General features: G+C 63.1%; 54 protein-coding genes (1 of these 54 running past the window's edge). 31 read left to right on the top strand and 23 right to left on the bottom strand.

Annotated features, from left to right (window positions below):
* On the top strand, window positions 1–99 hold the end of the coding sequence (locus VMF11_01055) for an HdeD family acid-resistance protein (protein HTU68881.1). Its footprint begins 447 nt before the window's first position; 99 of the gene's 546 nt are visible here — the last part of the coding sequence; its start codon lies off the left edge, out of view; its stop codon occupies window positions 97–99.
* Here the strand turns inward: VMF11_01055 and VMF11_01050 are convergent.
* Window positions 96–434 carry a carboxypeptidase regulatory-like domain-containing protein gene (locus VMF11_01050; protein HTU68880.1) on the bottom strand — a complete coding sequence of 113 codons (339 nt, stop codon included), beginning with the start codon at window positions 432–434 and terminating at the stop codon, window positions 96–98. The two genes, VMF11_01055 and VMF11_01050, sit on opposite strands and share 4 nt — an antisense overlap.
* Window positions 435–454: 20 nt before the next feature.
* Here VMF11_01050 and mnmG point away from each other — a divergent pair, with 20 nt between their 5' ends.
* Window positions 455–2314 (top strand): tRNA uridine-5-carboxymethylaminomethyl(34) synthesis enzyme MnmG, encoded by a 1860-nt coding sequence (gene mnmG / locus VMF11_01045; GenBank protein ID HTU68879.1) that lies wholly within the window; start codon window positions 455–457, stop codon window positions 2312–2314.
* Window positions 2289–2960 (top strand): 16S rRNA (guanine(527)-N(7))-methyltransferase RsmG, encoded by a 672-nt coding sequence (gene rsmG / locus VMF11_01040; protein ID HTU68878.1) that lies wholly within the window; start codon window positions 2289–2291, stop codon window positions 2958–2960. The genes mnmG and rsmG overlap by 26 nt, the downstream gene beginning before the upstream one ends.
* On the opposite strand, the gene VMF11_01035 is transcribed toward rsmG, so the two are convergent.
* Window positions 2957–3688 carry a gamma-glutamyl-gamma-aminobutyrate hydrolase family protein gene (locus VMF11_01035; GenBank protein HTU68877.1) on the bottom strand — a complete coding sequence of 244 codons (732 nt, stop codon included), beginning with the start codon at window positions 3686–3688 and terminating at the stop codon, window positions 2957–2959. The genes rsmG and VMF11_01035 overlap by 4 nt on opposite strands.
* A 108-nt stretch (window positions 3689–3796) precedes the next feature.
* Between VMF11_01035 and VMF11_01030 the strand changes: the two genes are divergently transcribed.
* The 10 genes from VMF11_01030 (at window position 3797) to VMF11_00985 (ending at window position 12024) form a co-directional block, all read left to right on the top strand.
* A complete protein-coding gene (locus VMF11_01030; protein HTU68876.1) occupies window positions 3797–5188 on the top strand; it encodes an HD domain-containing protein in 1392 nt (463 codons plus the stop codon).
* Entirely contained in the window at window positions 5185–5955 is a 771-nt protein-coding gene (locus VMF11_01025; GenBank protein ID HTU68875.1) for an AAA family ATPase, read from the top strand. The genes VMF11_01030 and VMF11_01025 overlap by 4 nt, the downstream gene beginning before the upstream one ends.
* Complete coding sequence (locus VMF11_01020; GenBank protein ID HTU68874.1) at window positions 5952–6803, top strand: ParB/RepB/Spo0J family partition protein; 852 nt, start codon at window positions 5952–5954, stop codon at window positions 6801–6803. The genes VMF11_01025 and VMF11_01020 overlap by 4 nt, the downstream gene beginning before the upstream one ends.
* Complete coding sequence (locus VMF11_01015; GenBank protein HTU68873.1) at window positions 6800–6979, top strand: hypothetical protein; 180 nt, start codon at window positions 6800–6802, stop codon at window positions 6977–6979. The genes VMF11_01020 and VMF11_01015 overlap by 4 nt, the downstream gene beginning before the upstream one ends.
* Window positions 6952–7614, top strand: a complete 663-nt coding sequence (thiE, locus tag VMF11_01010) for a thiamine phosphate synthase (GenBank protein ID HTU68872.1) — start codon at window positions 6952–6954, stop codon at window positions 7612–7614. The genes VMF11_01015 and thiE overlap by 28 nt, the downstream gene beginning before the upstream one ends.
* Entirely contained in the window at window positions 7601–7969 is a 369-nt protein-coding gene (locus VMF11_01005) for a hypothetical protein (GenBank protein HTU68871.1), read from the top strand. The genes thiE and VMF11_01005 overlap by 14 nt, the downstream gene beginning before the upstream one ends.
* Entirely contained in the window at window positions 7966–8697 is a 732-nt protein-coding gene (locus VMF11_01000) for a bifunctional hydroxymethylpyrimidine kinase/phosphomethylpyrimidine kinase (protein HTU68870.1), read from the top strand. The genes VMF11_01005 and VMF11_01000 overlap by 4 nt, the downstream gene beginning before the upstream one ends.
* Window positions 8694–9695 (top strand): tryptophan--tRNA ligase, encoded by a 1002-nt coding sequence (trpS, locus tag VMF11_00995; protein ID HTU68869.1) that lies wholly within the window; start codon window positions 8694–8696, stop codon window positions 9693–9695. The genes VMF11_01000 and trpS overlap by 4 nt, the downstream gene beginning before the upstream one ends.
* Window positions 9696–10249: 554 nt before the next feature.
* On the top strand, window positions 10250–11236 hold the full coding sequence (locus VMF11_00990; protein HTU68868.1) for a glycosyltransferase family 2 protein: 987 nt from the start codon (window positions 10250–10252) through the stop codon (window positions 11234–11236).
* Complete coding sequence (locus VMF11_00985; protein ID HTU68867.1) at window positions 11233–12024, top strand: class I SAM-dependent methyltransferase; 792 nt, start codon at window positions 11233–11235, stop codon at window positions 12022–12024. The genes VMF11_00990 and VMF11_00985 overlap by 4 nt, the downstream gene beginning before the upstream one ends.
* Here VMF11_00985 and VMF11_00980 read toward each other — a convergent pair.
* On the bottom strand, window positions 12017–13642 hold the full coding sequence (locus tag VMF11_00980; protein ID HTU68866.1) for a hypothetical protein: 1626 nt from the start codon (window positions 13640–13642) through the stop codon (window positions 12017–12019). The two genes, VMF11_00985 and VMF11_00980, sit on opposite strands and share 8 nt — an antisense overlap.
* Before the next feature lie 183 nt (window positions 13643–13825).
* A complete protein-coding gene (locus VMF11_00975; protein ID HTU68865.1) occupies window positions 13826–14653 on the bottom strand; it encodes an NAD(P)H-binding protein in 828 nt (275 codons plus the stop codon).
* A gap of 450 nt (window positions 14654–15103) precedes the next feature.
* Here VMF11_00975 and VMF11_00970 point away from each other — a divergent pair, with 450 nt between their 5' ends.
* From VMF11_00970 to VMF11_00940, 7 genes are read left to right on the top strand one after another with little or no spacing between them, the layout of a single operon-like run.
* Window positions 15104–16627, top strand: a complete 1524-nt coding sequence (locus VMF11_00970) for a hypothetical protein (GenBank protein HTU68864.1) — start codon at window positions 15104–15106, stop codon at window positions 16625–16627.
* Between the two features lie 12 nt (window positions 16628–16639).
* Window positions 16640–17788 (top strand): dTDP-4-amino-4,6-dideoxygalactose transaminase, encoded by a 1149-nt coding sequence (gene rffA, locus VMF11_00965; GenBank protein ID HTU68863.1) that lies wholly within the window; start codon window positions 16640–16642, stop codon window positions 17786–17788.
* A complete protein-coding gene (locus VMF11_00960) occupies window positions 17785–18507 on the top strand; it encodes an amidohydrolase family protein (GenBank protein HTU68862.1) in 723 nt (240 codons plus the stop codon). Before rffA ends, VMF11_00960 begins: the two co-directional genes overlap by 4 nt.
* A complete protein-coding gene (locus tag VMF11_00955) occupies window positions 18504–19667 on the top strand; it encodes a pyridoxal phosphate-dependent aminotransferase (GenBank protein HTU68861.1) in 1164 nt (387 codons plus the stop codon). Before VMF11_00960 ends, VMF11_00955 begins: the two co-directional genes overlap by 4 nt.
* Before the next feature lie 23 nt (window positions 19668–19690).
* The gene (locus VMF11_00950) at window positions 19691–20890 is read left to right on the top strand and encodes an ATP-grasp domain-containing protein (protein ID HTU68860.1); all 1200 of its coding nucleotides are present in this window, start codon (window positions 19691–19693) and stop codon (window positions 20888–20890) included.
* Window positions 20887–21876: a glycosyltransferase family 2 protein gene (locus tag VMF11_00945; GenBank protein ID HTU68859.1), complete on the top strand. Its 990-nt coding sequence runs from the start codon at window positions 20887–20889 to the stop codon at window positions 21874–21876. Before VMF11_00950 ends, VMF11_00945 begins: the two co-directional genes overlap by 4 nt.
* Window positions 21857–22492 carry a hypothetical protein gene (locus VMF11_00940; protein HTU68858.1) on the top strand — a complete coding sequence of 212 codons (636 nt, stop codon included), beginning with the start codon at window positions 21857–21859 and terminating at the stop codon, window positions 22490–22492. The genes VMF11_00945 and VMF11_00940 overlap by 20 nt, the downstream gene beginning before the upstream one ends.
* Here VMF11_00940 and VMF11_00935 read toward each other — a convergent pair.
* The 6 genes from VMF11_00935 to VMF11_00910 all read right to left on the bottom strand — a co-directional run bounded on the left by VMF11_00935 (window position 22467) and on the right by VMF11_00910 (window position 30898).
* Complete coding sequence (locus VMF11_00935) at window positions 22467–24428, bottom strand: hypothetical protein (GenBank protein HTU68857.1); 1962 nt, start codon at window positions 24426–24428, stop codon at window positions 22467–22469. The genes VMF11_00940 and VMF11_00935 overlap by 26 nt on opposite strands.
* Window positions 24429–24519: 91 nt before the next feature.
* Window positions 24520–25395: a WcbI family polysaccharide biosynthesis putative acetyltransferase gene (locus VMF11_00930; protein HTU68856.1), complete on the bottom strand. Its 876-nt coding sequence runs from the start codon at window positions 25393–25395 to the stop codon at window positions 24520–24522.
* Window positions 25396–25397: 2 nt separating this feature from the next.
* Window positions 25398–25652, bottom strand: a complete 255-nt coding sequence (locus tag VMF11_00925) for an acyl carrier protein (protein HTU68855.1) — start codon at window positions 25650–25652, stop codon at window positions 25398–25400.
* The gene (locus VMF11_00920; GenBank protein HTU68854.1) at window positions 25649–27277 is read right to left on the bottom strand and encodes an AMP-binding protein; all 1629 of its coding nucleotides are present in this window, start codon (window positions 27275–27277) and stop codon (window positions 25649–25651) included. The genes VMF11_00925 and VMF11_00920 overlap by 4 nt, the downstream gene beginning before the upstream one ends.
* A 4-nt stretch (window positions 27278–27281) precedes the next feature.
* The gene (locus VMF11_00915; GenBank protein ID HTU68853.1) at window positions 27282–28724 is read right to left on the bottom strand and encodes a sulfotransferase; all 1443 of its coding nucleotides are present in this window, start codon (window positions 28722–28724) and stop codon (window positions 27282–27284) included.
* Window positions 28721–30898: a glycosyltransferase gene (locus VMF11_00910; protein HTU68852.1), complete on the bottom strand. Its 2178-nt coding sequence runs from the start codon at window positions 30896–30898 to the stop codon at window positions 28721–28723. The genes VMF11_00915 and VMF11_00910 overlap by 4 nt, the downstream gene beginning before the upstream one ends.
* Before the next feature lie 153 nt (window positions 30899–31051).
* Between VMF11_00910 and VMF11_00905 the strand changes: the two genes are divergently transcribed.
* The gene (locus VMF11_00905; protein ID HTU68851.1) at window positions 31052–33178 is read left to right on the top strand and encodes a hypothetical protein; all 2127 of its coding nucleotides are present in this window, start codon (window positions 31052–31054) and stop codon (window positions 33176–33178) included.
* Between the two features lie 40 nt (window positions 33179–33218).
* Here VMF11_00905 and VMF11_00900 read toward each other — a convergent pair whose 3' ends face one another.
* The 3 genes from VMF11_00900 to VMF11_00890 are packed head-to-tail and all read right to left on the bottom strand — an operon-like array spanning window position 33219 to window position 36748.
* Window positions 33219–33941, bottom strand: coding sequence for a sulfotransferase family 2 domain-containing protein (locus VMF11_00900; protein ID HTU68850.1), 723 nt, complete (start codon window positions 33939–33941; stop codon window positions 33219–33221).
* Window positions 33942–33945: 4 nt separating this feature from the next.
* Window positions 33946–35547 carry an acyl--CoA ligase family protein gene (locus VMF11_00895; GenBank protein HTU68849.1) on the bottom strand — a complete coding sequence of 534 codons (1602 nt, stop codon included), beginning with the start codon at window positions 35545–35547 and terminating at the stop codon, window positions 33946–33948.
* Between the two features lie 4 nt (window positions 35548–35551).
* Window positions 35552–36748, bottom strand: a complete 1197-nt coding sequence (locus VMF11_00890; protein HTU68848.1) for a pyridoxal phosphate-dependent aminotransferase — start codon at window positions 36746–36748, stop codon at window positions 35552–35554.
* 53 nt (window positions 36749–36801) lie between these two features.
* Between VMF11_00890 and VMF11_00885 the strand changes: the two genes are divergently transcribed.
* The 6 genes from VMF11_00885 (at window position 36802) to VMF11_00860 (ending at window position 44918) form a co-directional block, all read left to right on the top strand.
* A complete protein-coding gene (locus tag VMF11_00885; protein HTU68847.1) occupies window positions 36802–40050 on the top strand; it encodes a hypothetical protein in 3249 nt (1082 codons plus the stop codon).
* Between the two features lie 2 nt (window positions 40051–40052).
* Window positions 40053–40454: a hypothetical protein gene (locus VMF11_00880; protein ID HTU68846.1), complete on the top strand. Its 402-nt coding sequence runs from the start codon at window positions 40053–40055 to the stop codon at window positions 40452–40454.
* Between the two features lie 11 nt (window positions 40455–40465).
* Window positions 40466–43720 (top strand): hypothetical protein, encoded by a 3255-nt coding sequence (locus tag VMF11_00875; protein ID HTU68845.1) that lies wholly within the window; start codon window positions 40466–40468, stop codon window positions 43718–43720.
* A complete protein-coding gene (locus tag VMF11_00870; GenBank protein HTU68844.1) occupies window positions 43695–44012 on the top strand; it encodes a hypothetical protein in 318 nt (105 codons plus the stop codon). The genes VMF11_00875 and VMF11_00870 overlap by 26 nt, the downstream gene beginning before the upstream one ends.
* 70 nt (window positions 44013–44082) lie before the next feature.
* A complete protein-coding gene (locus VMF11_00865) occupies window positions 44083–44391 on the top strand; it encodes a helix-turn-helix transcriptional regulator (protein HTU68843.1) in 309 nt (102 codons plus the stop codon).
* Window positions 44388–44918 (top strand): hypothetical protein, encoded by a 531-nt coding sequence (locus VMF11_00860; protein HTU68842.1) that lies wholly within the window; start codon window positions 44388–44390, stop codon window positions 44916–44918. The genes VMF11_00865 and VMF11_00860 overlap by 4 nt, the downstream gene beginning before the upstream one ends.
* A gap of 3 nt (window positions 44919–44921) precedes the next feature.
* Here the strand turns inward: VMF11_00860 and mrdA are convergent, their stop codons facing one another.
* The 4 genes from mrdA to VMF11_00840 all read right to left on the bottom strand — a co-directional run bounded on the left by mrdA (window position 44922) and on the right by VMF11_00840 (window position 49045).
* Window positions 44922–46796, bottom strand: coding sequence for a penicillin-binding protein 2 (gene mrdA / locus VMF11_00855; GenBank protein ID HTU68841.1), 1875 nt, complete (start codon window positions 46794–46796; stop codon window positions 44922–44924).
* On the bottom strand, window positions 46793–47317 hold the full coding sequence (gene mreD / locus VMF11_00850) for a rod shape-determining protein MreD (GenBank protein HTU68840.1): 525 nt from the start codon (window positions 47315–47317) through the stop codon (window positions 46793–46795). The genes mrdA and mreD overlap by 4 nt, the downstream gene beginning before the upstream one ends.
* Before the next feature lie 253 nt (window positions 47318–47570).
* A complete protein-coding gene (gene mreC, locus VMF11_00845) occupies window positions 47571–48323 on the bottom strand; it encodes a rod shape-determining protein MreC (GenBank protein ID HTU68839.1) in 753 nt (250 codons plus the stop codon).
* A gap of 74 nt (window positions 48324–48397) precedes the next feature.
* The gene (locus tag VMF11_00840) at window positions 48398–49045 is read right to left on the bottom strand and encodes a Maf family protein (protein ID HTU68838.1); all 648 of its coding nucleotides are present in this window, start codon (window positions 49043–49045) and stop codon (window positions 48398–48400) included.
* A 59-nt stretch (window positions 49046–49104) separates the two neighbouring features.
* Here VMF11_00840 and VMF11_00835 point away from each other — a divergent pair, with 59 nt between their 5' ends.
* Genes VMF11_00835 through VMF11_00820 form a run of 4 tightly spaced genes read left to right on the top strand, consistent with a single transcriptional unit; the run spans window position 49105 to window position 52956 of the window.
* Entirely contained in the window at window positions 49105–49821 is a 717-nt protein-coding gene (locus VMF11_00835; protein HTU68837.1) for a TetR/AcrR family transcriptional regulator, read from the top strand.
* Window positions 49818–50912: an HlyD family efflux transporter periplasmic adaptor subunit gene (locus VMF11_00830; GenBank protein HTU68836.1), complete on the top strand. Its 1095-nt coding sequence runs from the start codon at window positions 49818–49820 to the stop codon at window positions 50910–50912. The genes VMF11_00835 and VMF11_00830 overlap by 4 nt, the downstream gene beginning before the upstream one ends.
* Complete coding sequence (locus VMF11_00825) at window positions 50909–51844, top strand: ABC transporter ATP-binding protein (GenBank protein HTU68835.1); 936 nt, start codon at window positions 50909–50911, stop codon at window positions 51842–51844. Before VMF11_00830 ends, VMF11_00825 begins: the two co-directional genes overlap by 4 nt.
* Window positions 51841–52956: an ABC transporter permease gene (locus tag VMF11_00820; GenBank protein HTU68834.1), complete on the top strand. Its 1116-nt coding sequence runs from the start codon at window positions 51841–51843 to the stop codon at window positions 52954–52956. Before VMF11_00825 ends, VMF11_00820 begins: the two co-directional genes overlap by 4 nt.
* Before the next feature lie 2 nt (window positions 52957–52958).
* On the opposite strand, the gene VMF11_00815 is transcribed toward VMF11_00820, so the two are convergent.
* From VMF11_00815 to rpmA, 6 genes are all read right to left on the bottom strand, one after another.
* Complete coding sequence (locus tag VMF11_00815; GenBank protein ID HTU68833.1) at window positions 52959–53342, bottom strand: DUF3465 domain-containing protein; 384 nt, start codon at window positions 53340–53342, stop codon at window positions 52959–52961.
* Between the two features lie 2 nt (window positions 53343–53344).
* Complete coding sequence (nadD, locus tag VMF11_00810; protein ID HTU68832.1) at window positions 53345–53965, bottom strand: nicotinate (nicotinamide) nucleotide adenylyltransferase; 621 nt, start codon at window positions 53963–53965, stop codon at window positions 53345–53347.
* Window positions 53962–55227 (bottom strand): GTPase ObgE, encoded by a 1266-nt coding sequence (gene obgE, locus VMF11_00805; protein HTU68831.1) that lies wholly within the window; start codon window positions 55225–55227, stop codon window positions 53962–53964. The genes nadD and obgE overlap by 4 nt, the downstream gene beginning before the upstream one ends.
* A 4-nt stretch (window positions 55228–55231) precedes the next feature.
* Entirely contained in the window at window positions 55232–56077 is an 846-nt protein-coding gene (locus VMF11_00800; protein HTU68830.1) for a hypothetical protein, read from the bottom strand.
* Window positions 56052–57122: a helix-turn-helix domain-containing protein gene (locus VMF11_00795; protein HTU68829.1), complete on the bottom strand. Its 1071-nt coding sequence runs from the start codon at window positions 57120–57122 to the stop codon at window positions 56052–56054. The genes VMF11_00800 and VMF11_00795 overlap by 26 nt, the downstream gene beginning before the upstream one ends.
* Before the next feature lie 69 nt (window positions 57123–57191).
* Window positions 57192–57476 (bottom strand): 50S ribosomal protein L27, encoded by a 285-nt coding sequence (rpmA, locus tag VMF11_00790; protein ID HTU68828.1) that lies wholly within the window; start codon window positions 57474–57476, stop codon window positions 57192–57194.
* Window positions 57477–57671 lie beyond the last annotated feature (195 nt).

Here is a 57671-nt window from a genome sequence, read left to right as displayed (position 1 = left end):
ACGGTGATCTATCTGATCGGCGCGTACGCGATTCTCTTCGGCGTGCTGATGATCGGCTTCTCGTTCCGCTTACGCTCGCACGTGCACGGACCGGCTTAGCCGCCGCCGGGGCCGCCGCCGGGACCCGCGCAGTGGTAGTCGAGCGTGGTGCTGCAGGCTTTGATCGTTTGCGTCGTGCTGCGCGTGATCTTGTAGTCGAACTGCTGCGGCGGCACGTCTTTCGATTGCACGGTGATGGTGTAGTGTCCGGGCTTGAGATTGTTCAGGGTGAACTTGCCGCGCGAATTGGTTGAAGCGCGGGCGGTGCTGGGTCCGGTGGCGTTCACCTGGACGGCCGTGAGCGGCTGATTTGTCGTCTGATCGAGCAGCGTGCCCCAAAAGGTGACCAAGGCAAGCGCGAAGCCGGCGATGCCGCGGATGTAAGCGTTAGACATATCTGCTAGACTACCAGATTGTGAATAGGCGTGGTGATGACGCCGGTGTCATCGTCGTCGGGGGAGGTCACGCGGGCGTCGAAGCGGCCCTGGCTTCCGCGCGCCTGGGCGTGCCGACGCTGCTGGTGACCGGCGATCCGGAGAAAATCTGCACGCTTCCGTGCAATCCGTCGATCGGCGGCAGCGCCAAAGGCCAGCTGGTGCGCGAGATCGACGCGCTCGGCGGTGCGATGGCGAAGATGGCCGATCGCTGCAGTCTGCATGCGCGCTTCCTGAACGAGAGCAAGGGCCCGGCAGTGCGCGCGCTGCGCCAGCAGATGGACAAGCCCGCCTACGCGCGCCTCGCGCTCGCGGTGTTGCGCGCCCAGCCGAGCCTGACGATCGTGCAGGGGCTGGTCGAAGATCTGATCGTGGAAGCGGAAGCGGTGCGCGGCGTCGCGTGCGCGGACGGCGCGCGTTACGTTGCGCGCAGCGTCGTACTCGCGACCGGAACGTTTCTCGGCGGTAAAACTTTTCGCGGCAGCGTGGTGCAGGCCGAAGGGCGGTTCGGTGAAGCGCCCGCGATCGGACTTGCGCACGCGCTGCGCCGGCTCGGCTTTCCCACCAAACGATTGAAGACCGGGACGCCGCCGCGCATCGACAAGCAGAGCGTCGATTACGACGCGATGTTGATGCAGTCGCCGAGTACGCAGCCGCTGTTGTTTTCGTACACGAGCGCAAAGGAATTCGCGGGTCCGCAAGTGCCGTGTTATATCACCGAAACCAACGCGCGCACGCACACGCTGGTGCGCGACAACTTGCTCTATTCGCCGCTCTACGGATTGGATTTGATCGAAGGGATCGGCCCGCGCTACTGTCCGTCGATCGAAGACAAAGTGGTGAAATTCGCGCACAATCCTTCGCATCAGCTCTTCATCGAACCCGAAGGGTGGAACGAGCCGACGCTCTACGTCGGCGGATTTTCCACGTCGCTGCCGGCCGAGATTCAACTCGAGATGCTGCACACGCTGCCTGGATTGGAAGAGTGCGTGATGCTGCGCGCCGGCTATGCGGTGGAATACGACATGGTGCCGCCGACGCAGTTGCATGACACGCTCGAAACGCGCCGCATCGACGGCTTGTATCACTGCGGACAAATCAACGGAACCTCGGGATATGAGGAAGCGGCGGCGCAAGGATTGATTGCCGGCGTCAACGCGGCGCGTGCCGCGCTCGGGCGCGAACCGCTACGCCTCGCGCGCAGCGAAGCGTACATCGGCGTGTTGATCGACGATCTGGTGACCAAAGGCGTCGACGAACCCTATCGCATGTTCACCTCGCGCGCCGAGCATCGGGTGCTGCTGCGTCACGACAATGCGGACACGCGGCTTACGCCGGTTGGCCGGCGCGTCGGGCTCGTTGACGATGCGGACTGGGATGCGTTCGAGCAGCGGCAAGCGGCGTTGCGCGAAGCGATCGTGCGTGCCGAACGCACGCGCGTGCGGGCGGAACGGATTCGGGATCAACGGTTCGAGGCGGGGGCGACGCTGGCCGACGCGCTGCGTCGCCCGACGCTCGCGTACGAGGACGTCGCCGAGCGGTTCGAGCCGCCGCTGACGCCGGAAATCGGCGAACGCCTGGCGATCGAGCTCAAGGTCGCCGGCTACGTGCGCCGCCAGGAACTCGCTATCGAGCGCGCCGCCAAAACCGAGCGCGTCGTGATTCCGGTGAATTTTGACTATGCCGAAATTTCGGCACTCTCACGAGAAGCACGCGAGAAATTGAGCGCGCAGCGTCCACGCACGCTCGGCGCGGCGAGCCGGATTCCCGGCGTGACGCCGGCCGATGTCGCGATCGTTGGGCTCTACGTCGAGCGTGAGCGACCTTCGCGCGCTTCTTGAGGCGGGCGGCGCTCCGAGCGAGCATCTCGATCGCCTCACGCGGTACGGCGAAGCGGTTCTTGAGGCAAATCGCCGCTTCAACCTGACCGGGGCGAAGACGGCGGCGGAATTCGCACCGCACATCCTCGATAGCCTCAGCATCGCGGGGCTGGTTCGCGAGTCACTGGTCGACGTCGGTTCGGGCGGCGGCCTGCCCGGTATTCCGCTGGCGATCGTGATCGGCGTGCCGGTCACGCTGATCGAAACGACGGTGAAAAAAGCGCGCTTTCTCGAGGCGACGCTGCGTGAACTGGGTCTGCAGGGCGCGGTCGTGGCCGAGCGGGCCGAGGTGGCCGGGCACGACCAGCGCTTGCGCGAGCGCTTTGCGACCGGCACGGCTCGCGCGGTGGCGAGCCCGCCGACGGTGGCCGAGCTGGTCCTGCCGCTGCTGGCAATCGGCGGAGCGGCCGTGCTGCAGCGCGGCTCGATCGACGAACGCGAGCGGCACGCGCTCAGCGATGCGGCGCTGATGCTCGGCGGTCAAGTTGAGAGCGAGATGTCGCTCGAGGGCGAGCGGCGCGTGATCATGGTGCGCAAGGTCTCGGCCACGCCTTCGCGCTTTCCGCGCCGGATCGGCGTGCCCGAGAAGCGCCCGCTCTGCCTTTAAACGTGCGTGAGCGCGACGGCTTGCAGAAATCCCCGAAAGAGCGCGCCGGAAAACGGTTCGTCCAAACCCATCCGCTCGGGATGCCACTGTACCGCGGCGAGCCACGGTTTTCGCATCGGCTGGCTCCATTCGATCGCTTCGATCGTGCCGTCGGCGTGGCGGGCAGCAATTTGGAGGCCGCGTCCCACCGCCGCGACGGCTTGATGGTGGGTGGACGTCACTTCGCCGGCGCTTTCACCCACCAGAATCGAGAGCGCCGAGTAGGGTTCGCAGGTAATGAGGTGGCGCTGCTCGTCGTCGAGCTGGTGATTCGCGAGGGCCGGGATGTCGGGGACGAGGGTGCCGCCGGCGTAAACGTTGAGTAACTGCATCCCGCGGCAGATAGCGAGCATCGGGAGGCGGCGGGCAAAGGCGGCATCGAGGATGTCCCACTCGACCTCATCGCGCCCAGGGTAGATGGTGCAGACGTTCTCGCTGTCGATGAAACCGTAGCGGTGCGGTTCGACGTCGGCGCCGCCGGTGAGGATCAGGCCGTCCATCGTCTCGATCGCCGCGCGATCGGTATCGCGGTCGGCGCCGGCGAGCCAGAACGGCTGAACGTCGATGTTCGCCTGCTCGGATGCGGCAAGCAGCGCGCCTGCATAAAGGCGATACTTCGGGTCCCCTTGATCGTAGCTGAGCCCGATCTTCATTCCGCCGATGACGTTCGGCGCACGCTCCCTTGTCACCCCGAGCCCTTCGCCTCAGTAACATCCGCGCGAAACGCGTTCCACGTGAAACTGGCCGGTGTTCCACGTGAAACTGGCGGCTTTCGAACGCTGGTACCATAGGAGGCGATGTATCAGCCCCATCCGCTCGACGCGCGGCTCGCGCAAGCCCTGGCACCGGGAGCGCTCTACGCGGTCGGCGGGCGCGTGCGCGACGAGATCCGCGCGGACCTCGAAGGCGTCGAGCTGCCCGCCAAGGACCTCGACTACGTCGTCACCGGCCTCGCCCTCCAGGAGCTGACCGCGCGCCTCGAAACCCTCGGCCGGGTCGACCTGGTCGGCGCCGCCTTTGCGGTCGCCAAGCTGACCACCGGCGGGCTCACGGTCGACGTCGCCTTGCCCCGACGCGAGCGTTCGACCGGGCATGGCCATCGCGAGTTCGAGATCCAGAGCGGGCCCGACATTCCCCTCGAGGACGACCTCGCCCGGCGCGACTTCCGCATGAACATGATCGCCCGCGCCCTCCCTTCCGCCGAGCTGGTCGACCCCTACGGCGGCCAAGCCGATATCGCCGCCCGCCGGATCGACATCCTCACGCCGGCCGCCTTCGAAGAAGACCCGCTGCGGATGCTGCGCGCCGCCCAGTTCGCCGCGCGGTTCGGCTACGAGCCCACGCCGGCCACGATCGCGGCGATGCGAGCGGCCGCGCCGCTGGTGCGCACGGTCGCGCCCGAACGCATCCACGACGAGCTGCAAAAGCTCTTCGCGCTGGCTCCCCGGCCCTCGGTAGGGCTGGAACTCCTGGCGGAAACCGGCGTGCTGGCCCAGTTTTGGCCGGAACTCCTCGAGGGCGTGGGCGTAGAACAGAACGAGTGGCATGCTTATGATGTCTGGCAACACAACCTGGCGACGATGGACGCGACGCCGCCGGGCGACGCCGTGCTTCGCCTAGCTGCTTTGCTCCACGATATCGGCAAGCCCCGGACGAAGGAGGGGCCGCATTTCTACCGCCACGAGCAGCTCGGCGCCGAAATGGCGGCGGCGATGCTGCGCCGGTTGCGGTTTGCGAACGAGACGATCGAGACGGTCGAGCAGCTCGTGCGCCAGCACATGTACGTCCAGGATCCCGACTTGAGCGACGCCGCGATCCGCCGCTTCATCCGGCGCATCGGACCGGATCGGCTGGCGCGGCTGTTTGCCGTGCGCCGTGCCGACATCGTCGGATCGGGTCTGCCCAAACGCGACGATTCGAACGAGCGTTTCGAAGCGCGCGTCTGGCAAGAAGTGCAGCGCAAGCCTGCATTTTCGATAGCCGACCTTGCGATCGACGGCGACGACGTGATCGCAGCGATGGTTGCACGCGGATTTGCAGCGCCCGGATTTCATGGCGATGCGCGTGTCGGCGCAGCGCTGCGGTGGTTGTTCGAGCAGGTCACGGACCACCCCGGGCGTAACGAGCGCCAAACCCTCCTCGCACTCCTGGACGGCCACTTAGCCGTTCTTGACAGAGCCATCGGTTGAGTCGGATTATCGCCCTCGTAAATCAAAAAGGCGGCGTCGGCAAGAGCACGACAGCCGTCAATCTCGGTGCCGCGCTGGCTGTTGAAGGCCGGCGCGTTCTCGTCGTGGATTGCGATCCGCAAGGCAACACGACGACCGGATTCGGCATCGAAAAACACGGCATGCAGCGCGACATCTACAATGTGCTGCTGCAAGAAGCCAACGTCGACGAAGTCGCGGTGCGCACCGAGATCGACACGCTCACGCTCGTTCCGGCAACGATCAATTTGGCCGGCGCGGAAATCGAGCTGGTCTCGGCGCTGTCGCGCGAAACCCGCCTGCGCCAAGCGCTGCTCCCGATCGCGACGCGGTACGATTTCGTCTTGATCGACTGTCCGCCGTCGCTCGGATTGCTCACGATCAACGCGCTCACCGCGGCCGAAGAGATCATCATTCCGGTGCAGGCCGAATACTACGCACTCGAAGGCCTCTCGCAGCTCACCGCGGTCGTGCGCCGCGTGCGCGAAGCGCTCAATCCGACGCTGCACGTGAGCGGCGTGCTGGTAACGATGTTCGACGGGCGCACGCGTCTCGCGCTCGAAGTGCTCGACGAGCTCGAAAAATTCTTCCCCGAGCAGATGTTCAAGACGCAGATTCCGCGCAACATCCGCCTGTCGGAAGCGCCCTCGTTCGGCAAACCGGTGATTCTGTTCGACGTGAAGAGCCGCGGTGCGCAAGCCTATATCGCTCTGGCGAAAGAATTGCTCGGAGCGCACGCAGCCGTATGAGTCAGCCCAAACGCGGCTTGGGCAAGGGTCTGGGTGCGCTGCTCGGCGACGCGCCGATGCCGACGTCGGCAATCGCACAGGATACGCTGCGCGAGATTCCGGTTGCGCGCATCACGCCCAATCCGTTTCAGCCGCGCAAGCATTTCGACGCCGCGGCGATGGACGATCTGCGCAGCTCGATCGGCGAGTACGGCGTGCTGGTGCCGATCATCGTGCGCCGGCGCGGCGAGAATTTCGAACTGGTCGCAGGCGAGCGGCGCTGGCGCGCGTGCGCGGCGCTGGGACGACCCACGATTCCGGCGATCGTCCGTGACTCCGACGATCGCGACACGCTCGAAGTCGCAATCATCGAAAATCTGCAGCGCGAAAATCTCAATCCGATCGAAGAAGCGGCCGGCTTTTCGAGCCTGATGGACGAGTACGGCTTCACCCAGGAAGATCTGGCGCAGCGCCTGGGCAAGAGCCGCCCGGCGATCGCGAACGCGCTGCGTTTGCTCGCGTTACCGGATGCGATCAAAGCCATGCTCGCCGACGGACGTCTCACCGCCGGACACGGCCGCGCGCTGCTCGCCGCGCCGGCCGGGGACCGGCTCAAGCTCGCCCAGCGCGCAATCAAAGACGGGCTCTCGGTGCGCGCGCTCGAGCGGATCGCCGGCGCGGTAAAAGCGCTTCCGCCCGATCGCCTGCGCGAACTCTCGCCCGACGAAGCCGACTTCGAAGCCCGCTTGCGCGAACGGTACGGCACGCACGTCGCGCTGGTGCGCGGAGGCAAGGGCGGCAAGATCGAGTTCCGCTTTTCCAGCGAGGCCGAATTGCTGCGCCTCTCCGATCTGTTGCTCGACCGATGATTCCCTTTACTCGCTTCATGACCGTCGCGATGTTCGCAGCGATCTGCTTCGTCTTGATCGTTCCGCTCGCGATTCAGCGTCACCAAATGTTCATCGCGATCGGTGTTCCGGTGCTCTTTGCCATCTATCTCGTCGCGAATTTCGTGCTGTGGCGACGGATGAAGCGCCGATCGTAGCGCCGACCCGCACCGAACGCGCGGCGCGCCTGCACGGCATCTACGCGATCGTCAACGCGGACGAACGCGCGCTCACGCTGGCGCAGGCGGCGCTCGACGCGGGCGTGCGCGTGGTGCAATATCGCGCGAAATCCGGTATCGACGCGACGCAATTGCAGACGTTGCGCGCGCGCACGCGCGCGCTCGGTGCGCTCTTGATCGTCAACGACGACTGGCGCGCGGCGCTGGCGTTCGATTGCGACGGCGTGCATCTGGGGCCGGACGATGAAGGGTTTGCCGCGGTCGCGCCGGTGCGCGCGGTGCTGGGCGAACGGTTGATCGGGCTTTCCTGCGGGAGCGTTGCCGAAGCGGAGCGCGCCGGCGAAGAAGACGCGGATTATCTCGGCGTGGGGTCGGTCTACGCGACCGGTTCCAAAGCCGACGCAGGCGAACCGATCGGCATCGAGGGTTTGCGGCGCGTGGCGGCGGTGAGCCGCTATCCGGTGGCCGCGATCGGCGGCATCGGCGCCGCGCAGCTCGGCGAAGTGTGCCGCAGCGGCGTGGCGATGGCGGCGGTCATCTCCGCGCTTGCGAGTGCGAGCGATGCGCGTCGCGCGGCGCGCGCGCTGGTGGAAGCGTGGAATGCCGGCGCGTGATTTCGAAGGCACGTTTCGCGTGCTGCGGGCGCTGCTCGAACCGTACGCGCCGCGCCTGCACGCGGCGCAGGACACGGCGAGCTTTTACATGCTCGACGGCGAGTACGTGCCCGCGTTCAAGCGCGCGATGCCGTTCGGGGGCGTGCAGATCCGCCGCGCCTACGTCAGCTTTCATCTCTTGCCGGTCTACTCGCATCCGGAATTGCTCGGGCGGATCAGCGATGCGCTGCGCCGGCATCTGCACGGGAAGTCGTGCTTCAACTTCGTGCGGCCGGAGCGCGAGCTGCTGGTCGAACTCTCCGCGCTGGTTGATGCGGGGTTTGATCTCTACGCGCGATTGGGGTGGGTGAAGTGACCACGGTGCTCTCGATCGGGACGACGCACCCGTGGAACATCGCCGGCGTGGGGCTCGATCTGCGCATCGGCGCGGAGCTGGGCGTGCGGGTCCTCACCGTCGTGTGCGCGGTCAGCGCGCAGGACGCGCATGGCTTGCACGCGCTGCATCCGGTGCCGCGCGCGGTGATCGAAGCCGAGCTCGCCTCGATTCCGTGGGATCGCGTCGACGCGGTGCGAATCGGCGCGGCCGGATCGGCCGAAGCGGTCTACGCCCTGGCCGAGGCGGTGCGCGTTCCGGGCATTCCGGTCGTGGTCGATCCGGTCTTCGCGGCGACCCGCGGCGGCGAATTCGCCGACGAGGCCGCGATCCGCGCGATCCACGATAGGCTGCTGCCGATGCCGACCGCGATCCTGACGCCGAATCTCGCCGAAGCCGGCGTGCTGCTCGGCGGTTTGCGCATCGAACGCGCCAACCTCGAGGATGCTGCCGCGCAGTTGCAGGCGCGCGGCGCGCGGGGCGTGCTGCTCAAGGGCGGGCACCTCGCGGGCGCACCGGTCGACGTGCTCGCAAGCGCCGCGGGCGTCGAAGTTTTCGAGGGCGAACGCATCGCCGGCGAGATGCGGGGAACGGGCTGCACGCTCGCGATGGCGCTGGCCTGCGCGCTCGCGGGGGGCGAGACGCTCGTCGACGCGGTGATCTTCGCGCGAGGTTTCGTGCGTGAGAAAATCGCACAAGCCAACCCATGACCAGCGCTACCCTTGCCAAACCGCGGGTGATGTCGGGAATGCGTCCGACCGGCGGCCTTCATCTCGGCCACCTGGTCGGCGTGCTCACGCAGTGGGCGACCTACTGCGAGACCGCCGAGGCGTTCTTCGAAATCGCCGATCTGCACGCGTATACGACCGGGTTCGAGGATCCGCAAGCGATTCGCGACGCGCGCATCGAGATGGTCGCGGTGTGGCTGGCCGCCGGCGTCGACGCCCACAAAGCGACGATCTACCTGCAGTCGGCGGTGCCGGAGATCATGGAACTCTACACACTGCTCTCGATGATCACGCCGGTTTCGTGGCTCGAGCGCGTGCCGACCTACAAGGGGCAAATCGAAGCGCTGGGGTCGCAGATCGCAACCGTCGGCTTTCTGGGCTATCCGCTCTTGCAGCTGTGCGACGTTGCCGTGGTGCGCGGCGAACGCGTGCCGGTCGGGCGCGACCAGGTCGCGCACCTGGAGTTCGGGCGCGAAGTCGTGCGGCGATTCAATTATCTCTACGGCGAGGGCGCGCAGGTGCTGGTGGAACCGCATCCCACCCTGACGGAATTCGCCGAAATCCCCGGCACCGACGGGCGCAAGATGTCGAAGTCGTACGACAACGCAATTCTGATTGCCGACGACGACGCGGCCACGACGGCGAAAGTGCGCGGCATGATCACCGACCCGCAGAAGATCCGGCGCGGAGACCCCGGGCGCCCCGAAGTGTGTCCGGTCTTCGCCTTGTGGAAATTCGTCAATCCGCTCAAAGTGGACGGCATCGCGGCCGAATGCCGCAGCGGCGCGCTGGGGTGCGTGGCCGACAAGAGCGACTTCGCCGACCAGCTCAACGAGTATCTGCGCCCGGTGCGCGAACGCCTCGCCCTTTACCGCGCCGATCCCGCCCAGGTCGAGCGCATCATCGACCAGGGAACCGCGCACGTGCGCGAGATCGCCGCGTCGGTGATGGCCGACGTGCGTCGCGCAATGCGGTTGTAAACGCAAGGCCCGGTCGCTTACTCACGCCGGGCCTTATCTTGTGGGTCCATATGTACCGCTCTTATGGTACCGCCGCCGATGGCGGGCTAAACGTCTCGACACGTTCGTCGAGATTTCGCACGATGATGTGAGCCATGATAGCACCATGATAGCATGATCGACGCCGGTAGGCGAGTCGCCCTTCTTGTCGGGCGACCGGAAGATCGCGCCGTTGGTGCGCGCGGTGCGAATCATTAGCGGACTCTGAGGAAAAGCTGCTAAGTATGCGGATGACGTGAACGTGCGATCAATTGGATACGAGTGCTGGTGGTGACGGCGTTCGCGCTTTACGCGATCGCGTTTTTCGGCGTGGCGCGTTGTCCTGATTCCCGGCGCGGTGCTCGCGCTGTGGGGAAACGATCCGCGGTACGCGCTCGTGCGGGAATCAGCGCTCACCTCGGTGGCGAGAGGCGCCGACGCTCGCCCTGCCGTAGAGGTTCTTTACCGCAATGATAACCGAGGGCCGGGAGCAGGCGTCATTCGCATCGGAGCCTATCGAGGGCGCCGGTTTACGCGTGTCTTGCGTCATCCCGGCGTATCGTGCCGCGCGGACCGTCGTCGAAGTCGTGCAGCAAGCGCTGCTCTACGCCGATGAGGTGATCGTCGTCGACGATGCGTGTCCCGAAGGTTCGGGTGCGGCGGTCGCCGCCGCGTACGGCGATGACGCGCGCGTGCACGTTGTCCTTCGCTCGCGCAATGGCGGGGTGGGCGCGGCAACCAAAAGTGGGATCGATGCCGCGCTGCAGCGCGGCGCGGACGTCATCGTAAAACTTGATGCTGACGGACAGATGGACGCGGCGTTCATTGGAGACATCCGTGAGCTCTTTCTCGAAAATCCGTCTCTGGCGTACGTCAAGGGAAACCGCTTTTTCGATTCAGGCGCGCTGCGGAAAATGCCGAAGGTGCGCTTCCTTGGAAACGCGATCCTGTCGCTCATGGCGAAGTGGGCTTCGGGCTATTGGAACATCATCGATCCGACAAACGGATACGTGGCGTTCAAAGCGCCGGTTTTGCAAGTGCTGGATTGGCGCTCGTTCGGCAACTCGTACTTCTTCGAACTTTCCGTTCTGTGCGAGCTCGGACTGAAGCGCCTTCCGATCGCCGAACTCGAGATGCCGACGATTTACACGTCGGCTCCAAGCTCGCTGTCGCTGACGCGCGTAATATTCGAGTTCCCGCCGCGGCTCGTGCGCGCACTCGCAAAGCGCATACTGCTCCAATATTTCATCTTCGACGTAAACCTCGGAACGATTTATTTCGTCGTTGGTACGCTGCTGGCGCTTTTCGGCCTGATATTCGGCGGCTTTGAGTGGGTTCAAAGCATCATAACGAACGTGCCGCGAGCAACCGGGACGGTCATGTTAGCGGTATTACCGTTCTTGATGGGGTTCCAGCTACTTCTCAATGCGCTGATGTATGACGTGCAATTCTCGCCCCGAACCCAACACGAACTCAAAGTTCATCGAGTGACCTGGCCCGAATCGCGGTCAAGGAAACAGTGAAGCAGCGCGAGTTTCTCTTTAGCGACCCCAGTCTCGCTCGCGCTGCCATCGGTTCCACGGAGTGGTTTGAGCAACAACGTGTGCTAATTGCGTCGCGTCCTCTCGTAAAGCGAACATACGAATCATGGTACCGAATGATGTTGGGTGATGCGGCGACTGTTCCCATCGGCAGCGACGGCGCAATCCTGGAGATTGGAAGCGGCTCGGGATACGTGAAGACTGTCGACGCCTCGGTCATCACTTCAGATATCGTGGAAGGCCATTCCGACATGGTGGTCGATGCGCATTCACTGCCCTTTGGCGATGCCTCCCTGCGCGCAATTTTACTGACACACGTGTTTCACCACATCCCGGATGTTTCGCAGTTCCTCGAGGAAGCTGACCGTGTGCTTGTTCCAGGCGGCGTCATTAGCATGATCGACGTAGCACGCAGCACGCTCGCAAAAATACTCTTCGGCAAGTTTCATCCCGAGGCGTACGATGAAAGCGCCCGGCAGTGGAAGCTGGACACTAGTCAACCGCAGGGAGGCGCAAATCAGGCACTCTCCTGGATTGTGTTTACACGGGATCGCGCGGTCTTCGAGCAGCGGTTTCCAACGCTGCGGATAGAGAGTATCGAGCCGCTCCCTTGGTTAGCGTACCTCGTGTCGGGCGGCGTAACGCGACGTAACTTTGTTCCGAATCGAATCGCGCCGCTGATAGCTGCGGTCGACGGAGCCACACAAGGCTGGGCGCGACTGTGCGCTCTGCACTGGCACATCCGAATTCGAAAGATCGCGGCTACGTGATCGATCCGGCGCGTAACGCCGCCACGGCTTCAGACGCCACGCGTCGTGCGTTGGCCATGAGCGTCAATGTGAGGCCTTTGGCGGGCAACGCGTTCCACGTCGAAGAGTCCGCGAGGAAGACACGCTCGCAACCGCGCAGCCTTCCGCTTCCCTCGGACTGCAGCGGTGCCCGGTCGTTGCGGCTCGGAATCGTCCCGGCATAGTGGATGCTCGAGCCGGCGGGGGTCGGAAATTGACCGAGCTTGACGCAGCCGAGATCGCGGAGGCAGCCCTCGAATCCCGCCAGGTCGTGCGCGATCGCTGAGCGTTCGTCGGCAGAAACCTCATACTGTGCGTCGAGGATGTCGGTGCCGGGCCTCAGCGATATCCACTTATCCGCTGAGGGCCGTTCCGGATGATGCACGCCGACGATCGTCAGTGACGTTAGCAAGAGCCGCGTCGCCAGAAGTCCGAGTGGGACCGGCAGCGGCATGTCTTTGACCAACCGGTAATTGAGCAGCGACCGGTACGAGTAGAACGCTCCGACGACGCGATCGCCACCGCGGTGCGGCGGCGTGTAGACCGCCATCAGTTGAGCAAGGCTGTGACGCCGATCGCGAGCGGGACGACCGAACATTCGGCGGTTGACGCAAGCAACGAACGACATCGTGTTGCACAAGAGCGGGAGCTTGACGCCGCTTAGATTACGGGAGCGCAACACGATACGCGCGGTATTCAATGCGCCGGCGGCGAGCAGCAGAGTGCGGCCGGTGATCGAGCCGCGGTCGCCATTGCGGTCGACGAACACGACCCGCACGCCGTGCTCGTTTTCCTCGAACCTCTGGACGAGAACGCCCCCGATGTAGCGGAAGCGATCGCTCGAACGAAGTTCCTCTACGGTGTACCGCGGGCGGTAAACCGATCGGCGGGCATCGCCGTAAAAATCCATGTCGTTGTACGGATTCGCGAAACGTTCGAGACCCCCGCGCATGATTGGACGCGTGAGAAGTGCGAGCGGCGCGCGTCCCAGGGCGAAGCCGCGATCGCGCAGCGTGTCGCGGCGCACGCGATAGGCGTCGAGCAACGAGCACGCGTTGCTGTCGACATCGGACGGCGGCTGTACGAGCGCGCTGGCGACCACGGATTCGGCGGTATCGTCCTCACGCGCCGCGCTAACCCCGATGTCCTCGACGACGTCGTCGTAATAGCGGCTGATCGTCTCGGGCGCAAGGCCGACGGCTTCGAGTTCGAAGCGCTCGAAGGTGGGCGCACCGGCGCCCCAGCCCGCGCCGAGTCCGCCAAGCGCGAGGCTCTGCACCGGCGAGAACGTTGCGGAGGCTACGGGAAGAAGTCTCGCCGAGTCGGCGCTCACGAATGCGCGCGGAGCCGTGAAATGGGCGCCGAGCCGGTCGTTCCGCTCAAGTTCTTCGCTGAAACCCGTGCCGAGAAAATACGCGCGCTGGCCGCGATCGCGCCGGCGCAGCTCAGCGAACGTACCTTCGGGAATCGCGTTACGTGCTTCGGGCGCATCGTTTCCGTAATCGAGCATCACGACCCGAATACCGGCGTCATGAGCTTGCTTTGCGGCGTGCGCGCCCGATGGACCAGAGCCGATGACGATGACGTCAGCGTCCGCCACGATCTCTCGATTGGCGTGCGTTTGTAATCAGCCGAAACGGCAACATCACGATTCCGGCAAGCACAACGAGCGCGAACACAAGAAGCGCCGCGATCGGCCCAGGCGTTATCGGTTCAAAGGCGCGCGCACATGTCGGATCGGTTTCATGCAACGCGAGCCGTTCGATTTCGGCGTTTGGCGGTTTCAGTGTGTCGAACAGGTGAGGCCGTCCTCGTGTAATGATCGGAATCGCCTTTTCACAATAGGATATTCCGGAATCTCAAAGGTCCTGAGGTTCCGCAGGCCGCGAAGGTTCTCCGCCGTCACCGGGACGTGCAGCCCAAGCCGCTCGGCGATCAGCGCCGTGGCGAGAAGTGCGCTATACGGCAGGCTGACGATCGTCACGCGTTTTCCCGCTCGCCGCCCTATCTCACCGTAGAGCGCGCGCAGCGTCGTTGGGCGCGATGCGGCAAGCAGATAGACGCCGGCAGCACCTTCACTGATGATGTCGAACGTTGCTGCGGTCAGGTCGTCAATCGCGATCGTGTAGACCGGGCGCTCACCTTCGGTTAGCGGCGCCACTGGGAACCGGCTGATTGAACGCGTCATGGCCTCGAATAGGCCGCCGCCTCCGATGATGAGTCCGGGGCGCAGCACGATGTCCCGCGCTGGATCGAGCATTGTCTCGATCGCGAACTTCTCTTTTGCATATCGCGAAGACCCGGTTTCACTTGCGAGAAGGGACGAGACGAACACGATCGAGGCCACGCCGCTACGCCGGGCCTGCTCAAAGAGGCGCTTTGCGGCCGAGATGTCAGCGCCTCTCCCACCGTACGCGCAATGAATCAGTACATCGACCCCGCTGAGGTCGGGCACCGCGGGGGCCTCCAACCCGTAGGGACGGACGGTGATTCCCATGCGTGCAAGTGCCGGGGTCTCGCGTCGGGCGAGCGCGTCGATTCGCCAGCCTGCGCCGGCGAAAGTCTGTATGAGATGGCCACCCACGAATCCACTCGCGCCGGTCACCGCCACGCACTTCATCTCGCGCCAAACACCGACGCACGCAGCAGAGTTGGCCTCACAAGTTCGACGAGGTCGGTCATCCGAAGAGCCGTTCCTAAAGCCTTAGCCCGTGGCTTTGTGAAGGGGCCGTACCCCGATGGCCTGGATCGGTCGCCGTATTGACGGGAGCAGTCCCCTCGCGGGGCTCCCGAGGAGGAGCATTCCTCGATGTACTGATGCGCCCTACGAAACACCCCCGCAGGAGTGCGGCCTTAGGCGAGCGCAATCCGCGCTCTGCTGTGATGGGTTCGAATCGGTACGCTCCTTCGAATTTCATCGTAGTTCGACCGTAGTTCTTTTTGATCGGCGAAGATCATCCGCGGTCGAATCGGAGTTGACGTCAGACCTTTGGGGGCTTCTGTACGCATGAGGGTTCAAGCGGGCCGGCGCGAGTATCTGGTTGCTCTAGGGATCTTTGTAATGATCACCATGATCCTCACGAGCTACAAGGTACTTGACGTGAATGCGCTCGAGGGGGACTCGGCGGCGTTCTTCCAGGCGACCGAGAATCTCGCAAGCAAGGGCGTCGCAACAAGCCAAACGTTTGGGGCCACCGTCGCTTATTTGTTCCAGAGTGGTTATCTCAAGATGACTGCCGACGAACTGGCAAAGAGCTCGCTCAACGTACCGTCCCCAATGACGGACAACATACTACACGGTCACGCGTATTACGTGCTGTACCCCATATCACTGTTTGCAAAGGTTGTTCCCGCCAAGATCCTGTTGATGGCGCTGTTTGCCATAACCTTCGCCGGTGTTTTGCTGATAGCATACGTTGCACTTCGACAAAGGAACGTCTCTATTCTTGGCGCGTGCCTTTTTTGTCTGCTCGTCGCTTCGCACCCCGCCTGGTGGCAGCCGGTACTGTGGGGTCAGTTTTATCCCGACAGACTGTTCGTTCTTTTCGGCCTTATCTTCATGTATTTGGCGTCTCGCGATAAAGTGCCGATGGCTGCGCTGGCTTTCATGGGTGTGCTGTGCGCCGTGACGAACGAGCGGGGCGCATTGATGGCGGGGATATTTCTTCTCGCTTTCGTTGTTTTGTATTGGAAGCAGCTCGCGGCGAAACGAGTTCCCATGCTGATACTGGGGTTGTGCCTGGTCGGCTATGCCGTGATCCTGGTCAAATTCGTGCTCGTAGACGTATACTATTCGCACTACCTTCCGATAAGCATAAAGAATCTTTTTTCTGAGTTTCGATATCCGCCTTTCGCCCAGAAGACGGAGCTGTTCTTATTGGTCAACTCGCCGCTGCTTTTGTTGTCCCTCTTCGCACCGCGGATGGCTGCAATAGCTGCGGTGATGATGCTGCCGAATCTCATTGGAAGTATCGGCGGTGGCGAGAAAATAGGGTGGTCGACGCATTACTCGTCATATTATTTCCCAGCGCTGATCTGGGCCGCGCTTCTTGGCTATGGGGGACTGTTTCGAAGGGCCGCGCTACAGCGACGGCGAGTGCCTTTCTATATTGGAATCGTCGGGCTAATTCTATTTATTAGCATGATTAATTGGGCGGCATACGATCCGATCAGCATCCAGCCGGCCAATATCCGTGAAAGCCTCTTCGAGCAGCTCCCAGGAGCGATGAGTACCTATTTCGGCGAGAAGGGTGTGGAGGGACGCGCGGAGGCCGATGAGATCGATGCCGCTGTTCCAAGAAATGTCATCGTATCCACGACCGAGTCCGGCATGCCATTCCTGTATCGTAGTCGCACCTTGCAGTTCTTCCCGGCCGATATAGATAGCGCAGATTATGCCGTGCTTTGGTCCGCGAAGCAGGTCAAGACTCGGGTTTATAACGGGGCCCAGACACGTCTCGGTCCGGCCGAAGAGAAGAAGATCAATGACGTGGTGATACGGCGAATGAGAAGGGATGGGTACGATTTCAAACATGCGGCCTACTTCCCCGCGCTTGGTTTGGCGGTGGTAAAGCGATTGCGTTAACATGGAAATGCAATGAAAATCCCGTTTAACCGTCCGGTAACAATGGGCAACGAGCAGCGGTATATGACCGATGCGATAGCACGTATGCACATCTCTGGAGACGGGCATTACACGAAGCTGGTCCATCGCTGCCTCGAGGAAATAATGGGCGGCGGTCGCGCCTTGATGACGACGTCATGTACGCATGCAATCGAAATGTGCGCCCTTCTGTTGGACATCGCGCCGGGAGACGAAGTGATCATGCCGTCGTTCACGTTTGTCTCCACGGCGAATGCGTTCGTGCTGCGCGGTGCGCGCCCGGTGTTCGTCGATATCCGCGCCGATACGCTCAACATCGACGAAGCACTGATCGAGGAGGCGATCACGAAGCGAACGCGGGCAATCGTCGTCGTTCATTACGCCGGCGTCGCATGCCAGATGGACGCGATCCTCGATATTGCGCGGCGGCATGGGCTCGCTGTGATCGAGGATAACGCCCACGGCCTTTTCGGTGCGTACAAGGGCCGTCCACTCGGGTCGCTCGGCGTGTTCGCGACCCTGAGCTTTCATGAGACGAAAAATGTGAGCTGCGGCGAGGGCGGCGCGCTCATCATCAACGATCCGGGCTACGGTGAGCGGGCGGAGATCGTTCGCGAAAAGGGCACGAACCGCAGCCGGTATTTTCGTGGGCTCGTCGACAAATACTCATGGGTTGGTCCCGGGTCGTCGTATCTGCCAAGCGATCTGCTGGCGGCGTATCTGTATGGGCAGCTTGAGGCTAGCGGAGAGATCCAGCGCCGGCGTCAGTCGATTTGGGACCGGTATCACTCCGGCTTGCAAAGCTGGGCGGAACGCAATGGCGTAGGCCGGCCCAACGTTCCGGGCGAGTGTCAACCGGCCTACCATCTCTATTATCTGCTGCTCCCGTCGCCGCGCGTTCGGGATGCGCTGATCGACATGCTGCGTTCGAATGACATCGAGGCCGTCTTCCATTACGTCCCGCTTCATGTCTCCGAGTACGGTAAAGCCCTCGGCTATCGCGCCGGGCAGCTTCCGGTTACCGAATCGGCAGGCGCGTCCCTAGTACGCTTACCGATGTACAATGACATGACGGTCGAAGAACAGGATCGAGTTGTCGAGGCGATCCGCATGTTTCGGCCTCGCGTGGCGGAGAATGTATGACTACGCCGAGGATTTTCGATGCTCATGTCCATGTCCATCAGGGGCTCGCCGCGTACGATCTCGAGGTCACAGGTAAGAACATCATTTTCAATGACGTCGCGTCATATCGAGAACACCACGCGCGCTATCGGTCCGAAGGCACAACCGTATCGCTCGTTCTCGATCTTGGTCGCGAAGCGGATTTCGTTCGCAGCGAAGCTGAGGCCGGCGGTCTTGCAGCGCTGAAAATTCATTCGAGACTGCAAAAAATCACCGCGACCGGCTGGGATGCGGTTATCACGCGCCTCCGGCCGATGCCGCCGAACCTTCCCGTAATCGTCGATGCCTTCTATTACGGAAGCAACCTGGATTGCCAGCCATCGCTCAACGGGATCATCAGCCTGCTTTCCACCTTTCCAGAGCGGCGCTTTGTGGTCGCGCACTCGGGCGGCCATCGTATCCTCGAGTACTTCTTCCATCTTCGTGAATTCCGGAATTGTTGGTACGAACTCGCGCTTTCGCTGCAGTATCTCGAGGATTCATCTGCGTTGCTGGATCTCAAAAAATTGATCAAATTCACCGACAAGTCCAGAATCCTGTTCGGGTCGGACTTTCCTTTCGCTTCGCCACGGCGTCAATATAAGATACTTCTCGAGATCGGGAAGGCGCTCGCCCTCACCTCCGAGGACATGGATCGTATCCTCTACGCCAACGCTGCTGAATTGTTGGGAACAACGTGACGGCACCGCGGCTCCCGGAACGCTCAGCCAACGTCGCGGCGATCGTCGAAGCGATGTCGATCAAGTTCAACACGATGGTGTATGAACTCAAGCGCGCCGGAAAGTCCGTGAGCGTGCTGAGTCTCGGCGAGGCGTTTTTCGACCTACCCGTGGCCGACGTCCGCGATCTACCGCATCCACAGATCTTTCACTACTCGGATTCGCGAGGCATTCCCGAGCTGCGGCGGAGCATCGCGGCGTACTATGGTTCTCGGTATGGCTTGACGGTCGATCCGGAGGCGGAGATCATTCTCACCGCCGGCTCGAAGCTCGCGATTTACATGGCGCTTTTGGCGGTGCTCGATCCGGGCGACGAGGTGTTGATTCCTGAGCCGGCGTGGGTCAGCTACAGCGAACAGGTCCGGCTCTGTCACGGCGTCCCCATCGGAATCCCGTATACGGAAGGTGTAACGGCCTGGAGCGAATACATCACGGGGCGGACCAAAGCTCTGGTCATCAATAACCCGCAAAATCCGACGGGCTATCGATACTCCGAGAAGGAGCTGCAGTACGTGGTGGAGGTTGCGCGACGGCATGGCCTGTGGGTTCTCTCCGACGAGGCGTATAGCGACTTCACACCCGACGCCGAATTTGCGTCGACGGCCCACTTCGACCAAAGCAAGAGCCACGTCGTGGTGTTCAACTCCATTTCGAAAAATTGCGGTATTTCCGGATGGCGGCTGGGTTACGTCATTGCCAATGCCGCACTCACCGATCAGATTCTGAAGGTGAACCAACATCTCAGTACGTGTCCGGCGACGATCCTCGAGTATTATATCGAGAGACATTTCTCCGACATTCTCACGGTTACCAAACCGCAGATCGCGGCACTCTTGGAAAAGCGGTCAAGGGTTGCGGCCTTCATGGACGGCATCGGCCTGAAGTATCTGCCGGGGGACAGCACGTTTTACTTCTTTGTTTCTATCGCGCCTTCGCGGCTCGGGTCTGAGGCGTTTTGCGTTCGGCTGCTCGAGGAAAAACACGTCTGTGTCGTACCTGGAGTGGGGTACGGTTCTAGCTGCGACGGCTTCGTGCGCGTCTCGATAGGAACGGAGTCCTTCGAGAACGTCACCGCAGCGTTAGCTCAAGTCGCAGCGCTCGTTCGGGAAACCGCCGGGTGAGCCCGGGAATTTCGCGCAAACGTGTGCACGTTCTTGGGGGAGGTGCTTGGCAAATCCCCACGATCCGTCTCGCGAAGAGTCTCGGTTATGCGGTGCTCGTGACCGACATGTACGAGGATGCCCCCGGTTATGCTTACGCGGATGACCATGAAAGAATCGACATTCGCGATAGGGCGCGTACGCTAGCTTCTGCGCGTCAACATCGAATCGATGGGATCATCTGCGACACGACCGACGTGGGCGTACCCACGGCTGCATACGTGGCCGACGAGCTTGGACTGCAAGGCATCGGTTACGAAACCGCGTTGCGCTTTACCGACAAGGCTCTGATGCGGGAAGCTGCCGCGAAGGCCGGTGTGCTGCAACCGGCGTATGTCGTGCTTTCCGGTGCGGAAGAACTCGGTCAAATCGCAGAAATGCGGTTTCCGTTAGCAGTGAAACCGGTGGACAACCAGGCAAGCCGCGGTGTTCACAAGGTCGGAAGCCGAGCAGAACTTGAAAGCGCCGTTCGGGATGCGCTCGAGCACTCGAACGTCAAGCGGGTGCTGGTCGAAGAATGGATCGACGGCACGGAAGTAACCGTCGAGGGCATGTGCTTTGGGGGGCGCGTGAGTGCCCTAGGCATTTCGGACAAAGAGCGCTACGCACGAACCCCGCAGATCGCGTCGCGGTTGACGTATCCTCCTGCGATGAGTGACGAGGTGGTCGCCGCGATTCGCCATGCGAATGTCGCCGTGATCGGGGCGCTTGGTCTGCGAACCGGCGTTACGCACGCGGAATACGTGGTGACGCCGGATGGCCGTATCTATTTCGTCGAGATTGCCGCGCGCGGTGGCGGAAACCGTCTATACACGCATATCGTACCGTATCTTTCCGGGGTCCCGCTTCCGCGGTGTTACCTGGAATGGACCTTAGGCAGCGATGACCCGTGGCCGCAACCCGACGGGGTGGCGCGTGCGGCGATCCTCGATTTTTTCGACGTTCCGATCGGAACGATTCGATCGATCGAGGGAGTTGCGGAAGCCGCGCGCCTTCCGGGAGTTGCCGACCTAGGCCTTGAACTTTCAGTCGGCTCCAGCTTCAAAGGAGCCGAGAATGACCGGGCCCGACCGGGCTACGTCGTCGTTTACGGCGAAACCCGCGCTGAAGTCATCGCCATTGCCGAACGGGCGAAGCAATTGGTGCGGATAGAGGTCGAAGAGCAACGAGGGATCGCACTATGATGTTATCAATCGTCGCGACGCTGTTTAAATCGGAATCGACAGTCGATGAGTTCGTGCGGCGTTCATTTGCATCGGCCGAACCTCTCTTCACCGACATCGAGATGATCCTGGTGAATGATGGATCGCCCGATGACAGCCTTCAACGGGCGCTCAGACTTCGCGCCGGCGATCCGCGCATTACGGTAGTCGATTTATCGCGGAACTACGGCCACCATAAGGCAATCATGACCGGCCTCGCGCACGCGCACGGGGATCTCGTATTCCTGCTCGATAGCGATCTGGAAGAACAGCCGGAGTATCTCGCCCAGTTTTACCAAAAGCTCGAGGAAACCGGTGCTGACGTCGTCTTCGGCGTCCAGAAGAGCCGGAAGGGCGGTCTCTTCGAAAAGGTGTCGGGGCACCTGTTCTTTTGGGCGGCGAACAGCATCTGCGATCAGAAAATGCCACCCAATACGATAACCGCGCGGCTCATGACCCATGACTATGTACGTGCGCTGGTGCGACATCGTCACCGCGAGTTCGTTCTTGGTCATCTGTTCGTCATGGCCGGCTTCGTGCAGCAGCCGGTTAGCGTGGTCAAATTGTCGACGTCCCCGTCCACGTATACACTGGCGAATCGGTTCGACATGGCTATACGGTACATGACCACGACCTCCACGAGGTTGCTCTATTTGGTTCTATTCACTGGCCTTACGATCGCGGGCATTGCGGGTGCCGCGATCGTCTACTTTCTGCTCCAGTATCTTTTCGCCGGCATTCACGTCGACGGATGGACGTCGACCATTATGTCAGTGTGGTTCTTCGGTGGCCTCATCACGCTGATCTTGGGCATCCTCGGCATTTACATTGCGAACATCCTGTCGGAGAGCAAGCGCGGGCCCTACACGACGATACGGCGGCTGTACCGCACGAACTTGGGTGCTGACTTCCGCAAAAGCGTCTCGCGACCGAAAGACGGAGATGAACATGTCTACGGGCACCGATGACGCGACCCCGGCTCAGGATCGGAGAGGAGCGCCGTGGTATTGGAACCCAATTTGGCTCCTCCCCGTCGTGATAATCGCTCTCAGCTTATGGCTGGCGCACGTCTTTTCGGAGAAGCCGGCACCGCCCATTGTAAACGCGCCTGTCAACCTGGCAACGACCGGATCAAATCTTCTGGAAAATCCCTCGTTCTCGCAAGGTATGCAAGGCTGGGTTGAGTACCACAACGCGCAGCCGATGCAGGTGACGATTAGCAAAGGCAGCGGTCGAGTGGACATACGTATTGACGGAGCTAAAAACTCGGTTCAGGAAGTTTATCAATTCCTGGGCGCGCCGCCGGCCGGATCGCTTATTGCAACCGGCCGAATACGTATCTCAGGCGCGCCGCTGCCCGGGGATACGTCAGCCGGCATAATGTTCGTCGATTCCTCAGGCCGAGGAACAATGGGCTTCAGCGCTTGGAGAAAGAACGGCTTAGGGACGTTCCCCTTTGCATTTGCCTACAAGCCCAACGGCGTTGCTCGCCAATTCGTGCTGGCTGTCATTGTCGGCAAAGTATCAAATAACAAAACCGTCGTTTCCTTCGACGACCTCAAGGTCGCGAAGGCGAAGGACTGAGCCGCAAAAAGACGTCGTAGTATTCGTCCGAAGAAGCAAGCTCTGCGAAACCGTGGTGCGCGAGCTGCTCGCGCAAAGAATCGAGCTCGGGAACAGTTAGCACGCCGTGTTCTCGCCGAATAAGGATCGCCCCGACATGATGTTTGTGGAGATAGGCGAGTGCCCGGTTCCGATCGATCGCCGCCGCAAAGTCGGCATAGCGTCCGGTTCCGAACCAATCGCCGAAGGGCTCCCAGCCGTACAGTTCGGCGTAGTACTGAATGTCCGCGTTCACCAGCAAAACGGTTCGGTCGGTGCGTGGCACCCGCGCCGCGGAAATCAGCACCGGTTCCGATTCCTTGTAGCCGCTGAGGAGCTGCTCGAGAGCGGACTGGTCGCTCGGCATGATGGCAGCAAGCGAGTTGTATGCGAGTGAAGAAAAATCGCCCATAAACTCGAGGGCGGATGGGCTGGGGACGGCCATTAATGCCGCAATCGCCGGAGCCGCCAAAATGCCATAACGTATCATAGATGCGTAGTAAAGAAGTAGGCAGCCCGCCGAGGCCGCGACGGTCGGATAAAAGAGGAGCGTGTAGCGCGCAAGAATCGACGTTGCAAAAAGGTAGACGCAGCCGCCAAGCGTGATCCAGACGAGCGAAATCAGCGAGACTTCCGCCGTGCTCTTCTGCGGCTTGAAGGTCAGTGATAATGCGGCGAAGACGGTAACGTAGAGACTTAGAACCACCGCGCTGACGCCGTATTCCCGAAACTCCGCGCTGTCCGCACTGCTAAAGAGCCTGAGCGGATAACCCTCGATAGATCGAAGCGAGACGTTTTTGGGGCGCAAATCCTCCTCCTGCAGTTCGATATCGGTCCGCGAAAGATCCGGGTCGGTTCTTCCCAGAGCCATGTGCAAGAACGGCGGAAGGGGATCGCCGTCGGCGATCAGATTGCGCACGTACCACGGGAGCGACAGCACACATGTCGCCGCTAAGATTACGGCGATGCTTGCGGCACTGGCGCGCGAACGACGCGCCGCGATGATCATGAAAGGGCCGAAGAGTGGGATGAGGACCACGTACGTAGGTTTCATGCCGGCGAGGAACGCGACGGCGAGTACCGCGCCGAAAAGTAGCTCCGGCGCGGAGCCGCAGATCACCAGCACGATCGCTGCGCTCGCGGCTGCGAAAACCATGCTCGACATCGCGTCGGGCATCGCTGTATCAACCCAGCGAAAGAAAATCGCCGCAATCACCATACTCAAAGGCATGACTGCGTAAACTACGCATGCGGCCCCGCGTCCGAGTGGCGACCGTAAGCGCTGTCCGGTCTCGTCGACGGTAGCGATCAAACCGTATATGGACAGCACGGCGCACGTCCCGACCATCCAATTCAAAAATGGAATGTAGCGCCCGATGCGGAGCACGAACATCCACGCGTAGACGACCTCCGTGTTGAAGGTGTAATAAGGAAAGCGAAAATGGTGATCGACGAAAATTCGGCCCGCGCGACACCATTCGTATGCGTAAGCCAGATGAAAACGCACGCCATCATCAGAGTAGTCAGGGAGGGCGGCGTGGGCGCTGAGCACCAGCATGGCAAAATACGCGACGATGCCGGGTCCTACGACAGCGTTGCGAACGACCGCGAGACGGGTGTGCCACCAGCGCGCTCGCAGCTCCCTTGGGGTCAGAAAAACGAGCAGCACGCCGTTGATGGCGGTCGCGACATACCACCCAAGCGGTGTCATCAGACCCGCAAGGCCAAGCCCGACGCCTTCGAGCCCGTAGATTGCAAGACCTGAGGCCGTCGCTACGACCAAGAGCAGCATCGCGCGGCCCGAGCTCGTCTGGCCCACCGGCTCGCGGCGCCACACTACGGAGCCTGTCAAATAGAAAATTGCCCATAGAACATGGGCGACGGTCAAGCCGATTGCAATCTGGGTGAGTGCGTACACTGGTGGGCCAGTTTCTCTGGCGCCGGAAATGGCGCCTGGGCGTCATATCGCTTCGAAAAGCTTCCCGCGAGCCGGGCGTGTCACGGCTACCCTACTCTGACGTCGCCTCCTGGGGCGAGGTTCGAGCCGCGACCCCATGCTCAATCATCTCGCGGAAGTATGATTCGTATGTTCGCGTTTCGCCGTAATATTGCCACTGCTCGTTTCGGTCGTACCAAGCCAAGCCGAAATGATCCGCCACCTTTGGATGGATCGGTACAGCGATAGGTCCGAGCACCTCGCTTGGAAAGCATTCTGCGAAGAACGAGGCGTCGAGCGTCATGCCTGCGAGACGAGGTTCACTCGATGCGCCGTGGGAGAGCAGAGCATTTATGAGAACCCGAAGTAAGTCGTGGGTCGGATGATTTACCGTCCAAAAGAGTCTCTCGCGCGCGAAGTGCTCGAGAATATACGCAGCGATTTTGACGTCGCACTTCGCATCGCGCTGCTCCAATCGCGCGCGTTCCAGGCGCAGAAATTTTTCGAGATCAGGCAACTCCTGGTCGGAGCGCTCGAGGTAATATTCGAGCACTTCTGCGGCCGTAGCGCCACTTTGGATCCGACGTATGATGGCCGCGTCACCGTAACTGAACCGCCCATGCGGGAAGCGCGGGGGCTCAGGCACGTTTGCGGGGTTGACCGAACCAAGCGGCCAGAGCAGATGCAGATCAGCGGCCGGAAATCTAACGCGCTTTGCACCTTCCGGAAGCTTCTCCGCCGACGGAAACGGCGCTTTAGCATCATACTGCTCGAATAAGAGTCGGCAGCGGGCTGCGTCGGCCTCGTTAAGGATGCCGGTTCCTTCCGTCGGATGCTCGAAGCTGCGGAAATATACCACGTCGTAGGCTGCCTGCACGCGTGGATGTTTGCGAAGCACCGTGGCGACTGCCTCGGCTTGGCAGTTGCCGTATACGATCAGCGTTTCCATCTTTAGACGTGAGACCGAGCCGCCTCGACCAAGTCGACGAGGTCACCAACATTTCGAGCTTCGTAAACGCGGTCGAGCGGAAGATCGATGCCGAAACGCTCCTCGATTGCCATCAGCAGCAACGAATGTGAGAGCGAATCCCACCCGGGAACGTCGGCGCTCGTCGTTCCCGCCGCGATCGAGTCACCGCTGCGAAGCGCAAACGTGCGCACGATCGCCTCGCGTACCCCGCTAAAGCTCTCCTCCCTATCGCTCATACGTTAGTCTCGGCTCCGGCAAAGTCCCCGGCAAGATAGAGCTCCTTGTTTTTGTTGCGACCGATCTTTCCACTGGTCGTCTTGACCAACCGGCCCGCGGGAAGCACCACAACGGCGTGAACCGCGAGACCAAACCGCTCGAGCAGGGAAGCCTTGATTCCGACTGCGGTCATTGCCGGTTCGGCGGCGTCTTCATGCTCGGCAATCACGACCAGTCCCTCGGCGCCGGTAGCGGGATCCTCGACGGTGATCGCGACCGCGCGACCCGGGATGCAGCCGGGCAGCTCGCTGACGGCCTCCTCGATGTCGTGCGCATAATAGTTGCGGCCGTTCACGATGAGCATGTCATCGAGCCGGCCCGTTACAAAGAGCTCGCCTCCGTCGACGAATCCGAGGTCTCCCGTTGCGTACCATCCGTCGCGAAGTTTCGATCTGGTTGCATCGGCCAGCCCGTAATAGCCGCTGAAAAGAAAAGGGCTCGTGACCGCAATCTCGCCGACCGTCCCATTTTCGGCGAAGTTCTCGCCGCGAGCGACAGCAACCCGGACTCCGGGGAGCGGCTCACCGCAAGAGAGTACACCTCGAACGGTGCGCGGTGCGCCGCCGAGCTTCGTTTGCGTCACGCCGAATACATTTTCGGCCATCGCGTAGCTTATGGCCAGCATCTGCTCGGTAACCCCGCAATCACGAAAGCGGGAAAGGAACCGCTCGAAAGCCCGCGGTTTGCAGGGCTCCGAGCAACTGATGAATGCGCGCATCGAGGAAAGATCCCAACGCGCGCCCGGCTTGGTCGCATTTGCGAGATGCGCGAAGGCGAAGTTGGGAAGCCAGGTCAACGTTGCACGATATTTTTCAATGGAATCGAGCAGCAAACCCGGCCGCATCACCCATTCGAATGGGTCCAGGGCGACCACGTGCAAGCCGCGCAGAACGACCATCAGAAAGCTCGTGATGAACCCCATGTCGTGATAGAGCGGAAGCCATGAGGCGACGCGGTCGTTCGAATCGAGGCCGATCGATTCCGCGTAGGCGCCGACTTGGAGGTCGATCGCGCGGTGCGTGAGCATCACGCCCTTCTTGAGTCCTGTGGTGCCCGAGCTATGTTGAAGACAAGCGACGCTATCATACTCTGCGTGGAGGCCGGGGTACTCCCGAGAATCCGGCGTTACGAGGGCTGTCTCTTCCTCGACTACGATTGGGACGCGCAGATGCGGTAAGGCTGCGAGAGCGGTGTCGCGATTCTCTTTGTAGGTTACGATCAGCGCCGGTTCAATCCGGGCGAAAAGCGTTTCATGATCGGACCAATAGAGATCGCCGCGCTGTTTTGGCGTAGGAAACGGCATGAATGACGGGATCGCGCCCGCCAGCACGGCGCCGAAGAAGCTGTAAAAGAGATGAGGGCTGTGCCGGAGGATGATGAGTACGACGGCGCCGGGTGCTACACCGTGCCCGCTAAGGAACCGCGCGTACGCGCAACTTCGATCGTAGAGCTCGCCGTAGGTGATCGCCTCGTCCTTGCCTCGCGAGAGGAACGTGCAAAACGGCTTTTGCGGGGTCAGCGCCGCAGCGTCGCGCAAGCGCGCCGCAAGGCTAGAGCCCAGGGCGATGTTGGGATCGGTGGGCATCTTTCTAGACGACGGCCTCGACCATTCGATGGACGATCTCGTTTTGGATGTCGCGCAACTTGACATGCGCGGCGTCATCGTATTCCCATGGCGTCGAGACCGCTGCCTTGAAGCGTTCGTAGAGTTCGGAAACGGCGCTCGCGCTGTCGGGTGTTCGATCGATTTCGTCATATGCGGCTCGGCGTTCGTCGGCGGTGAGCGACGAGGTGTTGATCCGCTCCCCGAAGGTGTCTATCGCACGCGGAAAGTCCGGTTCGTCCAGGAACGCAAATAGGTCGCGAAGGGTGGCGGCGGGCTCGGCGTACGTTTCGTACGGAACGACGCGCACGAACTGCGGGCCCAAAGCCTGATAGGCGAGCAGGCAATTGTTTAACTTTTGCAGCCACATCGAGCCTGCCGTCTCCACGTCCATCGCCAAGCCGCCGGCGCGGTGAAAGTGCAGCATCGATGCAATCACGTCACGGGGATCGCGCAGAACGCAGACGAACCGCGCCGCCGGGAAAAGCTCGTGCAGCAAGAGGATGCAATCCGCATTTTCCGGGGTACCGTCGATCCAGCGCTGCTTTGGCGCGAGGGCGCTCCGGCGAAGTTGAAAATGCGGATGATAGCGCGGATCAAGGCCGGAAAGGCGTTTCAGCGCAACCTCTTCGGCGCGGCGCTTGCTCGTGGTCGTGACGAAGCGGTCGATCGCAGATCCGAGATAGGCCATATACTCGCTTCGCGTTACATCGTAAACGCCAAAGTAGTGGACGGGTGCGTCGGTTGCGACGGCGTACGCGGCTAGAGCCCCGGAGCCGAGCAGTTGCAGCCAGCGCGTTTCGTCGAGCGCCCAGATGTTGGGATGCTGCCCAAGCGCCCAGGTAAGAACGCTGGTTCCCGAACGATAGGAGCCCACGACGAAGATCGGGCGCGGCAATTTTTCAAGCAGCGGCGTCGTTCGCTGCGCGTTCGCGTCGACTTCCGTCCACGCCGTGCGCTGCGGCTGTTGCCGAAGCTCTTTGCCGACGGAAATATCATGCAGGATAACCGCCAGCTCCCGCTCGTCGGCCTCGGTGGGCGGAGCGCTCAGTTCGCTCACGGCCGTGATGGTAAAGCGCTTCCCCATCGGGACGTTGACGACGGCTCGGCGTACTTCGTCGGGGCCGTCGAACTCGAGCACGGCTTGCGCAATGCCGTCGATGTAGATGTACGCGGCGAACGGAAAATAGCGGTAGAGCTCGGTCGGACCGGACGCTAGAAAGATTTCCAGCTCGTACCACGGCGCAGGCCCCGAGAGGGTCGCGTCGATCTCGGCGACGCGCGGTAGCCACTCGGGCGACTGATCGAGCCAGTACGTCGCGTCATACCGCCGGTTGAGTTCCAAATGAGCCGGCGCTGCGACGGCGAAGCGTTCCCGCGCCGCCGCTATCGCCTGTAGGAGTGAGGACGTATCGAGCTGCGGTCTCATCGAGCTTCCAACATCTCGCAGATTCGTGGGCCAACTGCTTCAGCCGTGAATTCGCCCAGTAGCTTATCCGACGCGCTCGCGAATGACGACCACGTTGCCTCGCTCGTGTAGAGCCGGACTACGGCGTCGGCGAATGCTTCAGCCGTATCGGCGATGTAGCAATTCTCCTCGTTGCGTAACGGGAAGCCCTCGGCCCCCACCGTTGTCGTAACCACCGGCAAGCCGAATTCCAAACTATGACCGATCTTTCCCTTGAGGCCGGCACCGAACCGGATCGGCGCGACGAAAACGCGACTGCGCTCGAAGTACGACGATACGTCGCGCAAATAACCGGGGACGCTCACGCGATCGGTGGCGAGGTTTCTCACGGATTGCGACGGATTGCTGCCGAGCAGAGTGAGGGTTACGCCCGGCAAACGCGCCCAGACGAGCGGCATGATTTCGCTGCAGAGCCATTGCGCAGCGTCGACGTTGGGCGGGTGGTTGTAACCACCGATGAAAAGGATACCGTCTCGATCGCCAAACGGTCGCTGCTGCGCGCTCCTCGTATTGTGAATCGTCGGAACGATCACCACGTTCGACACACCGCGTTCCACGAGCGCCGCACGCTCCTGGTCGTTGACGGTGAGCGTGATGTGCGCCGAGCGCGCGGCGCCGACTTCGATCCGTTCCATCTCTTTCCAGGCACTCGAATCGGGATCGTTCAGCAGTTCGGCTTCGCGCTTCTTTCGTACGAAGTGGAGATCGATCGTATCGTATATGATTCTTGTGGCGTTGTTGCGCCGCACGATCGGTGCATACTTCTCGAAAAGCTCGGGACGGCAAATCCAAGCAAAATCGAGCATCGGCAGCGTCTCGTCGAGGGCTTCGCCGGCCGGACGACCCTCCGGCACATGATGCAGCACTTCGATCCCCAGCGCTTGCAGCTCGCTGGTATAGGGCTGAAGTGGAGCGTAATTGTCCGGAAGGAAGAACACATAATAGCCGGCATCGACAAGAATCTTCAATATCTTGAACAAACGATCGGAGCCGGCTTCTTTGTCGTAGAGCGGGACGTAAGAGTCAATGATGAGGATCGTGCGTCCGCGGCGCCGTCGCGCGGCATTGGCTACGTGCTTAGCGTCACCGCCTGCCTGGCGCTGGAGTACGTCACCCCATTTCTTTGCGAACTTGACGCGGTTGAATTCTTGAAAGCGTTTTGCCCCGCTCGCGAGATCGGTTCCGGAGGAGAGGCCCTCGCGATGAACGACCACGGATCGCGGCTGATAGACGACGCGCAATCCCAGGGTCCGAAGACCGAAGCAGAGATCGGCGTCTTCGTAATATGCCGGTGCATACTGATCGTCGAAGCCGCCGAGGTCGCGAAACGCCGCCGCACGGACGAGCAACGCTGCCCCCGAGCAGTAATCGACCTCGCGGACGAAATTGTACCGGGGATCGTCGGGATTTCCCGAGCGCCCGTAATTCCAGCCGTTGCCGTCGCGAAAGATGATCGCACCGGCTTCCTGCAATTTTCCGTCGGGATACACGAGCTTGGCGCCGACCGCGCCGATCCGATGGTCGGCCTCGGCTACCGAGACGAGTTCGTCGAGCCAAGCGTTGCGAACGATCGTGTCGTTGTTCAAGAAACAGATGTACTTACCGCGCGCGATCGCGGCTCCGCGGTTACACGCGCGCACGAACCCCTGGTTGCTTCCGTTGCTTACGACGTCGACGCCTTGCAGCAGCGCGACGAGCGCGCTGGTCTCGTCCTGGGATCCGTCGTCGACGAGAATGATTTGTACGGCGAGCGTTTCAAACCACGTGTCGGCAATGGATTGTAAGCAGGCTACGGTCGCATCGATGTGGTTATGCGCTGGAATCACGACGGAGACGAGGGGCGTTTCGCTCAACGGCCGCGCCGCGGCACGCGCGTGCCAGGCTCCGACGAGTCGTGCGTACTCCGCCTTTGCGAGAAGAGAGTGGGTATTGATGCCGAGTACGGACGAGGGCCGGTTGATCGGCGCCGCGCTTGCGTAACGCGCCCCGAACAAGCTTTTGGTCGACGACCATAACGCGCGTAGGCCGAAGAGCCTACTTCTTGTCACGATGGCATAGTCGGAACGGAGCTTATTGAGAAGTGCCTGTTCCTCAGAAAGCTCTTGCAGGGCCGCATCTATCTGGGCCTGGTCCACGATTCCGAATTCCTCCGGGCCGAAATCGCCACCTTCGCAGATGGTCGCGAGTCGCACAGTGAAGGGCACCTCGCGATCATGCCTAAACTGTGACCCGTGGCCTCCTTTTCGGCGTGGGACCTAACCCGGACAGCGCAGGAATCACCCATCATCGTGACCGGTATGCATCGGTCGGGAACGTCGTTTGTTGCCTCGCTCCTTTTGGCCGCCGGCGTTCACATGGGCGAGCGTCTGATGGAGGGCAGTAGGGGCAACGAGCGCGGCCACTTCGAGAACCTGGACTTCGTCGAATTTCAGGAACGCATGCTTCGCTCGATCGGCTACGACGAGGCTGGCCTTTTAGCCGCCGGTCCTGCGGCGATCGAGGCGGATTCTTTTAGCGACGATGCGTACGCCGAGGCGCGCGAAATCCTTGCTGCCAACGCGCGCGAAGGCCCGTGGGGCTGGAAAGATCCGCGCTGCACGCTGCTCTTGGACTTCTGGGCCCGCGTCAGCCCCGGTGCGTTCTACGTTCTGCTCTACCGCGAGCCGGCCGAGGTTCTCGACTCGCTGTTCCGCCGCGGTGACGCAACCCTCGCCACCACGCCGGAGGCAGCCGCTCGAGCGTGGCTCGCCTACAACGAAACCCTGCTGCGGTTCACCCGCATGAACCGGGCGCGCTGCGTGTTGGCGAATTCCGCCGTCGTCGCGCGCAACCCCGAGGGCTTTCTTTCGATCGTCGCGTCCCGGTTTTCGATCGAGGTGGACACGAGGGCGCCGTCGACCTACGATCCCGACCTGAGTCATCAAATGGCGCCGGAGCGCGTCGAACCGGTGCTGCTGCGCTACCTGCTTCCCGAAACCGAGCGGCTTTTCGTCGACCTCGAGGGCGAGGCGGATCTTGCGGCCGGGGTCTACCGCGACTCCCCCGTCTCCTCCAAGCGCGCGCGCGCCGTTTTTTTCGAGAACTGGGCGGCGGAACGGCGATCGGCCGGTGCGGCAGTCACGACGGAAGGGCGGGAGACGGCCGAACTGGAGGCCCTGCTGCTGGAACGTGAGAGTGAGCTTTGCGAAGCGCGCACGCTGCTGGCGACCGCCGATGCGGAAATGCGGCGGGCGCAGGGTGCATTCAACGAGCAGACGGCGCGAACGACGGCGGCGGCGGAGCAGCTCGCCGCATTGCAGGCGGGCGCGCACGTCACCCAGCTGGAACTCGTTCGCACGCAGGAGCAACTTCAAGCGGCGCGCTCCGAGCGCGACGGGGCCTTGATTAGGCTCGACGAGCGCATCGCCTCGCTCGCGCGTGCCGAATTGCGCGTCGTCGAGCACACCGAGCGCTTTCACCAGGCGGAGGTGGAGCTCGCGAAGATGAGCGCGCAGCTTCATATCGCCCAACACGAGCGCGACGCGTTTTCAGAGCGGATGGTTGAATCCGAGCGACGTTCCGGCGAGCTTGCGGCCGAGTTGATCGGTACGAACGATCGGCTGCGCGCCGTTCAAGCGGAGTTCGAAGCAGAGATGCTGCGCGCTCGTACGTTCGTAGCGCAAGCTGCGCAAACGCAACGTCGTGCAGACGACCTCGTGCGCGAACTCGACGCCGCGAACAGCCGTGTCAAGGAACTTCACGTTCACGTCGCGACGATCGAGGAGCGCAGTGGCGCGGCGATTGCGGAAGCTGCGTCGACGAGAACCGAGTTGCTCGGCTGGCTCGATCAACTCGAAGGCGTTACGCAAACGCTCGCAGCGGAGCGTGAAGCGACGGTCACCCTGCGCTCGCAGTTCGAAACGGAGCTCGCTGAGAGCCAAGTCCGGCACGATGCAGAGATCGAGAGCGCCCGGACTCGCATAAACGCACTCGCGAACGAACTCGAGAACATGCGCGCCGAGTACGAGGTTGCCTCGGAGTCGTTTGCTTCAGCCTTAGAGGAAACCCGCGAACGCGAGGCGTCTTTGCGGGCAGCGCTCGCTGAGGTGCGCACGGCCAATGCCATGCAAAACGAGGCGGTGGCCGCGGAACAGCAAAGGGCGGCTGCGGTCGCCGCCGAGCTGAAAGAATCCTTAGAGCGCGAACTGGCCGTGCGGACCGAACTCGAAGCGCTGCGCGTCCAGCACCGCGTAACTCACAAGACGCTGGAAGAAACCTCGCTGCGCTTCCTCGAGCACGTAAACGTCAGCCTTTCACGGACGCGTGAAGAGGCTCAACAGATCGCGGGAATGATTGACGAAATTCAGTCCAGCCGCTTTTGGGCCTTCAAACGGACGGTTTCTCGGCTGCTTGGGCGGAGCGACACGCGCCGATAAAACCGCGTTTTTGCGTCCGCGGCCGGGCACCGCCGTGGCGTCAATCGCCGAAGATTGGCCTTGAGGACATCCTCTTAGAAAAGGTGTACCCGAAACGATCAATATCCCGCGAGAAATGACGTGCGACGATTGCGCGCGTCCTGGGTGTGTAGTAATCCTCATATGCCTCGTGTTCGGAGCGGTTCTCGTGTGGAAGCGCGAGCGTGAATCCGAGTCTCTCGCTTACCTTGCTTAGGTCCGATTCGAGGGATTCATACCGGCCGATGAATTCAACTAGGAGCCGGTCCGACGCATCCGCGAGCATCGAGCTCATGTCTGAGCGCAACGCCGGATAAAGCCGCACATAGTCAGAGAAAGTATCACAGCGATCCAGCATTGCGACTACGTCGGGATCAACGGATCGTGTCTGCGGTTGCCGTGCACGCCCACGCTGGTAATGGTAGGTCGAAACGACGAGATCCCAGGGATTGCGAACAAAGGCGAATTTCAGGTACTGATTCCAGAGATGCTCGTTTACAAGTTCGCGCAGTGCCGCCGCAGGAAAATGCGTTTGCGCAAATCCGTCGAGCGTCGTGGAAGAGGACATGCGACGCACGTGGCTTACGATCGGTCCGGCGTCGTTGCGGTCGCGCAGGATGTCCCACAAGCCGCGTCCGGCGAATTCGAGATTATCGTCATAGGCGCGTAATGCGCTCAGGATCGAGGAGCCGGCCGCCTTCGGCACATGGATGAAGATGCAGCGAAGGGCATGCGAAACCGGCATGCTGTCAGTTGACGCGCTTGGCGCGGCCGGCCCACTCACGTTCGCGCAGCACGAACTTTTGGATCTTGCCGGTTGACGTCTTCGGGAGCTCGGTGAACTCTACGGCTTTCGGCGTCTTGAAGCCCGCCAGGCGTGCGCGGCAGAAGGAGATGATCGCCTCGGCATCCGCGCTCATCCCGGGCTTCAGTGTGATGAAAGCCTTCGGTACTTCGCCCCACCGGTCGTCGGGAGTCGCGACGACCGCGACCTCCAGCACGGCCGGGTGTTCCATGATGACCTTCTCGACTTGCACGGTCGAGATGTTCTCGCCGCCGCTGATGATGACGTCTTTCATGCGATCGCAGATCTCGATGTAGCCGTCGGGATGCATCACCGCCACGTCGCCGCTGTGGAAATAGCCGCCCGCAAACGCGCGCTCGGTGGCCGCCGGGTCGTTGTAGTAGCCCTTCATCACGTTGTTGCCGCGCATGACGATCTCGCCTTGCGTCGTGCCGTCGGCGGGAACGTCGTTCATGTCGGCATCGACCACGCGAACGTCGCGCGACGCGACGGTGAACATCGCCACGCCCTGCCGCGCCTTCAGACGTGCGCGTTCGTCCATGCCGAGTTCGTCCCACTGGTCGGTTTTCCAGGCGCACACGGTGATCGGTCCGTAGGTTTCGGTCAGGCCGTAGACTTGCGTGACCGTTGCACCGAGTGCTTCCATCTGCGCGATCGTGCGCGGCGCCGGCGGTGCGCCCGCCGTCGTGACGTTCACCGGCCGGGCGAAGGGCTTCGCGCCGGGAAGATTCGCGATCCCGACCAGCACGGTGGGCGCGGCGCAGAAATGCGTGACGCGCTCACGCTCGATCGCCTCGAGCACTGCAGCGGGTTCGACCTTGCGCAAGCAGACGTGCGTCGCGCCGGCGGCGGTCACCGCCCATGGAAAGCACCACCCGTTGCAGTGAAACATCGGCAGCGTCCACAGATAGACGCTCTCCGGGCGAAGGTTGGCGTGGAATATTTCTGCCATGGCATTCAAATACACGCCGCGATTGGTGTACATCACGCCTTTCGGCTGACCAGTCGTTCCGCTCGTGTAGTTGACCGAAATCGTGGCGTCCCCGCTCGTGGGTTCGCTCCGGGTGGGCTGCGGTGAAGCGCGGTCGACCAGCGCTTCGAAATCGAGCGCCGAAGCGATTTCTCCGGGACCAATGCGCAGCAGCGTGGGATCGGTGCGCCGTTGCGCCACGAGGTGCTCGAACTCGGCGTCGTAGATAACGACCTTTGCGCCGCAATGCTCTAAGATATACGCAATTTCGTTTGGCGCGAGCCGAATGTTCAGCGCGCAGAGTATGCCGCCGACGAGCGGCACGGCGAAGTGTGCTTCGAGCAGTTGGTGTACGTTCGGTGCGATCACCGCCACGCGGTCGCCCGGCTGGACGCCCAACGTACGCAATGCATCCGCGAGGCGATAGACGCGCTCGAGCAGCTCGGGATAGGTCAGGCGCTCAGAATCGTAGACGACCGCAGGTTTTTCTCGATAGACTTCCGCGCTTCGCTCCAAAAAGTCGATCGGATCGAGCCGCCGCAGGTGGACCGGTGCGCTGACCGGCGGAGCGCTCACATCACTAGCCCTTGAACTTCGGCAAGTACTCGCCGAGCTGAATCAGCGCGTAATCGATGTCGTCGAGCGAGGCCGCGTAGGAGAAGCGCAGATAGCCCGCGCCGGCCGGTCCGAAGCTCGAGCCGCCGCCGCACGCGACGCCCGCTTCCTCTAAAAGGAAGCTCGCCAGCGCCTTATCGTCCTTGGTGATCTTCGAGATGTTGGGGAACGCGTAGAACGCGCCTTCGGGCAGCGTGCAGCTCACGTTTGGAATCGCGTTGAGGCCGTTCACCAATTTGTCACGGCGGCTGCGGAAGATCTCGTTCATCTCGCGCACCGGTGCATCGGGGCCGGTGAGCGCGGCGATGCCGGCCTTCTGAACGAAGCTGGTGACGCAGCTGAAGGTGTTGTTATTGAACAGCGTGACTGCTTTGCAGAGCGGTTCGGCCATGATCGCATAGCCCAGGCGCCATCCGGTCATCGCGTACGCTTTCGAGAAGCCGTCGACGATGATCGTGCGCTCTTGCATCCCGGGCAGCGACGCGATCGAGACGAACTCGGTTTCGAGATAGAAGTTGCGCGAGTAGATCTCGTCGGCGATCACCAGGAAGTTGTGTTTTTGCGCCAGCTCCGCGATCCGTTCGAGATCGGCTTTGAGCAGCACGCCGCCGGTGGGATTGTGCGGCGAGTTGATCACCAGCGCTTTCGTCTTATCCGAAACGCGGCCCGCCAGCTCGTCGAGATCCATGCGCCAGTCGCGCGCCTCGCGCAGCGGAATGCGGATCACGTTCGCCTGCAGATAGCTCGAGGCCGATGCGTACGCCGGATAGGCGGGATCGAAGTAGACGAACTCGTCGCCCGGGTCGAGGATCGCCGAGAGAATGTTCCAGATGATCGGCTTCGCGCCCGGCGAGATCGTCACGTTGGCCGCGGTATATGCCTTGGGCATTTTGCGGAAGCGCGACACGTAGTCGGCGACGACTTCGCGCAGGTCGTGCGTGCCCTGCGAAGGTGTGTAATGCGTGTCGTGCGCCATCAGCGATTCGACCGCGGCGCGCTTGATGAATTCAGGCGTATCGAAATCGGGCTCGCCGACCTCCATGTGCACGACGCGTCGTCCCGTCGCCTCGATTTCGCGCGCACGCGCGAGCACCGCGAACGCGTTCTCCGAGCCAAGGCGAGAGAGCGAGCGAGTGATGAACGATTTTTCTGTGGCGAGCACGTTGAAATTCTCCTCAAGGTAGCAACCGCCGAGCGGCGAAGGTTCACCGCGTCATGCGCACGCTATCCGAAGTTTTTGCGCCTGGAGCGCCGACGTTGCCGGAAGGCCTTCGGACGCTCGTCGTTTCGCCCGACCGCGAGTTGGAACCTGGGATGACCGTGCGTGCGAGCTTCACCTTCCGCAACCAGGGCGGCGCGCCGGCAACCGGCGTGCGCGTGCGCTTCAACCTTCCCGACGGCCTGGTCTATTTGGTCGGAACCGGCCAACTCGACGGCACCTCTCTCGACGACGAGCAGGGCAATTCGCCCTTGCTCTCGCGCGCCGGCGCCCACATCGGCGACATCGACGCGGGCGAGGAACGCCGAATCGAGATCGGTTACAGCGTGGCCGGCGCGATCGAGAACGGCACGATGATCGAATTGCAGGCCGCGGTTGCTTCCTTCGAAGTGCCGCCGGTCGGCTCGAACATCGTCCGGTTGATCGCGCGCAGCCGTCCGCAGCTCGAGAACGCGCTGACCGGCATCGCGATCGAGGCGCGCTCGGAGCCGGTCCCGGGCGCCGAGGCGCAGATCACCGTGCGTCTGCACAACGCCGGTGAATCGAGCGCGCACGACGTGGTGGTGGTCGCGCCGATCCCCGAGCATACGCGCTACGTGCCGAACTCGGCACGCGTGAACGGTCGCGAGATCGAACGCGATCTCGGTCAGCCCTTCGACCGCGTGCACGCGCCGATCGTCACGCCGAACCTCGCCGCGAGCGCCAGTTCCACCTTGGTGTATCGCGTGCGCATCGCCTCGCCGCTCCACGACGGAACGCCGATCGTCGCGCACGCGCAGGTCGCCTCGCAGGAGACCGCGTCGTTCGATCTCGAGGGCGCGTCGCTGGTGGTGCGTTCGACGCCCGACTTCGACGACGACCGCACGACGTTTTCGATCGAACCGGCGTACGACGTGCGTCCCGGTCAGCGCATCACGCTGGCGCTCTCCGCCTTCAACGCCGGTTCCGCGGCAGCCGAAAACGTCAGCGCGACGATCGAACTGCCCGACACGGTGGTGCCGGTGCGCGGCGCGACGGTGATCGACGGGCGTCCGATCAAAGAAGCCAAGAAAAAAGATGCGCTGACGTTCGACCTCGGGCGCGTCGATTCGGAAGAACGCGTCGATTTGCTGTGCGAAGCGATCGTCGTCTCGCCGCTGCCCGACGGCAGCACGGTCGAGGTGGCGGCGACGCTTTCCTGGGAGCCGGCGCGCGGCGACGATTCGCAGCGGCGGTTCGAGCGTACGGTGGCGATCCATTCGGAACCGGCGCTGCCGCCGCGGCGCAACGCGATCGCGCGCACCCACGGCGAGGTCGTCAAGCCGGGCGAGGAGGTCGAGGCGACGATCGTGATCGCCAACGAGGGCAGTGCGAGCGCAACCGACGCGGTGCTGCATCTGCGCGTCGATCCGGCGCTCGACGAGCTGCGCCTGACCGAACGCTCGTCGCGCGTCGCGCTCGACGGCGACACCGCCGAGATCGGGACGGTCGATCCGTACGCGCAGCGCCGGTTCGTGCTGCGCGCGCGCGTTCGCAGTCCCTATGCCGACCGCAGCGAACTGCGCATCGGCGCGAGCGTGCACACGCGCGAACTCGGCGAAACCGCGCTCGGTGAAGTCACCTGGCGGGTCGATTCGCATCCGGCCTTCTCCCCGCAGAGTTCGAGCCTGCGCCTCGAGAGCGACGACGTGCTGCGCCCCAATCAACTCGCCGACGTCGCGGTACGCATCACCAACGTCGGCAGCGACGTTGCGCACAACGTGCGCGTACGGCTCTACATCTCGCCCGAAGCGCGGCTGGAAACCGTCGACGGCGCCACCCGGGAGAAATCGAAGCTCGTCTTCGGCGAGATCGCGCCCGGCGCGACCGCGGAAGCGCGGCTGGGGCTACGGCTGCTGCGCAGTTTGGCGCGCGAATATCCGGTGACGGTCGACGCCGTGCTCACCGCCGATGCAATGCTGCCGGTGCCGCTCGAACGCCTCACCATCGCGACGACCGCCGAGCCGGATTTTTCGGTCGGGTCGCTGCGCAGCGAACCGATCGACGTGGTCGACGTGGGCGAGACGATCGAATGGACGCTGCACGTGCGCAACGGCGGCGACGGGCCGGCGCGGCGCGTACAGATCTTTTGCGCGCAGCCCAACTCGCTGATCTACGTGCCGAATTCGACCACGGTCAACGACGTTCCGATTCGCGACGTCGGCGCGCTCTCGGCGCTCTCGAGCGAACGCGGCATCGTGCTCAACGACGTCGATCCCGGCGTCGAGGCGACGATTCGCTTCCGCGACGTCGTGCACAACGGCTTACCGGCCGGCGAGGCGATCGTGCGCACCGCGTACATTCACTACGACGGCGAGCGGCAGGACGAGATGCCCTCGAACGAACTCAAAGTTCGCGCGACGCCGGTGTTCGCCAATGCGATTCCCGGTTTGCCGTTCGGCCTCGACGGCATGGTCGGCCCCTCGTTCGGCGGCGGTCCGCGGATGCTGACCGAGGATCGGTTCATGGAACTGCCGCCGGCGCAGCCGGTGGCGGGAAACGGCGAGGGCAGCAGCCGCATCACCGGCGCCGAATACCCGGCGCTCCCGACCGGGCTGACCAACGGCTCGGCGGAGGGCGGGGCGGTCGACGGTGCCGCCGCCGCCGACCGGATCGGCGTCTCGATCACGTTTACCGCCGAACGGCACGCGCGCGTACTGCGTTTCCTCGATGAGGCGCGCTTCGACGGCTTGGTGACGCATCTGTTCGCGATGCGCGCGTTCTTCCCCGAAGCGATCGGCGACACGCACGTCGGCGCGGTCGCGTCGATGCGCGAGATGCTGCGCGACGAGACCGACCGTCTCTTCATCAAATTGCGTCTGCCCAGCTACGTGATCGCGCCGCGCGATATCGAAACGCCCTCGATGCGCGCGACGGTCGAACGGTTGCTGCACGACGTGAGCGGCGCGCGCGGCATTCCGGCCGAAACGCCGGGCGCCGCGGTGGTGCTGCGCGGCAGCTACGATCCGCACGTCATGGGTGAGCTCACCGACCGGCTGGCCGAAACCGAACTTGCCTCCGCGCTGCCGTGGGCGATTCTCGCGCGGTTCTTGCCCGACGGCAGCGCGCAGCTCGCGCACTATCGCGCGATGCTGGTGGCGCGGCTCGACAGTCTGGCCGACGCCGACAGCACCGAATTTCTCGACGCGCTGCAGCGCCGGCGCGACGTGGCGCTTGATGCCGCGCTCGACGTGGTGCGCACCTCGCTGCACGCCAACGTGGTGTAGCGGTGAGCGCGATCGCGATCGCGGCACTGCTCGTCCTCTTTACCGGCATCGTGCTCGGCCTCTACGCCTGGCTTGCGCCGCGCCGCGTCGCGGAGCGGATGCGCGTGCGCGAAGGGTCGCCGCTGCAAGTGACGACCGCGTGGACGAACGAGGCCGGTGAGGAGTTTGCCGGCCTATCCGAGGCGGCGCGTTGCGATTTGGTCTTTGCGGTCGCCGCGCTCGACGACGAACGCTCGCAGCGGCTGCTGGAGCACGCGCTGAACGATCCGGCCGAGGCAGTCTCGCTGGCGGCCGCGCACGCGCTTGCCGGACACGGGCGCCGGCCGGTGGTCGAGGCGTTTCTCGCCGATCATCCCGGCGCTCGGGCCGATCGAATCGCGCAGGCGTTGGCCGTGCTCGACTAAAAGGAGGCACGGTGGCTTCGACGTCGTTGACGGGCATTTTCGCGCCGGGCTCACCTGCGTTGGTCGAGAGTCTGCGGACCCTCGTGCTCGAGCCCAGCCGGGTGGTGGCGCCGGGCGAAGAGATACGGGCCACGTTTTCGTTTTCGAACCTGGGCGGCGCGCCGGCGACCGGTGTGCGGGTGCGCTTTGCGCATCCCCAGGGCGTCGATCACCTCGCGGCCGGCGATGCAATCGACGGCGCCGCGCTCGCCGAAGGAACGCTGGTCGACGCGAACGGCGCGCTGATCGGCGACCTCGAACCGAACGGTCAGCGCCGCGTTTCCTGCGTCTTTCGGGTGAACGCGACGATCGAAGACGGCAGCGAACTCGTTTTCCAAGCCGCGCTCGTGACCGATCAAACGCCGCTCGTCGCATCGAATATCGAGCGGCTTTTCGTTCGCAGCCGCCCCGAGCTGGAGAACAGCGCAACCTTCGTGACGATCGCTGCGCCGAGCACGCCGCGCCCCGGCGATGCGATCACCGTGCGTGCCGTCGTGCGCAACACCGGCAGTTCGAGTGCGCACGACGTCATCGTCGTGCTTCCCGCCCCCGACCATACGACCTACGTGGCGCGCAGCGCGCGCATCGACGGCCGGGTCGTCGGCGCGATCGATGGCGAGGTGTTCGACTACGACAGTGCGACGATCGTGAGCGAACGGCTCGCGCCGGCGCAATCGGTCGTCATCGAATACCAGGCGACGATCGACTCACCGCTCGCCGACGCCACCCGGATCAAGGCTGCGGGAACGGTCGGTTCGCGCGAGACCAGCGAATTCTCGATCGGCTCGAACGAGATCGTGGTCGCATCGCCGGTCGACTTCGACGGTGAAGATACCAGCTTCATGGTGCTCAGCGACGACGTCGTCGTGCCGGGCATGCGCATCCCGATGTTGCTGCGCGCGATGAACGTCGGCACCGGCATCGCCGAGCGCGTGCAGATCGCCTTCACGCTGCCGCAAGGTTTGATCTATGCGCCCGGCACGGCGCACGTCGACGGTCAGCCGGTGAGCGACGATGCGATCGCGAATTTGACGTTCTCGCTCGGATCGCTTGCGGCCGGACGCATGATCGAAGCCGGGCTCTCGGCGACCGTCGCCGTGCCGACGACGGCCGAGCTGGCGCTGCCGGTCGATGCCGCGCTGCGCTGGAAGGGCGGCGAACGAACCTTCACGCGCCGGCTCTCGGTACGCGTCGCACCGCGTTTCAGCCGCGCGCGCAACTACGTCGAGGCCGACCGCGGCGTGGTGCAGGCACGCGAAGAGCTGGCGTTCACCGTGCACGTGTTCAACGACGGAACCGCGCCCGAATCCGACGTGCGCTTGCGCTTGACGCCGGGGCTGTATCTGACCGACGTTCGCATCGGCGAAAGCGCCGATGACACGATTCCCTACGACGTTCCGGTTGCGCTTGGGTTCGTGCATCCGCACCAGGAACGCGCCTTTACCGTACTCGCGACGATCGCATCGCGCGTTCCGGATCGTTCGACGGTGACGCTCGGCGCGATCCTCGAACACGGCGACGGTGCGATCGACCTCGGAACGGCGAGCGCGGTCGTGCGTTCGCGTCCCAGCGTCGAGAGCGTCGCGTGGGAGCTGGTCTCTCACGAGCCGCTGCGGCCGGGGCGGACGGTCGATGCGATCGTGCGCGTGCATAATTCGGGATCCGACGTGCTGCGCGACGCGCGCCTCTCGCTGACCTTACCGCCCGAACTGGCGATCGAACGCGCGGTCGATGCGCGGCGCGATCGCGAGGGTTTGGCCTTCACCGACATCGCAGCCGAGACGACCCACGAATCGCGCATGACGCTGCGTCTCTTGCGCGCGGTGCCGAACAACCGCACCCTCGCGCTCGAAGGGTGGCTCCACGGTAAGGGCATCAGCCCGGTACAATTCGCGCCGCTCGACGTTACCACGTACGCGCAGGCGCAGTTCGCGCAAAGTGCGCAAATTCTCGCGATTCCTTCCGAGAACGTCAACGCGGGCGAACGCCTCTACTACGAAATTCGTCTGCGCAACGACGGCGACGGTCCCGCCGATCGGCTGACCGTACGCGTGGTCGCGACGAATTTGGCGGTGTACGTCCCGGCGTCGACGACGATCAACGGCATGGCGATTCCCGACGACGCCGGCGTTTCGCAACTCTGGTCGGCACGCGGGCTGGTGCTTGCGGACGTCAATCCCAATCTCGATCTGCGCGTGCGGTGGGAGATGATGGTGATGTCGCCGCTCGCCGCCGGCACCGCGCTCGATTCACGCGCGATTTTGGAATGGGGCGAGGGAACGACGTTCGCGGTGGCGGCGCCGACCGTTCGCGTGCAGGCGCAGCCGAGTTTGAGTGAATCGACCGCGGGCACGCCGCTCTCGATCGCGCGCATCTTCCCGTCGGAGCAGATCGCGGTGGAAGCGCCGCCGCTGCCCGAGCCCGAGCCGATTCCCGAACCGCCGCCGCCCGTCGCCGCGCAACCCAGAGCGTTGCAAGAAATCGTCGAGACGATCCAGAGCGCGCAGCCGGCGGTTCCAGTCGAAGAGACCGTTGAAGTCGCGCAGGCGCGCGCGGTCTCCGCGCCGGTGCTCTACGTCGATTTCAGCCCCGAGCGTCTGACCAATACGCTGCGCATGCTCGAGCGCAGCAACAGCGCCGGCGGTTTGGTGCAGCATCTCTTCGCGCTGCGTTTGCTCTTCCCCGAGCACGCGCAGAACGCGCCGGCGAGCGTCGACGAGGCGTTCGCGAACGCCGCCCGCGCGCTGCGCGCGCCGCTCGAAAAGCTGTTCGTCCGTCTGCGCATGCCGCGACTGACCATTACGGGCAAGGATCTGGAGGATCGCGAAAGCCGCGATGCCCTGCGCGACGTGGTCGAAAGCCTCAGCTTTGCGCCGACGGCCTCACCGGCAGCTCCCGCCGACGGCGTCGTCCGCGTCGCGGGCGCGGTCGAGCTCGACGTGATTCGCACGCTGCTTCCGGATCTGGAATCGTCGCCGCTCGGGGCGGTGACGCCTTGGCTGATCAACGCGCAGGTTCTGGGCGGCATCGTGTACCACGGTGCCGACCGTTCCGAGGCGCTCGAACAGTACCGCGGCGAGCTGCTGCGCGTGCTTTCGGTGCTCGACGAATTGCCGATCGAGGAGTTTCACCGCGTCATCACGTCGAGTGTGAACCGCACGCTGGACGACGCGCTCACGCAGGCGATCGAATCGCTCCGCGGTGCAGCGCGCGTTGCCACTGAATAATAATCCCGGCGTCGTCATTCTCGTCGTCGTCTTTTTGATCGGCGCGGCCTTCTTTGCGATCGGCACCGTAATGGTGCGGCGCGAGCGCCGGCCGCGGCCCGCATCGCCGCCGCCGCAACCCGCAGATGCGGCGCCGTTCGATTATTTCGCGCGTATCGACGAACTGCTCGAGCGCGGCGATGCCGCCGGTATCCGGGAGTTGGAAGCGATGCGCGACCGGAATGATGATCCGGGCGTGCGAGACGCCGCCGACGCCGCGCTCATGGTCATACGGGCTCGCAACCCTGCGTAGGCAACTTGTAGGCTCCTACGAAGGATGGTAGGATGAGGCTATGCCGACGCTCAATTGTGAAGCCTGTGAAATGCTCGACGAGATCGAGGAGAAGCTTGGTCTTAAGGAAACCGAGCTAGCCGATCTGTTCGGAATCCGCCGACCCTCCGTGTCGGGGTGGCGGGAAGCTGGGATTCCCCGAGCACGCCGGGCATCGGTAGAGCGGCTTCTCGATCTCGCTCGGGTGCTTGCACGCGAAGTGAAGGAGTCGCGCATCCCGGAGATCGTGCGGACGAGAGACCAGTGGCTCGAAAACCGCTCGATCCTCGAGACTATCGCGTTACACGGCGTCGAGCCCGTTTACGGCTATCTCCGCCGCCTCTTCAGCTACCAGGCGTGAAGGCGATCGTTCGGTCGGGAGACTACTTTCGCGTCTTCAAACCAGGCTGGTCGGATCCGCTCGATCCGAGTTACAGCCTGGAACGAGGCGGACGATGGAATGCGCCGCATACGTTTGGCGTGCTCTACTTGAACGCGACGTACGCCGTAGCCGCGGCGAACGCGCGTCGTCGCCACGCCGGACGCGCTATCGGACTCTTCGACCTCAAGCCGGATCGGCGGCCGCATCTTCTCACTCTCGACGTTCCACGTAGTCTCGCTCTCGACGTCGTTACCGATGCGGGAATCGCCGCGCTCGACCTCCCGGCGAATTATCCCTGGCGTGTGGCGCATGCACGCTGCCGGCCGATCGGAAAGAATGCGTACGCGCAACGACGATTGCGCGGCATAGCCTGCCGCTCGGCAGCCGAATGTACTGCGACGGATTGGATCGGCGAAGAGCTTGCGTGGTTCGATCGATCGCCGCTGCTGGTCGAGCGCTCGCGCCGATCGTTTGAGCAGTGGTACCCGGACCCGCACCCGGCGTGACCGCTATTGAATGATGGCTGCGCTCTTGTGAAAATACTTGACGAGAATCTCGCGTGCGATCGGGGCCGCCACGGTTGCACCGTAGCCGCCGCTGTGCCACACGAAAACCGCCATCGCGAGCACGGGGTGATCGGTCGGCGCCCAGGCAACGAACCAGGTCGTGTTTGCGCCGGATCCGTTCACGCCGGTTTCGGCGGTGCCGGTTTTGCCGGAGAACGGCAGCCCCTTGATCTTCCAACCGTACGCCGTACCGCCGGGATCGGTCACTTTTGCCATGCCCGCGCGCTCGTAGTAAAACGCCTGCGGCGTACCGGGAACGTGACGAAGCACCTGCGGTTCGATCGTTTTGATGATGTGCTTGCCGTCGGGCGTGCGAATTTCGTGCACGATCTCGGGACGCCAGAGCGTCCCGCCGTTGATCACCGCGGACGCGACGTTGGCGATCTGCAGCGGCGTCGCTTGCATCGCGCCTTGACCGATGCCGAGCATGCACACTTCGCTCGGCTCCATCGGCACGCCGAAGTTTTTGAGTTCCCACGCGTTCGTCGGCCAGTTACCGGCGTTCTCGCCGGGAAGGTCGATGCCGGTCTTGCTGCCGATGCCGAAGTAGTGCGCCCATTTGGTCAGACGGGCGATGCCGAGTCGCCACGAGAGCTGGTAAAAATAACCGTCCGATGACGCCGCGAGCGCGGGGACGAAGGTCGTGTTGCCGATGCCGCCGAGCAGATCGCGAATCTCGTAACCGTAGCAATCCCACGCGCCGGAATCGTAGATCACTTGGTTCGGTTTGACCACGCCTTCGCTCAGCGCGGCGGTGCCGGTCACCATCTTGAAGGTCGAGCCGGTCGGCGTAGCCGCGCCGATCGCGTTGTCGAAGAGCGGGTCGGCCGGATCGAGCAGGTAGTGCGCGACCTTTTTGTAGTCGTCGGCGGCGAACGCGTTGGGATCGAAATCCGGATAGCTCGCAAGCGCCAAGATGCCGCCGGTCCACGGGTCCTCGATGACGACGCCGCCGGCGAGCTGCCGTCCGTACGAAACTTTTTTGATGCCGGCATCGAGCGCTTGCTGCGCGATCCGTTCGAGCCGGCCGTCGATGTTGGTGATCAGTTCGTCGCCCGGAATCGCCGCTTTCGAGGGCAGCTTGATGCTCGGAACGACTTGCCCTTGCGCGTCGACGACGACACGTTGTCCGCCGGCGACGCCGCGCAGATACTTGTCGTACACGTACTCGAGACCATCTTTTCCGATGACGTCGTTGGGCGTGTAGCCGTCATCCTTGAGGCGTTGGTATTCGCTCTCGGTAATCTGACCGACGTAGCCGAACACGGCGGAGCCGGTGGCGCCGAGCGGATAGTCGCGGATCGGCTGCACTTCTAAGTCGACGCCGGGCAGATCGCCGAGCAATTCCGAGAGCCGCGCCACTTTTGCAACCGGCAGATCGCTCGCGAGCACCACCGGCCCGTACGGTTCGTAGGTTTGGACTTGCGCGAAGTCGGTGTAGTTGACCCCGCGGTGGTGCAGCAGGCGGTAGCGAAGCTTGGCCGGATCTTCGCCGAGCGTGCGTGCCAGCGTGGTGAGCTCGCTGTCGATGTCGGTTACTTCGGAGGGAATCAAGCCGACGACGAACGACGGCCGGCTGCGTACGAGGACGCGCCCGTCGCGGCCGTAGATCATTCCGCGCGGCGCGGCGACCTCGATCAGACGCACTTGATTCTCCATCGCGGCCGCACGATAGACCTGACCCATGACGAGCTGCACGTGCACGAGTTGGACGACGAGCGCGATGATCGCGATCGCGACGACGACGATGAAGCCCGCGATGCGCCACGGGGAACGTTCCCACGAGACGCGCGGCGTACGGCGCCGGTCGATGATCATGCGTAGTTACGGTCGAACCGGCGCATCACCAGCATCACGATCATCATGGTGGCAGCGTTGAGCAGTCCCTCGAAGAGCGCTTCGTGAAAATGCATCATGCCAAGGCCGCTCGGATACCCTTCAAATCCCATCACGACCCAAAAGACCAGCTGTCGTACGAGCGTCGCGACGAAGGTGATGGTGGCGACGAGCGGCAGTGAGTCGGCGAAGAAACCGCGTGAGATCATGCCGGCAACGATTGCGACCACCGTCGTCGAGATCGTCCACGCGCCGCCGGTCCCGTACGAGAGCAGATCCTCGGCGATGCCGCCGGCCAGACCGAAGGCGGCGGCGCGCCACGGCTCGACGCGAATCGCGTACCAGACGACCGCGACCAACACCAGACTCGGCTCAACGTTGCGGATCGCAAGCAAGTGCATGAACCGCACTTGCAAGAATATCGCAAGAACCAACCACGCAGCACAGATGTACCACGTAGGCGCGATGACGCGCGCAATGTGGATTCTAGTGTTCCGCGCCATACGTACCGGCGCATTCGCTGGAGCCGGCATAAGCCGAAGCCGAGGAGCGAGGAGGGAGAATAGCCGAGGCTCTGTGACCGACGAGCGACGAAGGATCCGGCTTATGCCGGCCCAGCCCGAAGGGTTGCGTCATCGGCACCGCGCGGACGTCGTTGCTCTTCGCTCGCAAAGCGCTGCTTTTGTCGCTCATCGCGTCTCGTCCGCGCGGGCCGATGATCGCACCGAATGTGCCGCTACGTGTGGCGCGGAACACCTAGTGCGGGAGGACGACAACGCGATCGAGCGCGCCGAGCTTCACGGCGGGGCGGAGAACGGCGGTTTGGTACAGCGCGGCATCGCTGCGCTCGATCGAAACGATCGTCCCGATCGGCACGCCGGATTGGAACGAGCGTCCGGCGCCGGTCACGATCGTCTCACCGGTTTTCAGCGGCGCGTCTTGCGGGATGTACTCGACGCGCACGCTCGAGAGATTGCCGCGCGCGATGCCCCAGTAGCGTCCCTGACGCGTGATCGCCGGAATGCGGCTGGTGTAATCGGTGATGAGGACGACTTCACTGGAGAGCGGACCGACCGACGCGACCCGGCCGACGACACCGCCGCTCGCGATCACGCCGTCGTCGGTGCGCACACCGGCGTTGCTGCCGCGATCGATCGTCACCGTACGTGAATCGTCCTCCGGCGGGAAACCGATTACGCGCGCTTCGATACCCTTGGGATACAGATCGACTGCGGGGCGAATGCTGACCTCCGAGGCGTACTGCGCAGCGAGTTCGTGCAGGCGCGCGTTCTCGGCCGAGAGCGCACGGTTCTGCTCGCGTAATTGCGCGTTCTCGCGTTCGAGCATCGGCAGCGAGATGACGGAATGAACCGCGCTCTGACCGCCGTCGATCGCAATCGTCGACGCGCTCTCGGCAAACGACGCGAGCGAGGTCGCAATCGATGCAAGCGGACTGATCGTTCCCGCACGTTCCGCGTTGATTTGCACGAGGGCAAGCGTTGCCGCCACAATGATGACGGCAATCAGCGCGAATAATTTGCGCTCGTCGCGATAAGTAAAGATGGCCGGCTCCCGGAAAAGGCCTATTCGTTAGGCGTGCTCTTCGCCGCCGGTAACGAAAAACCCAACCGCCGCAGCAACCGGATGAAGCGGCCGAGTGGGAAGCCCATCACGGTGTAAAAGTCGCCTGCAATCGAGTGTACGAGCGAGGCGGCGCGCCCCTGAATGCCGTAGCCGCCGGCTTTATCCAGCGGTTCGCCGGTCGCGACATACTCGGCGATGTCGTCGTCGGTGAGCGGATGAAAGCGAACGGCCGTCGTCTCGCATTCTTCGATCAGCGCCGCCTCGCCCGGACGAGCAAGCGCAAACGCGGTGTGGACCCGGTGCTCGCGGCCGGCGAGCGCGCGCAACATCCGCGCCGCGTCGGCGGAATCCCGCGGCTTGTTCAGCGCGATCCCGTCCAGGTCGACCACCGTGTCGGCGGCGACGATCAGCGCGGCGGGGAATCGGGCCTGCACGTCGCGCGCCTTCGCCGCGGCGTGGCGAACGGCAAGCGCGGCCGGCGTCACCGCCGGATCGTCGGGCTCGTCGTACGTGCTCGGCTCCACTCGAACCGTGAGGCCCAGCGAGCGCAAGAGTTCGAACCGGCGCGGAGACGCGCTCGCGAGGATAATCTCATCGAGAATCACGGCAGGATCGTACCACGTGACGAGAGCGTCGAGCGGGCGCACTTCCGTCGTGGTATGCTATGATATAGCGCATATCACTGCGTACCATGACGAGGTGCCGGTTGCCTTACGAGGTCGTCAAACATGTCGGCAAGCGGGCCTACCGGTATGAGGTGAGCTCGTATCGCGATCCGCAAACCGGCAAGAGCAAAGGGCGCTGGCGGTATCTGGGCCGGTGCGACGAAGCCGCGCCGGCCCAGCGCGGCGGGCGTGCCGACTCGACCGCAGGGCGCCTGCTCGATGCCTTCGCGCGTTTGATCGCCGCGCAATCCTACGCGTCCACCACGGTCGAAACGATCGCCGCGCGCGCCGGCGTCACCCCGGCGACTTTGTATCGTCACTTCAAAGACAAGCGCTCGCTGCTCTTTGCGCTCCTGCAGCGCACGCGCGGCGAGCTCGACTTTCCGGCGGTCTTCAAAGCCGGAGGTGATCCGCAGGTCGAACGCGCGCGCGTCAAGGGTTTCATCCGGCGCGTGGTTACGCATCCGACGATTCGCAGCGGACTGGCGCGCGCGATGCAAGAGATGCAGTCGCGGGATCGGGCGATCGCCGCGCATTGGCAAGCGTTTGCGCGCGAGCGCCAGGTGCTTTGGCGCAACTACATCGCCGAATTGAACGCGAACGGGGTCGGCTACGGTGACGATCCTGCGAAACTCGCCGCGCTGATGACGAGCGTTGCCGAGGGACTGCAGCGCCGGGTCGCCTTCGACGGTGCAAGCGTCAGTGATGAGGAGATCGATCTATGGGGCGAAGTGATCGCACGCATACTCATTCGATGAGAGGGCCGCTCGCGTTCGTGCTCGCCGTGCTGGCGCTGGCCGGTTGCAACGCCTCGCCGCCGGGTTTCAGCGGAACGGTGCAGACCGAGTACGTTTCGGTAGGAAGTACCGTCGGCGGCCGGGTGATCGCGACCGAGGTCTCGGCCGGGCAAACGGTCCGGCGCGGCGCGATCATCGTCCGGCTCGATCCGGCGCTGCCGCAAGCGCAGTACGAGGAAGCGCTGGCGCAAGAACGCGCCGCCCAGGATGCGCTGCGCGCGCTTCGCTCGGGTACGCTGCCCAGTCAAATCGAACAAGCCCGCGGCTCGCGCCTCGCCACACGCGCGAACTACACGCAAACCGTAGGCGGTGCGAAGGATCGCATCACCGCCGCGCGGGCCGCGCTCGCCAACGCGCGCGCGAACGCGGTGCTCGCGGAGCGGAACTACCAACGAACCAGTTCGCTCACCGCGACCGGCGACGTCTCGCGGCAGAGTTTGGACGAGGCGCGTGCGGCGCGCGACCAGGCACGCGCCGGCGTGCGCCAGGCGCAGGCGCAGCTCACCCAGCTCGAACGCGCCGATATTCCGGGCGAAACGGCGGCCGCGCGCGCCAACGCCGTCGCGGCTCGCCGCAGTTACGAGGCGCTGGCGAACGGCGCGCGCCCTGCGCAGCTCGCCCAAGCACAAGCGCAGGTGCGCGATGCCGCGGCCTCGGCCGCGCACGCGCTCGCGGAATTGCGCGAAGCGACCGTGTCCGCCCCGACCGGCGGGGTCGTGGCGAGCTTCAATCTGCATCCGGGCGACATCCTCGCCGCCAATCAAATCGCGGCGATCATCGACACGTTCGCGGATCCGTACGTGTACATCTACGCATCGCAGGGCGATCTGCAACGCATTCGCTCGGCGAAATCCCTGATCGTGCACTCCGACGCGGGCGCCGGTACCTTCAGCGGACGAGTCGAAGCCTACGATCGCACCGCGCAATTCACGCCGCAAAACGTGGAAACCGAAGATCAGCGCGCCGAACTCGTCTACGGCGTCAAGATCCGAATTCACGATCCCGAGCACGAACTGCTCGACGGCACCACCGTCACCGTGACGCTCCGATGAGCGCTCCGGCGATCGTGCTCGACGGCCTCACCAAACGCTACGGCGAGCGAACGGTCGTCGACGGCGTGACGTTTTCGATCGAATCGGGGAACATCTTCGGGTTTCTCGGGCCGAACGGCAGCGGCAAGACGACGACGATCAAGATGCTGTGCGGGTTGGTGCGTCCAAGCGCCGGCAGCGCGCACGTCGCCGGATACGACGTCGAAACGCAGTCGAGCAGCGTGCGGCGCTCGATCGGTTATATGGCGCAGGGTTTCTCGATGTACGGTGACCTGACCGTCGACGAGAACCTCGAGTTCTACGCGCTCGCGTACGGCATTGGAAAAGATCGCGAAGCGCGCAAGGCCCGGGTGATCGAGATCGTTGGGATCGGGGAGTACACGAACTATCTTTCGTCGAGCCTCTCGGGCGGATGGCAGCGCCGGCTCGCGCTTGCGTGCGCGCTGCTGCACGATCCGCCGGTCGTCTTTCTCGATGAGCCCACGGCGGGCATCGATCCGGTCGCGCGTCGCGACCTATGGGACCTGCTCTTCCAGCTCGCCTCCGGCGGCAAGACGTTCTTCGTCACCACACATTACATGGACGAAGCCGAACGGTGTTCCTCGCTCGCCTACATCTACCAAGGTCACGTGCTCGCGAGCGGTTCGCCCGACGAGATTTGCTCGCTCCCCGACGTCACGCTGCCGGGCACCGTGCGCTACGCCATCGCAACCGATGACGTGATGGAAACCTTCCGGCGCGTCCACGACGTGCGCAGCGTGCGCGATGCGACGATTTTTGGACGCGACATTCACGTGGTCGTCGATCGTTCGGTCAGCGGGGAGGATCTGGCCAAGGGCCTCGGCGTCGACGCATCGCGTGTTTCGGTGATCCGGCCTTCGCTCGAGGACGCATTCGTGGCGCTCACCCGTAAGACCGACGCGGCGGCATGAGCGAACTCTTCGATTTCTCCGGGATCAACGCGGTCATCTACAAGGAACTGCGTCAGATCCTGCGCAGCCGGTTCACGCTCTTTCTCGCGATCGGCGTTCCGCTCGTGCAAATGCTGTTGCTCGGCTATGCGATCAACACGACGGTCGAACACGTTCCCGCCGCCGTCTACAACGAAGATCGCGGCCCCGCGGCACAAGCCTTCATCGACTCTCTGGCCGGCTCGCGCACCTTCGACGTGGTCGCCTACGTGTCGAGCCGAAAGGCGCTGCTCGATACGATCGTTTCCGGACGGGTGCGCGCGGCGTTCGACATCCCGCAGAACTTTACCGCCGATTTGCTCGCCGGCCGCGACCCCGCGGTCGGCGCTTTCATCGACGGTTCCGACTCGGCGATCGCGCAGGTCGCGTACGGTTCGGCCGTGACGCTTAGCGGCATTCCGCTGCGCAATCTCACCAGCGGCGTGACCTCACCGTTCGAGGTGCGTCCGGTCGTGTTGTTCAACCCGGCGATGCGCAGCGCAAACTTCTTCGTGCCGGGTTTGATCGGCCTGGTGCTGCAGAACATCACGATCATGCTCACCGCGCTCGCGATCGTCGGCGAACGCGAGCGCGGGACCCTCGATCAACTGCTGGTGACGCCGATCGGAACGGCGGGGCTGATGCTCGGCAAGCTCGTCCCCTATGTGATGGTCGCGGCTCTGCAATTCATCGCCGTGCTGCTCGGCATGCGCTTCGTCTTCAACGTGCCGATTGCGGGGAGCGTGCTTTTGCTCGCGCTGCTCTCACTGTGCTTCCTGCTCGTTTCGCTCGGCCTGGGGCTTTTCGTCTCGACCGTCGCGCAGACGCAAATCCAAGCGCAGCTGATGGCGATCTTCATATTGTTGCCCTCGGTGCTGGTAAGCGGCGCCGTCTTCGAGCGCTCGCTGATGCCGGTTCCGATGCAAATCTTCGGCTACGTGATTCCGCTCACGTACTACATCGAAATTCTGCGCGGCATCATCATCCGCGGTGCCGGCGTCGCGCAGCTCTGGCCCTCGATCGTTCCGATGCTCGCCTACGGCGTGATCATCTTTGTCATGGCGAGCATCCGTTTTGCCCGCACCACCCGCTAGCGTTATTGGTAAATCTTGCCGCCGGCGATCACGTAACCGGCCACGTGCCGGCCGGCGGGATCGTGATGCGTCCAGTGAATCATGCCGCCGGTCGGATCGTCTTCGAATTGCCCTTTGACCGTTACCGTCTCGCCTTCGTGCAGCGGGATCGATCCAGTGATGCCGACGTTCGCCTCGATGCGCAGCAGCAGGTCGCATTGCCGCTCGAGTTTGACGAGAAAGCCCTCGTGTTCGCCGCTCGGCCCCGCGTGCGTACCGATCACGGCGAGGACGGTGCCCTGGCCGATGACCTCGACGCCGGAACGGCCGCTCGCGTAGAGCGAGCAGATCTGCGCGTTATTCGGTTGCTCCGCCGCACCGCCGCCGCATCCGCTGATGCAGAGCAAGGCTAACGCGAGGCCGAGAGTTCGATGCCGTAGAGCCGGTGGGCGACGATGTACTGCCATACCGCTTCGGGTACGAGATAGCGTACGCTGCGTCCCTGCGAGAGCAAGGTGCGAACGAGGGTTGCCGATTCGGTGAGCTCGGGCATGTTCAGGGTGGCGATGCGCTCGCGCAGCGCCTTGGGGACGGCGGCGATCACGCGCTGCAGCGCGTCGGAGCGAACGCCGATGCGCGGCGCGATCACGAAGCGTTCGAGCTGCTCGAGCACCTCGTCGAAGCGCTCCCAAGGCGAGTTCGCCAGCGAGTCCGCGCCGATGATGAAGGTGAAGGCCGAGCGCGGATACTTTTTCTTGAGCAGCGGAATCAGGTCGGCCGTGTAGCCGGTCGCGTCCTCGCGCAGATCGCTCTGGTCGAGCGCAAAGCCGTCGTTACCCTCGATTGCTCCCAGGATCATCGCGCAGCGATGTGCCGCGTCAACCTGCGCGTTGTCGCGGTAGTGCTTCTGTTCCTTGGTCGGGACGAAGAGTACGCGATCGAGATTCTCGAGCAAGCGCGCGGACTCGGCGAGAAAGAGATGCGCGTTGTGAATCGGATCGAACGTGCCGCCGAAAATGCCGAGCCTCATGAGTAGGTGAACTCGTACGGGCCGATGCGCACCGTATCCCCTTCAGCGGCACCCAACTCACGTAATTTCTTCTCGACGCCCATCTTTGCGAGCGCGCGTTCGAAGCGTGCCAGACCTTCGTCGGAGTCGAAATTCGTCACCGCCGCCAGCCGCTCGATGCGCTCCCCTCGCAGGATGAAGGCACCGCTGGTGTCGCGATCGACGGTGAAGGCTTCGCTGGGCACCAGCTCGATCAGCGCGGGCGGGGGAATGACGATCTCTGGAGGCGGCGCGTTCTCGATCGTCTGCCAGATCGCGTAGACCAACTCTTGCACACCCTCGCCGGTGGCGGAACTGATGCCGCGCACCTCGGGAAAGCGTTCGCGCAGTTCGTTCAAACGCTCGCGCGCATCGGGCAAATCGAGCTTGCTGACCGCGAGCAGCATCGGTTTCTCGAGCAGGCGCGGATTCCAGGCGCGCAATTCGCTTTCGATCGTCGTCTTGTCGTGCAGGATCGCATCGAGCGGTTTTGCACCGTCGAGCAGATGCACCAGTGCGCGCGTGCGCTCGACGTGTTTGAGGAATTGATCGCCCAACCCGGCGCCTTCGTGCGCCCCTTCGATCAGGCCGGGAACGTCGACCATCACGAACGACTCGTCCTCGGAGACCCGGACCACGCCGAGCTGCGGTTCGATCGTGGTGAACGGATAATCGGCGATCTTGGGGCGCGCGGCCGAGACGACCGAGAGCAGCGTCGATTTGCCGGCATTGGGAACGCCGATTACGCCGCAGTCGGCGAGCAATTTGAGCTCGAGCCGAAGCGTGCAGCGTTCACCGGGCTCGCCGTTGTAGGCGATGCGCGGCGCTTGTCGCGTGCTGGTGGCGAAGTGTTGGTTGCCGAGCCCGCCCTTTCCGCCGCGCGCAACCTGCACGCGATCGCCGTCGTGCGCGAGATCGGCGAGAAAGGTTTCGGCCTTGCCTTCGAAGGTGCGGTAGATCAGGGTGCCGACCGGAACCGGAACGGTGAGATCGGCGCCGCTGCGTCCGGATTTGTTCGACTGTCCGCCGGCCTTACCCGACTCCGCGCTGAACTGGCGCTTGTAACGAAATTCAACGAGCGTCGAGCGTTCGTTGGTGGCCTGCAGATAGATGCTGCCGCCGCCGCCGCCGTCACCGCCGGCCGGACCGCCCTTGGGAATGTACTTCTCCCGGCGCCATGCAACGATGCCGTCGCCGCCGTTACCGGCCGCTACGGCGATCGTCGCTTCGTCAATGAATTGCATTATTCTATAGGTGCCGCTCGCAAAGCGAGCAAAATTCATCAACGAGCGCGCTGAGCGAAGCGCTGACAATCAAGGTCTCGTTGCCATCGCCCAAGATTGTGGAAAGCAGCGAAAGCCCCAGCCCATCTTGGGTGCAAAGAGCGCGGAGGTAGTCAACGGCTTGATGAGCGGTTTCCGAATACCGCCGCTCGCGAGGAATTGCTTGCAAAGCAATCACCAGTTGCGACGGGTTACTTCCTTGTAGAAGTCGATAAACGTCGAGAACGTCTTTCGCTACCTTTGAGAACTCCTCAGGACCTTGCGCGTGTCGCTCCCCGAGCTTCCATGCTTTTCCGACGACCAGTGCCGTGATGCCGGCGACTTCTACCACGAGCGGCGCTCGGGGTTCGGAGATCGCTTCTAGGGGCATCGGTGAATGATCCACAAGGGCCAGCTCCAGACCTGCCTGTGACATGACTGCAGCGACGTCGCGGGAATTGTAGCCCTCGAGATTCCAGTCGGCATCGAACCGAGCCGGAACAAAGACGTCGATCTCAGTTGCGCGGAGGTGCTCGAGGGGCGCGCGATAGCGGTGGTATAAGCCGTTGTGTCCCCGAAGGGCAAACCCAGCGGCTTCGAGCGAATCGGCGATCACTCTTGGCCGTCGTATCTTTCGTGGATCGACGACGACGTCACCATCGAGAGTGTAGGCGGGAATCGGAAGCTCCACTTGGGAGGACCGGAGATAGACCGCCTGCGCCCCGACGAGAATGAACCCATCCGATGACAAGGGCGCAAGTGCTCTCAGCGCGTCGATGAGCGTGGCGCGCGAGATCGCATAACCTTCAGGCCAGGCGCCAGGCTCGCTCATTGCTCTTCATCCAGGCAATAAGGGTATTATATTCGTCGCTCGAGCGTTTCGGAAGTGTTAGGAGATCGGCCGCAACTTGTGACGGGTTTGCAACGATGAGCCCACTCCGCTGAATGGTTCTTTCGAAGGCGACTTTATCAAATGCATCGATCAGGCGTATGTTGCCGAATCCCTCGGCTTCACGAAGATTCAGTTCTTTTATCCACTGACTGGCGGATGTAACGTATACGTCAATCGCCGAGGTGTGCGCTGCTGGAGCGATTAGCGCAGCTCCGTACGATCCTGTGACTGCGTAGTGCTGTCTCGCGCGGAGGTTCCCGACGAAGGCCTGGATTCCGTGAGGCTCCAAGACCGAATGGTAATGCCGATCTTTCTTTAGCGACTCGCTCCACTGGCGGATCAAGGCTTCCCACTCGACTGCCGTCACCATTCCCCGGTCGTCGCGCGTAATCAAACGGTCGTGATCGAGCAACCGCAATAGGCGCGATACATTGCCTGGATTGACGGCCGTAACGTCCGCGATGTCTCGCACCTTAAGCGGGGGTCGAGCATCGAGAAGGTACCGCACGAGGCGGCCGGTTTTCGGTCCACGTAGGGAGCTTCTTGGAAGGTCGCCGCGTGTGTGCTCGCGTTTCGTGTCGCTCTCGTGTTCGACGAAAAACAAATTGGATGAAAGCCGAATGTTCCCGTTGTCGTCCGCATACGAGAAATTTCGTTCTTTGAGAAGCTCACGCGAACGCCCGCTAAGCGCCGTAGTGACGAGCAGAGGGGACCCGAACGCGTTAAGGCGTTCGAGCTTATGCTCGACGTAGTCGATATCTCGCGGCTCGAAGCGAGACTTTGTCTCGACGACAAATACGGTTCGGTTTCCGGACGGTGACGTAACCTCTAGTAGGCCGTCAGGCTCGCCGGTAGAGCGGCCCGGCGTGAGGTAAACACCCCATCCCTCGGGCAGAATGTACTCAAGGTTTGCCAGTAGCTTGTTGCTCAGAACATCGGCGTTGTTCACTGCGAGCAACATAGCACTTTCGAGCAACAGCCGCAACCGCGCCTGGTCCTACCGAAGCGAAAGAGGGCCGGATCGGCCCTCTCAACTACCAAAACGGCGACGCGGTTACGCCGCGGAGAGCGGCCGCACGTTGACGTGCTTGCGATTACGGCGGCCTGAGAATTCGACCGTTCCTTCGGCGAGCGCGAAGAGCGTGTGATCCTTGCCGATTCCTACGTTTTCACCGGGATAGAACTTGGTGCCGCGCTGCCGCACGAGAATATTGCCCGCGAGCACGCGCTCGCCGCCGAAGCGCTTGACGCCCAGACGCTGGGCATTCGAATCGCGTCCGTTACGGGTTGAGCCGGCGCCCTTTTTGGACGCAAAAAGCTGCAGGTCGAACTGGAACATAGCTTGCGGAGTATACCAAAGCCCCGGAAAGCTTGGCAAGGACCCGAATCGCGCCTATCGGAGCTCGATAGAGATGTCCCCATTTGGACTCAATAGAGATGTCCCCGTCGAGAGGAACCCCTCCCCATGGAGCTTCTCACGATGTCGACCTCCGAAATTACCCGCCTGGCGGCCGTGGAGCGGCTCCAGGCCGGC

This window comes from Candidatus Baltobacteraceae bacterium (assembly GCA_035502855.1).
GTDB lineage: Bacteria > Vulcanimicrobiota > Vulcanimicrobiia > Vulcanimicrobiales > Vulcanimicrobiaceae > Aquilonibacter.
The sequence above is the reverse complement of the archived record's forward strand: the minus strand, read 5'-3'. Positions and strand labels throughout refer to the sequence as shown.

Excerpts from the sequence above, each read along its gene's own strand:
- VMF11_01030 (HTU68876.1), top strand. The coding sequence starts at position 3,797 with ATGTATCAGCCCCATCCGCTCGACGCGCGGCTCGCGCAAGCCCTGGCA.
- VMF11_00865 (HTU68843.1), top strand. The coding sequence starts at position 44,083 with ATGCTCGACGAGATCGAGGAGAAGCTTGGTCTTAAGGAAACCGAGCTA.
- VMF11_00800 (HTU68830.1), bottom strand. The coding sequence starts at position 56,077 with ATGAGCGAGCCTGGCGCCTGGCCTGAAGGTTATGCGATCTCGCGCGCC.
- VMF11_00900 (HTU68850.1), bottom strand. The coding sequence starts at position 33,941 with ATGCCGGTTTCGCATGCCCTTCGCTGCATCTTCATCCATGTGCCGAAG.
- mreD (HTU68840.1), bottom strand. The coding sequence starts at position 47,317 with ATGGCGCGGAACACTAGAATCCACATTGCGCGCGTCATCGCGCCTACG.
- rffA (HTU68863.1), top strand. The coding sequence starts at position 16,640 with ATGAAAATCCCGTTTAACCGTCCGGTAACAATGGGCAACGAGCAGCGG.
- VMF11_00830 (HTU68836.1), top strand. The coding sequence starts at position 49,818 with ATGAGAGGGCCGCTCGCGTTCGTGCTCGCCGTGCTGGCGCTGGCCGGT.
- VMF11_00825 (HTU68835.1), top strand. The coding sequence starts at position 50,909 with ATGAGCGCTCCGGCGATCGTGCTCGACGGCCTCACCAAACGCTACGGC.
- VMF11_00930 (HTU68856.1), bottom strand. The coding sequence starts at position 25,395 with ATGGAAACGCTGATCGTATACGGCAACTGCCAAGCCGAGGCAGTCGCC.
- VMF11_00925 (HTU68855.1), bottom strand. The coding sequence starts at position 25,652 with ATGAGCGATAGGGAGGAGAGCTTTAGCGGGGTACGCGAGGCGATCGTG.
- VMF11_01050 (HTU68880.1), bottom strand. The coding sequence starts at position 434 with ATGTCTAACGCTTACATCCGCGGCATCGCCGGCTTCGCGCTTGCCTTG.
- VMF11_00940 (HTU68858.1), top strand. The coding sequence starts at position 21,857 with ATGTCTACGGGCACCGATGACGCGACCCCGGCTCAGGATCGGAGAGGA.
- rpmA (HTU68828.1), bottom strand. The coding sequence starts at position 57,476 with ATGTTCCAGTTCGACCTGCAGCTTTTTGCGTCCAAAAAGGGCGCCGGC.
- VMF11_01020 (HTU68874.1), top strand. The coding sequence starts at position 5,952 with ATGAGTCAGCCCAAACGCGGCTTGGGCAAGGGTCTGGGTGCGCTGCTC.
- trpS (HTU68869.1), top strand. The coding sequence starts at position 8,694 with ATGACCAGCGCTACCCTTGCCAAACCGCGGGTGATGTCGGGAATGCGT.
- VMF11_00945 (HTU68859.1), top strand. The coding sequence starts at position 20,887 with ATGATGTTATCAATCGTCGCGACGCTGTTTAAATCGGAATCGACAGTC.
- VMF11_01015 (HTU68873.1), top strand. The coding sequence starts at position 6,800 with ATGATTCCCTTTACTCGCTTCATGACCGTCGCGATGTTCGCAGCGATC.
- mrdA (HTU68841.1), bottom strand. The coding sequence starts at position 46,796 with ATGATCATCGACCGGCGCCGTACGCCGCGCGTCTCGTGGGAACGTTCC.
- VMF11_01005 (HTU68871.1), top strand. The coding sequence starts at position 7,601 with ATGCCGGCGCGTGATTTCGAAGGCACGTTTCGCGTGCTGCGGGCGCTG.
- VMF11_00820 (HTU68834.1), top strand. The coding sequence starts at position 51,841 with ATGAGCGAACTCTTCGATTTCTCCGGGATCAACGCGGTCATCTACAAG.
- VMF11_00915 (HTU68853.1), bottom strand. The coding sequence starts at position 28,724 with ATGAGACCGCAGCTCGATACGTCCTCACTCCTACAGGCGATAGCGGCG.
- VMF11_00885 (HTU68847.1), top strand. The coding sequence starts at position 36,802 with ATGCGCACGCTATCCGAAGTTTTTGCGCCTGGAGCGCCGACGTTGCCG.
- obgE (HTU68831.1), bottom strand. The coding sequence starts at position 55,227 with ATGCAATTCATTGACGAAGCGACGATCGCCGTAGCGGCCGGTAACGGC.
- nadD (HTU68832.1), bottom strand. The coding sequence starts at position 53,965 with ATGAGGCTCGGCATTTTCGGCGGCACGTTCGATCCGATTCACAACGCG.
- VMF11_00970 (HTU68864.1), top strand. The coding sequence starts at position 15,104 with ATGATCACCATGATCCTCACGAGCTACAAGGTACTTGACGTGAATGCG.
- VMF11_00920 (HTU68854.1), bottom strand. The coding sequence starts at position 27,277 with ATGCCCACCGATCCCAACATCGCCCTGGGCTCTAGCCTTGCGGCGCGC.
- VMF11_00960 (HTU68862.1), top strand. The coding sequence starts at position 17,785 with ATGACTACGCCGAGGATTTTCGATGCTCATGTCCATGTCCATCAGGGG.